The sequence below is a fragment of the Caulobacter sp. P4_E5 genome, from assembly GCF_056401555.1.
In genome coordinates this window covers 57,672-112,475 of record NZ_JBFUJD010000002.1, presented here as the reverse complement: position 1 = coordinate 112,475, position 54,804 = coordinate 57,672, and the positions used below count along the sequence as shown (strand labels likewise).

At 67.8% G+C, this 54,804-nt stretch carries 50 protein-coding genes, 3 tRNA genes, 3 rRNA genes and 2 pseudogenes (2 of these 58 running past the window's edge); 31 read left to right on the top strand and 27 right to left on the bottom strand.

Going from position 1 to position 54,804, the window contains the following annotated elements:
• On the bottom strand, positions 1–415 hold the 5' portion of the coding sequence (locus tag AC1DSO_RS01105) for an RrF2 family transcriptional regulator (protein WP_477067065.1). Its footprint begins 17 nt before the window's first position; 415 of the gene's 432 nt are visible here — the first part of the coding sequence; it begins with the start codon at positions 413–415; its stop codon lies beyond the left edge, outside the window.
• Positions 416–1,331: 916 nt separating this feature from the next.
• Here AC1DSO_RS01105 and AC1DSO_RS01100 point away from each other — a divergent pair.
• From AC1DSO_RS01100 to AC1DSO_RS01075, 6 genes are all read left to right on the top strand, one after another.
• Positions 1,332–2,817, top strand: a 16S ribosomal RNA gene (locus AC1DSO_RS01100).
• A gap of 196 nt (positions 2,818–3,013) precedes the next feature.
• Positions 3,014–3,090 (top strand) — tRNA-Ile (locus AC1DSO_RS01095).
• Between the two features lie 66 nt (positions 3,091–3,156).
• Positions 3,157–3,232 (top strand) — tRNA-Ala (locus AC1DSO_RS01090).
• A 293-nt stretch (positions 3,233–3,525) separates the two neighbouring features.
• Positions 3,526–6,315: ribosomal RNA gene (locus tag AC1DSO_RS01085) — 23S ribosomal RNA — on the top strand.
• Positions 6,316–6,418: 103 nt separating this feature from the next.
• A 5S ribosomal RNA gene (gene rrf / locus AC1DSO_RS01080) occupies positions 6,419–6,533 on the top strand.
• The 16S, 23S and 5S rRNA genes sit together here with 3 tRNA genes alongside, the layout of an rRNA operon.
• A 66-nt stretch (positions 6,534–6,599) precedes the next feature.
• Positions 6,600–6,676 (top strand) — tRNA-Met (locus AC1DSO_RS01075).
• 50 nt (positions 6,677–6,726) lie between these two features.
• On the opposite strand, the gene AC1DSO_RS01070 is transcribed toward AC1DSO_RS01075, so the two are convergent.
• Positions 6,727–8,208 (bottom strand): CYTH and CHAD domain-containing protein, encoded by a 1,482-nt coding sequence (locus AC1DSO_RS01070; RefSeq protein WP_477067064.1) that lies wholly within the window; start codon positions 8,206–8,208, stop codon positions 6,727–6,729.
• A gap of 109 nt (positions 8,209–8,317) precedes the next feature.
• On the opposite strand from AC1DSO_RS01070, the gene bioB reads away from it, so the two are divergent.
• Positions 8,318–9,361 (top strand): biotin synthase BioB, encoded by a 1,044-nt coding sequence (bioB, locus tag AC1DSO_RS01065; RefSeq protein WP_477067063.1) that lies wholly within the window; start codon positions 8,318–8,320, stop codon positions 9,359–9,361.
• A 25-nt stretch (positions 9,362–9,386) separates the two neighbouring features.
• On the opposite strand, the gene AC1DSO_RS01060 is transcribed toward bioB, so the two are convergent.
• Positions 9,387–9,653, bottom strand: a complete 267-nt coding sequence (locus AC1DSO_RS01060; protein ID WP_477067062.1) for a hypothetical protein — start codon at positions 9,651–9,653, stop codon at positions 9,387–9,389.
• 806 nt (positions 9,654–10,459) lie between these two features.
• Here AC1DSO_RS01060 and AC1DSO_RS01055 point away from each other — a divergent pair.
• The gene (locus tag AC1DSO_RS01055) at positions 10,460–11,344 is read left to right on the top strand and encodes a bifunctional helix-turn-helix transcriptional regulator/GNAT family N-acetyltransferase (protein ID WP_477067061.1); all 885 of its coding nucleotides are present in this window, start codon (positions 10,460–10,462) and stop codon (positions 11,342–11,344) included.
• A 206-nt stretch (positions 11,345–11,550) separates the two neighbouring features.
• Here AC1DSO_RS01055 and AC1DSO_RS01050 read toward each other — a convergent pair whose 3' ends face one another.
• From AC1DSO_RS01050 to AC1DSO_RS01040, 3 genes are all read right to left on the bottom strand, one after another.
• Entirely contained in the window at positions 11,551–13,980 is a 2,430-nt protein-coding gene (locus tag AC1DSO_RS01050; protein ID WP_477067060.1) for a glycoside hydrolase family 2 TIM barrel-domain containing protein, read from the bottom strand.
• Positions 13,981–14,103: 123 nt separating this feature from the next.
• On the bottom strand, positions 14,104–14,667 hold the full coding sequence (rsmD, locus tag AC1DSO_RS01045; protein ID WP_477067059.1) for a 16S rRNA (guanine(966)-N(2))-methyltransferase RsmD: 564 nt from the start codon (positions 14,665–14,667) through the stop codon (positions 14,104–14,106).
• Positions 14,667–15,314: a TMEM175 family protein gene (locus AC1DSO_RS01040; RefSeq protein WP_477067058.1), complete on the bottom strand. Its 648-nt coding sequence runs from the start codon at positions 15,312–15,314 to the stop codon at positions 14,667–14,669. Before AC1DSO_RS01040 ends, rsmD begins: the two co-directional genes overlap by 1 nt.
• A 124-nt stretch (positions 15,315–15,438) precedes the next feature.
• Between AC1DSO_RS01040 and AC1DSO_RS01035 the strand changes: the two genes are divergently transcribed.
• Positions 15,439–16,410: a lysostaphin resistance A-like protein gene (locus tag AC1DSO_RS01035; protein ID WP_477067057.1), complete on the top strand. Its 972-nt coding sequence runs from the start codon at positions 15,439–15,441 to the stop codon at positions 16,408–16,410.
• 183 nt (positions 16,411–16,593) lie between these two features.
• Here AC1DSO_RS01035 and AC1DSO_RS01030 read toward each other — a convergent pair whose 3' ends face one another.
• On the bottom strand, positions 16,594–17,844 hold the full coding sequence (locus AC1DSO_RS01030; RefSeq protein ID WP_477067056.1) for a pseudouridine synthase: 1,251 nt from the start codon (positions 17,842–17,844) through the stop codon (positions 16,594–16,596).
• Positions 17,845–17,949: 105 nt separating this feature from the next.
• On the opposite strand from AC1DSO_RS01030, the gene tadA reads away from it, so the two are divergent.
• Positions 17,950–18,441: a tRNA adenosine(34) deaminase TadA gene (gene tadA / locus AC1DSO_RS01025; RefSeq protein ID WP_477067055.1), complete on the top strand. Its 492-nt coding sequence runs from the start codon at positions 17,950–17,952 to the stop codon at positions 18,439–18,441.
• Here the strand turns inward: tadA and AC1DSO_RS01020 are convergent.
• A complete protein-coding gene (locus AC1DSO_RS01020; RefSeq protein WP_477067054.1) occupies positions 18,434–18,838 on the bottom strand; it encodes a hypothetical protein in 405 nt (134 codons plus the stop codon). The genes tadA and AC1DSO_RS01020 overlap by 8 nt on opposite strands.
• Before the next feature lie 118 nt (positions 18,839–18,956).
• On the opposite strand from AC1DSO_RS01020, the gene pseB reads away from it, so the two are divergent.
• The gene (gene pseB / locus AC1DSO_RS01015; protein ID WP_477067053.1) at positions 18,957–19,997 is read left to right on the top strand and encodes a UDP-N-acetylglucosamine 4,6-dehydratase (inverting); all 1,041 of its coding nucleotides are present in this window, start codon (positions 18,957–18,959) and stop codon (positions 19,995–19,997) included.
• Positions 19,994–21,154, top strand: coding sequence for a UDP-4-amino-4,6-dideoxy-N-acetyl-beta-L-altrosamine transaminase (pseC, locus tag AC1DSO_RS01010; RefSeq protein ID WP_477067052.1), 1,161 nt, complete (start codon positions 19,994–19,996; stop codon positions 21,152–21,154). Before pseB ends, pseC begins: the two co-directional genes overlap by 4 nt.
• Positions 21,155–21,373: 219 nt before the next feature.
• Here the strand turns inward: pseC and AC1DSO_RS01005 are convergent, their stop codons facing one another.
• Positions 21,374–21,898, bottom strand: coding sequence for a glycine cleavage system transcriptional repressor (locus AC1DSO_RS01005; RefSeq protein WP_477067051.1), 525 nt, complete (start codon positions 21,896–21,898; stop codon positions 21,374–21,376).
• Positions 21,899–22,360: 462 nt separating this feature from the next.
• A complete protein-coding gene (locus tag AC1DSO_RS01000) occupies positions 22,361–24,058 on the bottom strand; it encodes a hypothetical protein (RefSeq protein WP_477067050.1) in 1,698 nt (565 codons plus the stop codon).
• A gap of 237 nt (positions 24,059–24,295) precedes the next feature.
• Here AC1DSO_RS01000 and AC1DSO_RS00995 point away from each other — a divergent pair, with 237 nt between their 5' ends.
• The 5 genes from AC1DSO_RS00995 to AC1DSO_RS00975 all read left to right on the top strand — a co-directional run bounded on the left by AC1DSO_RS00995 (position 24,296) and on the right by AC1DSO_RS00975 (position 27,786).
• Complete coding sequence (locus AC1DSO_RS00995) at positions 24,296–25,015, top strand: response regulator transcription factor (protein ID WP_047412158.1); 720 nt, start codon at positions 24,296–24,298, stop codon at positions 25,013–25,015.
• Positions 24,990–26,585, top strand: a complete 1,596-nt coding sequence (locus tag AC1DSO_RS00990; RefSeq protein ID WP_477067049.1) for an ATP-binding protein — start codon at positions 24,990–24,992, stop codon at positions 26,583–26,585. The genes AC1DSO_RS00995 and AC1DSO_RS00990 overlap by 26 nt, the downstream gene beginning before the upstream one ends.
• On the top strand, positions 26,582–27,028 hold the full coding sequence (locus AC1DSO_RS00985; protein WP_477067048.1) for an HPr kinase/phosphorylase: 447 nt from the start codon (positions 26,582–26,584) through the stop codon (positions 27,026–27,028). The genes AC1DSO_RS00990 and AC1DSO_RS00985 overlap by 4 nt, the downstream gene beginning before the upstream one ends.
• Before the next feature lie 75 nt (positions 27,029–27,103).
• Positions 27,104–27,511 (top strand): PTS sugar transporter subunit IIA, encoded by a 408-nt coding sequence (locus AC1DSO_RS00980; RefSeq protein ID WP_047412150.1) that lies wholly within the window; start codon positions 27,104–27,106, stop codon positions 27,509–27,511.
• A 5-nt stretch (positions 27,512–27,516) separates the two neighbouring features.
• The gene (locus AC1DSO_RS00975) at positions 27,517–27,786 is read left to right on the top strand and encodes an HPr family phosphocarrier protein (RefSeq protein WP_477067047.1); all 270 of its coding nucleotides are present in this window, start codon (positions 27,517–27,519) and stop codon (positions 27,784–27,786) included.
• A 21-nt stretch (positions 27,787–27,807) separates the two neighbouring features.
• On the opposite strand, the gene AC1DSO_RS00970 is transcribed toward AC1DSO_RS00975, so the two are convergent.
• Positions 27,808–28,083 carry a YjhX family toxin gene (locus AC1DSO_RS00970; protein ID WP_477067046.1) on the bottom strand — a complete coding sequence of 92 codons (276 nt, stop codon included), beginning with the start codon at positions 28,081–28,083 and terminating at the stop codon, positions 27,808–27,810.
• Between the two features lie 248 nt (positions 28,084–28,331).
• Between AC1DSO_RS00970 and AC1DSO_RS00965 the strand changes: the two are divergent.
• Both AC1DSO_RS00965 and AC1DSO_RS00960 read left to right on the top strand, forming a co-directional pair.
• Positions 28,332–28,465: pseudogene (locus AC1DSO_RS00965) on the top strand (hypothetical protein); the annotation flags it as partial.
• Positions 28,466–28,600: 135 nt separating this feature from the next.
• Positions 28,601–28,912: a hypothetical protein gene (locus AC1DSO_RS00960; protein ID WP_047412265.1), complete on the top strand. Its 312-nt coding sequence runs from the start codon at positions 28,601–28,603 to the stop codon at positions 28,910–28,912.
• 64 nt (positions 28,913–28,976) lie between these two features.
• Here AC1DSO_RS00960 and AC1DSO_RS00955 read toward each other — a convergent pair whose 3' ends face one another.
• The 4 genes from AC1DSO_RS00955 to AC1DSO_RS00940 all read right to left on the bottom strand — a co-directional run bounded on the left by AC1DSO_RS00955 (position 28,977) and on the right by AC1DSO_RS00940 (position 32,638).
• Positions 28,977–29,735, bottom strand: a complete 759-nt coding sequence (locus tag AC1DSO_RS00955) for an exonuclease domain-containing protein (RefSeq protein WP_477067045.1) — start codon at positions 29,733–29,735, stop codon at positions 28,977–28,979.
• A 43-nt stretch (positions 29,736–29,778) separates the two neighbouring features.
• Positions 29,779–31,755, bottom strand: coding sequence for an AsmA family protein (locus tag AC1DSO_RS00950; protein ID WP_477067091.1), 1,977 nt, complete (start codon positions 31,753–31,755; stop codon positions 29,779–29,781).
• A 169-nt stretch (positions 31,756–31,924) separates the two neighbouring features.
• A complete protein-coding gene (locus AC1DSO_RS00945) occupies positions 31,925–32,029 on the bottom strand; it encodes a hypothetical protein (RefSeq protein ID WP_082539908.1) in 105 nt (34 codons plus the stop codon).
• A 72-nt stretch (positions 32,030–32,101) separates the two neighbouring features.
• Positions 32,102–32,638, bottom strand: a complete 537-nt coding sequence (locus tag AC1DSO_RS00940; protein WP_477067044.1) for a hypothetical protein — start codon at positions 32,636–32,638, stop codon at positions 32,102–32,104.
• 149 nt (positions 32,639–32,787) lie between these two features.
• Between AC1DSO_RS00940 and AC1DSO_RS00935 the strand changes: the two genes are divergently transcribed.
• The 3 genes from AC1DSO_RS00935 (at position 32,788) to AC1DSO_RS00925 (ending at position 34,748) form a co-directional block, all read left to right on the top strand.
• Positions 32,788–33,429, top strand: coding sequence for an HAD-IA family hydrolase (locus AC1DSO_RS00935; RefSeq protein WP_477067043.1), 642 nt, complete (start codon positions 32,788–32,790; stop codon positions 33,427–33,429).
• A gap of 28 nt (positions 33,430–33,457) precedes the next feature.
• Positions 33,458–33,745, top strand: a complete 288-nt coding sequence (locus tag AC1DSO_RS00930) for a 4a-hydroxytetrahydrobiopterin dehydratase (RefSeq protein WP_477067042.1) — start codon at positions 33,458–33,460, stop codon at positions 33,743–33,745.
• A gap of 217 nt (positions 33,746–33,962) precedes the next feature.
• On the top strand, positions 33,963–34,748 hold the full coding sequence (locus AC1DSO_RS00925) for an SDR family oxidoreductase (protein WP_477067041.1): 786 nt from the start codon (positions 33,963–33,965) through the stop codon (positions 34,746–34,748).
• Positions 34,749–34,869: 121 nt separating this feature from the next.
• Here the strand turns inward: AC1DSO_RS00925 and spdR are convergent, their stop codons facing one another.
• Together spdR and AC1DSO_RS00915 are read right to left on the bottom strand one after the other, a co-directional pair.
• Entirely contained in the window at positions 34,870–35,427 is a 558-nt protein-coding gene (spdR, locus tag AC1DSO_RS00920; protein WP_047412123.1) for a stationary phase response regulator transcription factor SpdR, read from the bottom strand.
• A 102-nt stretch (positions 35,428–35,529) separates the two neighbouring features.
• A complete protein-coding gene (locus AC1DSO_RS00915) occupies positions 35,530–36,930 on the bottom strand; it encodes an ActS/PrrB/RegB family redox-sensitive histidine kinase (RefSeq protein WP_477067040.1) in 1,401 nt (466 codons plus the stop codon).
• Between the two features lie 74 nt (positions 36,931–37,004).
• Here AC1DSO_RS00915 and AC1DSO_RS00910 point away from each other — a divergent pair, with 74 nt between their 5' ends.
• Positions 37,005–37,595: an SCO family protein gene (locus tag AC1DSO_RS00910; protein WP_477067090.1), complete on the top strand. Its 591-nt coding sequence runs from the start codon at positions 37,005–37,007 to the stop codon at positions 37,593–37,595.
• Positions 37,596–37,835: 240 nt separating this feature from the next.
• On the opposite strand, the gene AC1DSO_RS00905 is transcribed toward AC1DSO_RS00910, so the two are convergent.
• Complete coding sequence (locus tag AC1DSO_RS00905; protein WP_477067039.1) at positions 37,836–38,183, bottom strand: DUF2200 domain-containing protein; 348 nt, start codon at positions 38,181–38,183, stop codon at positions 37,836–37,838.
• Between the two features lie 179 nt (positions 38,184–38,362).
• Here AC1DSO_RS00905 and AC1DSO_RS00900 point away from each other — a divergent pair, with 179 nt between their 5' ends.
• The 3 genes and pseudogenes from AC1DSO_RS00900 to AC1DSO_RS00890 all read left to right on the top strand — a co-directional run.
• Positions 38,363–39,625, top strand: a complete 1,263-nt coding sequence (locus AC1DSO_RS00900; RefSeq protein ID WP_477067038.1) for a polyhydroxyalkanoate depolymerase — start codon at positions 38,363–38,365, stop codon at positions 39,623–39,625.
• Between the two features lie 108 nt (positions 39,626–39,733).
• Positions 39,734–40,453, top strand: coding sequence for a M48 family metallopeptidase (locus AC1DSO_RS00895; protein ID WP_477067037.1), 720 nt, complete (start codon positions 39,734–39,736; stop codon positions 40,451–40,453).
• A 13-nt stretch (positions 40,454–40,466) separates the two neighbouring features.
• Positions 40,467–40,574: pseudogene (locus tag AC1DSO_RS00890) on the top strand (hypothetical protein); the annotation flags it as partial.
• A gap of 13 nt (positions 40,575–40,587) precedes the next feature.
• Here AC1DSO_RS00890 and AC1DSO_RS00885 read toward each other — a convergent pair.
• On the bottom strand, positions 40,588–42,549 hold the full coding sequence (locus AC1DSO_RS00885) for a transglycosylase domain-containing protein (protein ID WP_477067036.1): 1,962 nt from the start codon (positions 42,547–42,549) through the stop codon (positions 40,588–40,590).
• 256 nt (positions 42,550–42,805) lie between these two features.
• On the opposite strand from AC1DSO_RS00885, the gene recQ reads away from it, so the two are divergent.
• Both recQ and AC1DSO_RS00875 read left to right on the top strand, forming a co-directional pair.
• A complete protein-coding gene (recQ, locus tag AC1DSO_RS00880) occupies positions 42,806–44,653 on the top strand; it encodes a DNA helicase RecQ (protein WP_477067035.1) in 1,848 nt (615 codons plus the stop codon).
• A gap of 46 nt (positions 44,654–44,699) precedes the next feature.
• Positions 44,700–45,026: a hypothetical protein gene (locus AC1DSO_RS00875; protein WP_477067034.1), complete on the top strand. Its 327-nt coding sequence runs from the start codon at positions 44,700–44,702 to the stop codon at positions 45,024–45,026.
• Positions 45,027–45,031: 5 nt separating this feature from the next.
• On the opposite strand, the gene mmcB is transcribed toward AC1DSO_RS00875, so the two are convergent.
• Positions 45,032–45,487, bottom strand: coding sequence for a DNA repair putative endonuclease MmcB (mmcB, locus tag AC1DSO_RS00870; RefSeq protein ID WP_477067089.1), 456 nt, complete (start codon positions 45,485–45,487; stop codon positions 45,032–45,034).
• 82 nt (positions 45,488–45,569) lie between these two features.
• Between mmcB and AC1DSO_RS00865 the strand changes: the two genes are divergently transcribed.
• Positions 45,570–46,643: an alpha/beta fold hydrolase gene (locus tag AC1DSO_RS00865; RefSeq protein WP_477067033.1), complete on the top strand. Its 1,074-nt coding sequence runs from the start codon at positions 45,570–45,572 to the stop codon at positions 46,641–46,643.
• 117 nt (positions 46,644–46,760) lie between these two features.
• Here AC1DSO_RS00865 and AC1DSO_RS00860 read toward each other — a convergent pair whose 3' ends face one another.
• Positions 46,761–47,285 (bottom strand): lipocalin family protein, encoded by a 525-nt coding sequence (locus AC1DSO_RS00860; RefSeq protein ID WP_477067032.1) that lies wholly within the window; start codon positions 47,283–47,285, stop codon positions 46,761–46,763.
• 125 nt (positions 47,286–47,410) lie between these two features.
• On the bottom strand, positions 47,411–48,553 hold the full coding sequence (locus tag AC1DSO_RS00855) for a ferritin-like domain-containing protein (RefSeq protein ID WP_477067031.1): 1,143 nt from the start codon (positions 48,551–48,553) through the stop codon (positions 47,411–47,413).
• Between the two features lie 158 nt (positions 48,554–48,711).
• Here AC1DSO_RS00855 and AC1DSO_RS00850 point away from each other — a divergent pair, with 158 nt between their 5' ends.
• Complete coding sequence (locus AC1DSO_RS00850; protein ID WP_477067088.1) at positions 48,712–49,416, top strand: NAD-dependent deacylase; 705 nt, start codon at positions 48,712–48,714, stop codon at positions 49,414–49,416.
• A 44-nt stretch (positions 49,417–49,460) separates the two neighbouring features.
• Positions 49,461–49,943, top strand: a complete 483-nt coding sequence (locus tag AC1DSO_RS00845; RefSeq protein ID WP_477067030.1) for a GFA family protein — start codon at positions 49,461–49,463, stop codon at positions 49,941–49,943.
• On the opposite strand, the gene AC1DSO_RS00840 is transcribed toward AC1DSO_RS00845, so the two are convergent.
• From AC1DSO_RS00840 to AC1DSO_RS00820, 5 genes are all read right to left on the bottom strand, one after another.
• Entirely contained in the window at positions 49,940–50,344 is a 405-nt protein-coding gene (locus tag AC1DSO_RS00840; protein WP_477067029.1) for an SWIM zinc finger family protein, read from the bottom strand. The genes AC1DSO_RS00845 and AC1DSO_RS00840 overlap by 4 nt on opposite strands.
• Before the next feature lie 132 nt (positions 50,345–50,476).
• Positions 50,477–51,208, bottom strand: coding sequence for a hypothetical protein (locus AC1DSO_RS00835; protein WP_477067028.1), 732 nt, complete (start codon positions 51,206–51,208; stop codon positions 50,477–50,479).
• Entirely contained in the window at positions 51,205–53,454 is a 2,250-nt protein-coding gene (locus tag AC1DSO_RS00830) for a protein kinase domain-containing protein (protein WP_477067027.1), read from the bottom strand. Before AC1DSO_RS00830 ends, AC1DSO_RS00835 begins: the two co-directional genes overlap by 4 nt.
• Positions 53,451–53,837: a hypothetical protein gene (locus AC1DSO_RS00825; protein ID WP_477067026.1), complete on the bottom strand. Its 387-nt coding sequence runs from the start codon at positions 53,835–53,837 to the stop codon at positions 53,451–53,453. The genes AC1DSO_RS00830 and AC1DSO_RS00825 overlap by 4 nt, the downstream gene beginning before the upstream one ends.
• On the bottom strand, positions 53,834–54,804 hold the 3' end of the coding sequence (locus AC1DSO_RS00820) for a hypothetical protein (RefSeq protein WP_477067025.1). The gene runs 1,615 nt beyond the window's last position; only the last 971 of its 2,586 coding nucleotides appear in the window; the start codon falls outside the window, past its right edge — the gene reads right to left on this strand; it ends in the stop codon at positions 53,834–53,836. Before AC1DSO_RS00820 ends, AC1DSO_RS00825 begins: the two co-directional genes overlap by 4 nt.

The window sequence follows — 54,804 nt, the reverse complement described above, 5'->3', positions numbered from 1 at the left end:
CCGCGCCGGCGCCCTGGGCGGCGTCGGCGAGGCTGTAGCCTTCCAGCACCGCGGCCGTGGCGTCGCGCGCGCGCAGCAGCGCCTCTCGCAGGGCGCAGGTCGCCAGGTCTCGACAATCCTCGCAGCGGCGAAAGGCGGTGCGGCTGACGCAGGGTGTCAGGGCCAGCGGGCCGTCGACCAGGCGGATGATCTCGGCGAAGCTAATCGCCTCTGCGGGGCGGCCCAGGACGTAGCCGCCGAACTTGCCGCGCCGGCTGGCCACGAGACCCTCGCGCGACAGGGACAGCAGAATCGCTTCCAGGAACTTGCGCGGCGCGTCCGCGCGCTCGGCCAGTTCGCCGGCGGTCACCTGGCCGTTGTGTCGGGCCAGTTCGATCATCGCGCGCAGGGCGTAACGCGCCTTCTGGGACAACATGGACGCCGGTCACCTTATATAGGCGCGCGGCTCAAGGGCGCGCGCTCTGGAACGTCCAGCCTTCTGAGCGAGGCTTGACCAATGTGCAAGGTCCGCGTGGCGGCGTTCATGCACAGGGGAATGGCCGATCTGGGGATGGAATGACGATTTCCGGCTTGCGAGGCCGGGGAGGGGGCTCTAGAAGCCGCCCCTCGCTTCGGGGCTGCGGCCCGCCGGACGAAACCTTGGCCTCCGGGCTTGCGTTTCTGAAAGCGGATCGCTAAGTTCCGCAGCCTCAATCGAATCCCTTCAGACTTACGGCGCACCTAGCGGCGCGCCTCGGTCGGCTTTTGCACTCTGAGGCGGCTCTGGTCGCCAAGAAAACAAAAGTGAAAAGGGCGGTTGACCAGGAGGATCTGCTTCGTTAGAAGCCGCCCTCCTAGAAATACAAAGGAGTTCGCAAGAGCTTCCAAGTATTTCGCTCCAGGAAAGCTTCTCTTTTTCTTCGAAAAAGACGCTTGACTGGCTCCGGTGACTTCTTTAGAAGCTGCCGGCTCCGCCGAAAGCCTTCTGGGCTGGCAGGCGGGGAAAGTCGGAAAGTTTCTTCGAGAAACGATTTGACATGGAATTCGAGGTTCGCTAGATAGCCGCCTCCGCCGACATCGGGCGTTAAAGGGGTGGGCCGCTGAGGCGGTTGGGTCTTTGACATTGTTGATTTGGAAAGAGAAACGCAGGCGGCGGCGCTCTGGCGATGGACTGAAAGGTTCATCTCGAACGCTGACAATTGCGGTCTCTTGAAGACACCATGAATATCATGGACTGGAAACTTCGGTTTTCAATTCATCGATGTGATTGGGAACTCGTCAAGATACTATGCAAACCAGAACCGGAGATTGGGTTTTCCCCTAGTCTCTGAAGTCTGTGTTAGCGGTCAACTCAACCTGAGAGTTTGATCCTGGCTCAGAGCGAACGCTGGCGGCAGGCCTAACACATGCAAGTCGAACGGATCCTTCGGGATTAGTGGCGGACGGGTGAGTAACACGTGGGAACGTGCCTTTTGGTTCGGAACAACTCAGGGAAACTTGAGCTAATACCGGATAAGCCCTTCGGGGGAAAGATTTATCGCCATTAGAGCGGCCCGCGTCTGATTAGCTAGTTGGTGGGGTAAAGGCCCACCAAGGCGACGATCAGTAGCTGGTCTGAGAGGATGATCAGCCACATTGGGACTGAGACACGGCCCAAACTCCTACGGGAGGCAGCAGTGGGGAATCTTGCGCAATGGGCGAAAGCCTGACGCAGCCATGCCGCGTGAATGATGAAGGTCTTAGGATTGTAAAATTCTTTCACCGGGGACGATAATGACGGTACCCGGAGAAGAAGCCCCGGCTAACTTCGTGCCAGCAGCCGCGGTAATACGAAGGGGGCTAGCGTTGCTCGGAATTACTGGGCGTAAAGGGAGCGTAGGCGGACTGTTAAGTTAGAGGTGAAAGCCCAGGGCTCAACCTTGGAATTGCCTTTGATACTGGCAGTCTTGAGTACGGAAGAGGTATGTGGAACTCCGAGTGTAGAGGTGAAATTCGTAGATATTCGGAAGAACACCAGTGGCGAAGGCGACATACTGGTCCGTTACTGACGCTGAGGCTCGAAAGCGTGGGGAGCAAACAGGATTAGATACCCTGGTAGTCCACGCCGTAAACGATGAGTGCTAGTTGTCGGCATGCATGCATGTCGGTGACGCAGCTAACGCATTAAGCACTCCGCCTGGGGAGTACGGTCGCAAGATTAAAACTCAAAGGAATTGACGGGGGCCCGCACAAGCGGTGGAGCATGTGGTTTAATTCGAAGCAACGCGCAGAACCTTACCACCTTTTGACATGCCCGGACCACCAGAGAGATCTGGCTTTCCCTTCGGGGACTGGGACACAGGTGCTGCATGGCTGTCGTCAGCTCGTGTCGTGAGATGTTGGGTTAAGTCCCGCAACGAGCGCAACCCTCGCGATTAGTTGCCATCAGGTTTGGCTGGGCACTCTAATCGTACTGCCGGAGTTAATCCGGAGGAAGGCGGGGATGACGTCAAGTCCTCATGGCCCTTACAAGGTGGGCTACACACGTGCTACAATGGCGACTACAGAGGGTTGCAATCCCGCGAGGGGGAGCCAATCCCTAAAAGTCGTCTCAGTTCGGATTGTTCTCTGCAACTCGAGAGCATGAAGTTGGAATCGCTAGTAATCGCGGATCAGCATGCCGCGGTGAATACGTTCCCGGGCCTTGTACACACCGCCCGTCACACCATGGGAGTTGGCTYTACCCGAAGGCGCTGCRCTAACYCGCAAGRGAGGYAGGCGACCACGGTAGGGTCAGCGACTGGGGTGAAGTCGTAACAAGGTAGCCGTAGGGGAACCTGCGGCTGGATCACCTCCTTTCTAAGGATGCTTCTCCAGTCTCTCACGAGACTATTGAGGCTCCAATTAGTGCGCTAGACGCACACAAATGAGCGGATCGCCGCCGTCTTCGTTTCTCTTTCCACTCCTTGATCGCCGACTAGGCGATCGAGGCGATCGCGAGCCCAGGAGCGGGTCAGGACATTCGTGTTCTGGATCTGGTCTCTATGCGGCCTATGGGCCCGTAGCTCAGTTGGTTAGAGCGCACGCTTGATAAGCGTGAGGTCATAAGTTCAAGTCTTATCGGGCCTACCACTCTCTCCTACATGGACGCGCAACCGACCAGCTCCCCGCTGGGCAAGCAACTCACACCGAGTGTGAGGGGCCATAGCTCAGTTGGTAGAGCGCCTGCTTTGCAAGCAGGATGTCGTCGGTTCGAATCCGTCTGGCTCCACCATCTTTGTTGGAAATCTTCACTTCGTCTTCGCTCAAGCAGCGAAGCGGTAGCGAAGACGACGAAACAAAGTCGCGATCGAGGAATGATCAAGTTTGCAGCGTCACTTAGTGACGATGCGAAATGACATTGTGAAGGCAGGGTTCTCCCGCCGACCGTAGCTCACCCCTGGGATACGGTATCGGTTTAAGGGCGGACTTAAGAAGACATCATTGTCTGACTAAGGGTAGAGCTCATGCTCGAAGCTTCCTCACGTGAGTGACGAGGCTTTAAAACGCATGGGTTTTGCTGAGAACGATCAAGCGCATAAGGGCTTCTGACGGATGCCTTGGCATTGAGAGGCGATGAAGGACGTGGCACGCTGCGATAAGAGCCGGGGAGGCGCGAGCACCCTTTGATCCGGCTATCTCCGAATGGGGAAACCCACCTTTATGGTCACTCCACTTGTTCCTGACTTCGGTCAGGGCCGTAGTGGATGGATCAGAAGAGGTATAATGACCTGAATACATAGGGTTCATTAAGCAAACCCGGGGAACTGAAACATCTCAGTACCCGGAGGAAAGGACATCAACCGAGACTCCCGTAGTAGTGGCGAGCGAACCGGGACCAGGCCAGTGCTGTCGTGACATAAAGCTGAATGTGTTGGGAAACACAGCCATAGTGGGTGATAGCCCCGTAAGCGTCAAATAGCGACAGACTCGAGTAGGGCGGGACACGTGAAATCCTGTCTGAACATGGGGGGACCACCCTCCAAGCCTAAGTACTCCTCAATGACCGATAGCGAACAAGTACCGTGAGGGAAAGGTGAAAAGCACCCCGACAAGGGGAGTGAAACAGATCCTGAAATCGGAAGCCTACAAGCAGTCGGAGCCACCGCGCGTGGTGACGGCGTACCTTTTGTATAATGGGTCAGCGACTTCATGTGCCGTGCAAGCTTAAGCCGTTAGGTGTAGGCGCAGCGAAAGCGAGTCTGAATAGGGCGAATAAGTACGTCGCATGACGACCCGAAACCAGGTGATCTATCCATGAGCAGGTTGAAGGTAAGGTAACACTTACTGGAGGACCGAACCGGTGAATGTTGAAAAATTCTCGGATGACTTGTGGATAGGGGTGAAAGGCCAATCAAACCTGGACATAGCTGGTTCTCYSCGAAAACTATTTAGGTAGTGCCTCGGACGTATTCCTTGGGGGGTAGAGCACTGAATGGATGCGGGCGGCGCGAGCTGTACCAATTCTAATCAAACTCCGAATACCCAAGAGAACTATCCGGGAGACACACGGCGGGTGCTAACGTCCGTCGTGAAAAGGGAAACAACCCTAACCATCATCTAAGGCCCCCAAGTACTGGCTAAGTGGGAAACGATGTGGGTTTGCTTTGACAACCAGGATGTTGGCTTAGAAGCAGCCATCATTTAAAGAAAGCGTAACAGCTCACTGGTCAAGCGAACCTGCGCGGAAAATGTAACGGGGCTCAAGCCAGTCGCCGAAGGTATGGGTTTGCAGTTTACTGCAAGCGGTAGCGGAGCGTTCCGTAAGCCGATGAAGGTGAGGCGTGAGCCTTGCTGGAGGTATCGGAAGTGAGAATGCTGACATGAGTAGCGATAAAGAGGGTGAGAGACCCTCTCGCCGAAAGCCCAAGGGTTCCTGCGTAAAGCTAATCTGCGCAGGGTTAGTCGGCCCCTAAGGCGAGGCCGAAAGGCGTAGTCGATGGGAATCAGGTGAATATTCCTGAACCAGTTGGAAGTGACGGATCTGGTAAATTGTCAGGGCTTATTGGATTGCTCCTGGCAGTGAACAGGTCCCTGGAAATAACTCCAACGGAGACCGTACCCGAAACCGACACAGGTGGGCAGGTAGAGTATACCAAGGCGCTTGAGAGAACTGTGCTGAAGGAACTCGGCAAATTGCACGCGTAACTTCGGGATAAGCGTGACTCTTCTTTGGGCAACCAGAGAAGAGTGGCACAAGCCAGGGGGTAGCGACTGTTTATCAAAAACACAGGGCTCTGCGAAGCCGCAAGGCGACGTATAGGGTCTGACGCCTGCCCGGTGCCTGAAGGTTAAAAGGAGGGGTGCAAGCTCTGAATTGAAGCCCAGGTAAACGGCGGCCGTAACTATAACGGTCCTAAGGTAGCGAAATTCCTTGTCGGGTAAGTTCCGACCTGCACGAATGGCGTAACGACTTCCCCACTGTCTCCAGCACAGGCTCAGCGAAATTGAATTCCCCGTGAAGATGCGGGGTTCCCGCGGTCAGACGGAAAGACCCTATGAACCTTTACTGCAGCTTCGCCTTGGCGTTAGCAACAACATGTGTAGGATAGGTGGGAGGCTATGAAACCGGGGCGCCAGTCTCGGTGGAGCCATCCTTGAAATACCACCCTTATTGTTGCTGACGTCTAACCGCGGCCCGTTATCCGGGTCCGGGACATGGCGTGGCGGGCAGTTTGACTGGGGCGGTCGCCTCCCAAAGTGTAACGGAGGCGCGCGATGGTGGGCTCAGACCGGTCGGAAATCGGTCGTCGAGTGCAATGGCATAAGCCCGCCTGACTGCGAGACTGACAAGTCGAGCAGAGACGAAAGTMGGCCATAGTGATCCGGTGGTCCTGCGTGGAAGGGCCATCGCTCAACGAATAAAAGGTACTCTAGGGATAACAGGCTGATTTTGCCCAAGAGTCCATATCGACGGCAAAGTTTGGCACCTCGATGTCGGCTCATCACATCCTGGGGCTGGAGCAGGTCCCAAGGGTTCGGCTGTTCGCCGATTAAAGTGGTACGTGAGCTGGGTTCAGAACGTCGTGAGACAGTTTGGTCCCTATCTGCCGTGGGTGTACGAGACTTGAGAGGATCTGTCCCTAGTACGAGAGGACCGGGATGGACACACCTCTGGTGGACCTGTCATGGCGCCAGCTGTGCAGCAGGGTAGCTAAGTGTGGAATAGATAACCGCTGAAAGCATCTAAGCGGGAAACTAACCTCAAAACAAGGTCTCGCTGAGAGCCGTGGAAGACCACCACGTTGATAGGCCGGGTGTGGAAGTGCGGCGACGCATGGAGCTTACCGGTACTAATAGCTCGATAGGCTTGATCGTTCTTCAGTCAAACCCATGCAWMAGCATGGCTCTACCTCAGACACTGATGTCTTCTTCTTAAATCAMCAGCCTGGAAACAGGCTGCTGATATCCTTTTCGCTGACCTGGTGGCTATGCCGGGGGTTCCCCACCCGATCCCATTCCGAACTCGGTCGTTAAGTCCCCCTGGGCCAATGGTACTTCGTCTCAAGGCGCGGGAGAGTAGGTCGCCGCCAGGTCCGCCAAAAGGATATCTCGATTAMAAGTCCAAGAACCCTCCCTCACAATCTCAAACAACACCCTGACGCGGGGTGGAGCAGCCCGGTAGCTCGTCAGGCTCATAACCTGAAGGTCACAGGTTCAAATCCTGTCCCCGCACCCAAGGGTCTAACGAAACAGCCGCCTTCGGGCGGCTTTTTCGCGTTCTGGGCCTCACCAGAACGGCTTGGCGTCGATCAGATCCACAAGCCTCCGGCGGGCGTCCGCTAGCAGGTCGCTTTCGTCGCCGGCCAGCGCGACGCGGGTGGCGGCCTGGGCCAGGGCCTCGTGTCCGTGGGCGACGGCCGTGATCAGGCCTTCGCGGACATAGCGATCGTTCAACGCGCCCAGCGTGTCTTGGACAGCTTTCGCGGCGTCGAGGAAGCGCTCGGCGCGTTTGGGATGGTCCGGGAACAGCGAACCGAGGTCCTCGGCGGCGTAGCGCAGGATCTTGCCCTTCAGGCGCAGCCTGTGCCGCTGGCGGGCGTCGAGGTCGTCGAAGCGTTTGGCGCCCTTTCTCAGCTGCTTGCGGCGATGGTCGAGGACCTGGACGGCGTGGTCGGCGGCGAGGCCATCGCGGCGCTCGGCCAGGGCCGGGTCGGTCGTCCAGGGCCCCGCTTCGAGCCAGGCGGCCGCTTCCAGCAGCACGTCGCGGGCCTCGGGACTTTCCAGCGCCGCCTCCATGCGCAGATAGGCGTTGGCGCGCGCCGCATCCAGGGCGCGCTCGAAGTCGTCGCGGCCGGCGAACGCCGCGCCGGGGGCCGCCTTGGACCAGACGTCGCCGACGAACACGTCGAGGTCGCGGGCGGCGTCGAACTCGCCGGCCAGCGCATCGAGCGCCTCGTCCAGCCGACGCGCGGCCGCGTCCTGAGCCAGGGGCTTGAAGATCTTGAGCAGGGCCCGCAGCCGGCGCGCAGCGACCCGCGCCTGATGGACGCTGTCGGGTTCGGGGCGTTCGCGCAGCGCCTCCAGGCTGGCGCAGAGGTGGGCCAGGTTGGTCCGGCCCAGGGCCTGCAGCGCCTCGCCGACGGTCACGCCGGGATCCAGCGCCGGGGCCTGCCGCTTCGGCGGCGCGCTGCCGGAGTCGGTGGCCAAGCCGTAGCCCCGCTCGGCCTTGCTGACCAGCGACAGGCGCAACGGCACGCGCCGGGCCAGCTGCCGGGCGAGGTCGAACAGGGCCCGAGGCTCGCCCGACTTCAGCTCCAGCTCCAGTTCACAGACCGGCGCGCGCCGATCGGCGGCGCTGAGTTCGCCACGGTCGAGCGCCGCCTCGATCACCGTCTCGCCGACGTGGACGAGGCGCACCACGCGCTCGACCCGGGTCGTGAAGACTGGCGCCAAGGTTTCGCCGACCAGCATGGCGGCGGCCGGCGTGCGAGCCAGGGCGTCGCGGTCGGGGCCGGGACCGGCGATCGGCTCCTCCCATTCGCCGCGCGAGAAGACCCCGCCGGCCGAGGCCGATTTCAGGGTCTGCTTGCGGCCGCCCTCGCCGTCGCGCACCCGCAGACCGAAGCCCGCCTTGCGTAGAGCGTGGCCCGGGGTGTCGAAATAGGTGGCGTCCAGCTGGCGCACCGCGCCCTCGCCCTTCAGCAGGGTCAGGGCCAGCGCCGCCGCTTCGGGCGGGATCAGGAATTTCAGCTCGATCTCGCGATCCATGGCCTGACCAACTCCCGCGGGGCCCTTCGGCTCCCAGCCCTATGCCGCTTGGGCGATGTCTTGCCAAGCGTCTTGCCAACTGTTTGGCGCGGGTTCAAACGTGCGCGCCATGAGCAAGATCAACGCTTCGTCCCTCCCTGCCCATGTGGCCCGCCACGACTGGACCCTCGCCGAGGTGGAGGCCCTGTTCGACCGTCCGTTCATGGAGCTGGTGTTCGACGCCGCCAACGTTCACCGGACCTGGTTCGATCCCTCCGAGATGCAGCTGTCGCAGCTGTTGTCGGTCAAGACCGGCGGCTGCGCCGAAAACTGCGGCTATTGCAGCCAGTCGGCCCACTTCAAGACCGGCCTCAAGGCTGAGAAGCTGATGGCCACAGAGGACGTGGTGGCCAAGGCCCGCGCGGCCCGCGACGGCGGGGCCCAGCGCTTCTGCATGGGCGCGGCCTGGCGCGAGCTGAAGGACCGCGACCTGCCCAAGCTGGCTTCGATGATCGGCGAGGTGAAGGCCCTGGGCCTGGAGACCTGCGCGACGCTGGGCATGCTGACCGCCGAACAGGCCAAGGCCCTGAAGGACGCCGGTCTCGACTACTACAACCACAACCTCGACACCGGCCCCGACTACTACGCTGACGTCGTCACCACGCGCACCTACCAGGAGCGCCTCGACACCCTGGCCCACGTCCGCGACGCCGGCATGAGCACCTGCTGCGGCGGCATCGTCGGCATGGGCGAGCAGCGCCGCGACCGCGCCGGCCTGCTGCACCAGCTGGCCACCCTGCCGTCCCATCCCGACAGCCTGCCGATCAACGGCCTGGTGCCCGTCAGTGGCACGCCGCTCGGCGACAAGGTCCTGGCGGAGGGCAAGGCGATCGACTCGATCGAATTCGTCCGCACCATCGCCGTCGCCCGCATCGTTTGCCCGAAGTCGATGGTCCGCCTCTCGGCCGGCCGCGAGGGGATGAGCCGCGAGCTGCAGGCCCTGTGCTTCCTGGCCGGCGCCAATTCGATCTTCGTCGGCGGCAAGCTGCTGACCACCCCGCTGCCGGGCCAGGACGAGGATTCCAAGCTGTTCCAGGACCTGGATCTGAAGCCGATGGGCCAGGTCCGGGCCGAGGCCCACCACCGAGAGCCCGAGATCGTCGCGGCCGAATAGGGCGGCGCGTCCCCCTTCCAGGATTCTAGGGCCTCGGATTCAGCAGGATATCGCGGCGTTGGGCCTCGAGCTCACGTCGGGTTTCGGCGGCGCCGGCTAAGTATTCGGCCAATACCTGGGGCGGATAGTTGTGCGTCATCGCGCGCATGTCGTGTTCGGCCTCGTCCAGGATCGTCATGATCTTGTCGATCAGGGCCAGCCATATGTCGTCGCCTTTTTGCAGCCGACGCTTGCGGCGTCGTCCCTTGCCAAACATGCGCTCGTGGCGGGCGCGGATCAGGGATTGGGTCATTCGGCTTCTCCTGTGGTTCGGGAGCGCCCCCGACGGGCGACGGATCAGGATCTGTAAGTCCTCCCCCGCTAGGGGGAGGATTTGGGTCGTGCGTCCGCCGCTTCACGCGGCTCACCGCTGAAGTTCGTGGGGAGGCGACGGAGCGGCCGGGCGAACCCGGAGACCGTAAGGGTTTGTATGTTTCGGCTCGCTGACCGCTCCGCCAGGCTGTTCTCTGCCGTGAGGACGGCGGGCGTGAGCGTTATCTGCTCGGGCCTCCGTTACCCCCGGACGGGCGTGGACCAACTGGATCGGCTGCTCCGTCTCCAGCTCGGCGATCCACGATAGGCGGCTTTGGATCGATCACCGCCCTGTCGCTCCGCTGTCGGCTTTGATCCCGGACGATCCCGTCACTCGCGCGCGCTCCTAAAGAGTAAGCCGCGCGACCTGACGACACCGCCGGGAACCGCCAGCGGCCCCGCTCAACCTATCCCCATCGCCGCTTCGGGCCGGATCCAAGCGCCCTCCCCTTGCGACGGGGACAGCTGTGAGTATGGGGCGGGGCTGAACGCGGATCATCCAGAGGCACGTAAAAGTGAGAAGTAGTTGATTTCGCTGGGTTCTATCCCGCGAACGCCGGGGATACAGGTACTTCAATCCCCGTACTTGCCCCCTCCGCGCCTGCGGCGCTCCTCCCCCGAAGGGGGAAGAAGGGCGCGCACCTTCCGCCCCCTCCGGGGGCGGACGACCACGCGACGCGTGGTCAGGTGGGGGCCCGCGGCGGTGGCCGTATTGCTCTCCTAAAGATACCTGACTAAAGTCAGCTAATGTCTCGCCCCGACCTCCAGCAGATCCGCGCCTTCAATCGCCTGGTCACCCAGCGGATCGGGGTGCTGCAGGCCAGCTATCTGGGCCAGGGACGGCCGTTCGGCGAGGCGCGGGTGCTGTTCGAGATCGGCCGGGAGGGCGCTGACGTGCGCGACCTGCGCCAGCGGTTGGACCTGGATTCCGGCTATCTGAGCCGACTGCTGCGAGCCCTCGAACGCCAGGGGCTGGTCGTGGTCGAGAGGTCGACCGCCGACGGCCGGGCGCGGCTGGCGCGGCTGACGGATCAGGGGCGGACCGAGATCGACGCCTATGACGTCCAGTCGGACCGGCTGGCTCAGTCTTTGATCGCGCCGCTGGACGACCGCCAGCGCCGCCGGCTGCTCGAGGCCATGGGCGAGGTCGAACGCCTGCTGCGGGCCTCGGCCGTGACGGTCGAGGTCGTCTCGCCGGGCTCGGCCGACGCCCGCTGGTGCCTGGACCGTTACTTCGCCGAATTGGCCGAGCGTTTCGACAGCGGCTATGACCCCGCCCAGGCCGCGCCGGCCCCCGAGGATCAGTTCGCGCCGCCGAAGGGCTGGTTCGTGGTCGCCCGGCTGGAGGGGCGGCCGGTGGCTTGCGGGGCGCTCAAGCGAGTCGACGCCGACACCGGCGAGATCAAGCGGCTGTGGACCGACCCGACCTCGCGCGGCCTGGGCCTGGGCCGCAAGATGCTGACGACCCTGGAGGCCCTGGGGCGCGAAGCCGGGCTGCGGCGCGTCCGCCTCGACAGCAACGGCGCCCTGACCGAGGCGATCGGCCTCTACGCCAAGGCCGGCTATGAAGAGGTCGAGCGCTTCAACGACGACCCCTACGCCCAGATGTGGTTCGCCAAGACGCTGGGGTGAGTTCGGCGCCCTCGCCGTTGCGAACTTGTTTCCCTCTCCCCTTGCGGGAGAGGGTGGCCCGAAGGGCCGGGTGAGGGGTCGAAGACTGGATCCGCCGCGACAGCGGATCGGCTGGACGCCAAGCCGACAGGACTATCGACCCCTCATCCGTCAGCTTCGCTGACACCTTCTCCCGCAAGGGGAGAAGGAGCCGGAAGGGCCGCCGGCTACCGTCGTGGCGCGCCGACCGGCAGCGTCAAGGTCGCCGGCTTCAGCCCCGGCGCGCTGGCTTGCACCGTCATCGCGCGCCCAGAGCCTTCTCCCCGCACGAACGCCGTCGCTTGGCCACGCCAGGCCTGGCGGGTGGGCGAGGCGAATGGGGTGTGGTCGGTCGGGGCGGCGTTGTCGGCGGCGACCAGACGGCCGGAGCCGCTGACCGAGAAGGTGATCGCCGCGTCCGACGTGGGCGTGACCACGCCCTTGGCGTCGACCACCCGGGCGCGGACGATGGCCAGGTCGTCGAACGTCGAACCCACCGCCTTGTCGTCGGTGACCAGAACTAGGCGGGCGGGCGCGCCGGCCGTCCGCAGCGTATCGCGCGGCCCCGCGCCGCCACGGGTCGCCACCACCTCGCCGGGCGCGAAGGTCACGGCCCATTGGCGCGGCGCGCCGTCGGCGGGCAGGGGCTTGGCGCCCAGGCTCTTGCCGTTCAGCGACACCTCGACCGACGGGCAGTTGCTATAGACCTCGATGGTTTCCGGGTGCGGCGACAGGTCGGCGGGCGTCCAGTCGTCGAGGATCTGAGCCTTGGGGGCAGGGGTGGCGACGGCGATCATGGTCGGCAGGGCCGGGGCGGGACCGGCGCCGTCATTGGGCGGCGGCGGGGCGGCCGGGACGGCGTTGCGCACCACGTGGATGACCGGTTGCTCGGCCCACCAGCCGGCGCGCTGCAGGCCCGAGACCTTCACGTTCCCCGTGCGGTCCAGCAGGCCGGCGGGGTTGTCGATATTGGGCCAGCCGCTGCGATCGGCCTCGCCCAGATAGTCGACGCCGGTCCACAGGAACATGCCGGCATAGGGGGCGTAGTCGCGGACCGCGATCCACGAACCGCGCGCATGGCTGTTCTCGGTCCCGACGATCTTGCGCATCGGCTTGGCGTCGTGGGCGGCCTTCAGCTCGTTCTCGCGATAGTTCTGCCCGACCACGTCCAGCATGTCGGCCAGGCCGTTGGCGTAGTCGCCGGTCACATTGGGGCGGAACAGGCCCATGGTCACCGGCCGCGTGGGATCGGCGGCATGCATCACGGTCAGCAGGCTCTTCAGCGCCGCCTTGGCCTGGACCGGATAGGCGGTGTCGTGGATCTCGTTGCCGGCGCTCCAGATAACCACGCTGGGGTGGTTGCGGTCGCGGCGCAGCATGTCGCGGGCGTCGCGCTTGTGCCAGTCGCCGAAGAACAGGTGATAGTCGCCGGGGGTCTTGGCGACGTTCCACTGGTCGAACAGCTCGTCCATGACCACGAAGCCCATCTGGTCGGCCAGGTCCAGGAACTCGGGCGAGGGCGGGTTGTGGGCGGTGCGGATGGCGTTGACGCCCAGGGCCTTCAGCGCCGTGAAGCGCTGGCGCCAGACGGCCAGGGGTACGGCCGCCCCGACCGCCCCGCCATCGGCGTGCAGGGCCACGCCCTTCAGCTTGAGGTTCTGGCCATTCAGCCAGAAGCCGGTGTCGGCCTCGAACCTGGCCTCGCGGATCCCGAACGGGACGGCTTCGCTGTCGGAAGGCTGGCCGTCGGCGCCGACCACCCGGACGGAGGCTTTGTAGAGGTTTGGACTGTCCAGGTTCCAGAGGCGCGGCGAGGGGATGGAGAGCTCGGCGCTCAGGGTTTCGGTGCGGGCCGGATCGATGGGGGCGGGCGCGACCGACTGGCGGGCGACGACCTTGCCGTCCGGATCGGTGACGACGATCTCGAGCCCGGCCGAGGACGACGTCCGGCCGTCGTTGGTGAGTTCGACGGCGACCTTGGCCGTGGCGCGGTCGGCGCCGATCGACGGCGTGCTGACGAAGACGCCGCCTTGCTCGACATGAACGTCGCCGGTCTCGATCAGGCGGACGCCGCGATAGATCCCCGAGCCGGCGTACCAGCGCGACGAGGGCGCGAACGACGTGTCGGCGCGGATGGCCAGCACATTGGGGCCGTCGGTCTTCAGGAAATCGGTGACGTCGTAGCGCAGGCCGACATAGCCGTTGGGCCGGTAGCCCAGGTGGTGGCCGTTGATCCAGGCGCCGCTGCGCTCCATCACCCCGTCGAGCTCGACGAAGACCCGCCGGCCTGGCGCCGGCCGGACGTCCAGGGTCCTGCGGTACCAGGCGACGCCGGTCGGGAAGAAGCCGCCCGCGCCGCCGGCCCGGACCTTGATGTCGATGGGGCCGGCGATGGCCCAGTCGTGCGGGACCGAGACGGTGGCCCAGCGGGAATCGTCGAGGCCGGCGGTCTCCGCGCCCTCGGGATCGCCCTGGACGAAGCGCCAGCCGTCGGTCAGCGGGGTGACGTGGCGCTCGGCGGCCTGGGCCGCGGGGGCCAGCAGGGCCAGGGCCAGCAGTCCGGCCCTGAGCGCGCGGGCGCGGCGCGGCGCGGCGGCGCCGGTGTAGCCGATGACCATGGACGTCCTCCCAGACCTGCTCACCCGGGATTGGCTGCGCGCCAAGACTCCCACAAAATGAGACATTATTCCATTTGATGGAAATCTAACGTCAGAAGGCCATGGGAGGCAACGGGGAGCGCTCTAGGTCAGTTTCAGGAACAACACCCGCGCGGCGCCATAGTCGCGGGTGTCCAGCAGCTCGAAGCCGTCCAGCGCCGGGTCGGGCTCGCCCCGGCCGCGCTCGAACATCAGGATCGCGCCGGGGGCCAGCCAGCCGCCGGCCTTCAGTTCGGCGACCGCCTTCTCGCCAAGGCCCTTGGCGTAGGGCGGGTCGAGGAAGGCAAGATTGAACGGCGCGCCGGCGCTGGCGGGGCGCAGGCCCAGGTCGGTGGCGTCGCGGCGGTGGACGCGGGTGACGCCGAACAGCTGCATGGCGTCGATGTTCTCGCGGATCGCCCCGCGCGCGGCGTCGTCGGTCTCGACGAACAGGCAGAAGCTGGCGCCCCGCGACAGGGCCTCCAGCCCCAGCGCGCCCGAGCCGGCGAACACGTCGATGACCCGCGCGCCGTGCAGTTCGGGCGCCCAGGCGGCGTGCTCCAGGATGTTGAACACCGCCTGGCGGGCCCGGTCGGAGGTCGGCCGGGTGGCCTCGCCCGACGGGGCGACGATGGCCTTGCCGCGATACTGGCCCGAGACGATGCGCATCAGGCGGCGGCCTGCTCGGCGGCTTCGGCGGCCAGGTGGTATTTGCGCTCGATCCAGGCGCCGGCTCGGGCCAGCACCACCGTCAGGGCCGCCATGACCGCCCAGCCCCAGGCATTGGCGATGCTGAAGAATGCCAGGGCGCACATCATGCCTGGCAGCAGGGCGACCCGGACCAGGACGAACAGCGCCTCGGGCAGGGCGATCGGCTTGGCCAGCTTGCCGACGAACACCGCATAGGCCCACAACACGGCCAGGGCGAAGCCGATCAGCGCCACGTGGGTCAGATAGACCGGAAAGGCTTGGCCGCCCTCCTGCCGCCACAGCAGCTCTGTGCCCAGCGGCAGCAGGCCGATCAAGCCCAGGACGACGAAGTTCAGCGCGTCCAGCACGCCGTTGGCCGAGGCCAGGCGCGAGAAGATCCGACGATGGCTGACCCAATAGATCCCGATCACGCCGAAGCTGACCGCATAGGTGATCAGGTGCGGGGCCATCTGGCGGAAAAGGTCCGGGACGCCGCGCCAGTGATGGGGCGGATGGATCTCGATGGCCAGCAGGGTGATGGCGATGGCGAAGACCGCGTCCGAAAACAGGATCAGCCTGTGCAGGTGCCCCGCGCCGGTGTCGCCGCTCGAATCCTTGTCGCTCATACCTGTCCCCTTACAAGCCGTAACCGGATGTGTGCCGTCCTCCGCGCGCGGCGGCAAGCGCGCGCTTTACAAGATCGCGGTCGCGCCTTCTTAGTCGCGTCGAAGGGGAAGAGGCGATCGGACGATGCGTATGGGCGAAATCCTGGAGGCGGCGAAGCGCTCGCGCTTTCTGGCCGACCTGACGCCCTATGACCGCGACCCGTGGCGGACCGCGTTCGCCGTGCCGGTCGGCGTGCTGGCCGGCGCCGTCGCCGCCTTGGCGGGCGGYGCCTTGGCCATCCTGATCGCCATGCTGATCGTCAGCGGCCTGGACGGCGCGCCCGCCGCCGGCGAGCTGTTCGCGGTGTTCTCCGATCCGAACCTGGCCGAGCCCAGCGGCCGCCAGTCGCTGTTCATCCTGGCGGTGCTGGCCGGGATCAATCTGGGCGCGGCGGTCGGTTTCGTGTTCGCCGCCGGCGCCATCCACCACCGCCGAATCACCGACTACGTCAACCGGAGCGAGCCGGTGCGCTGGCGCCTGCTGCTGGGCGGACTGGTGCTGGTCGGCGTCGTGATGGTCGCGGTCACCGCCGTCGCCGCCCTGGCCGGCGAGGCGATCGACCCGCCGCTGTGGAAGGTCTCGCCCAACCTGGTGGGCCGCAGCCTCTACGCGATCCTGTCGGTCGGCCTGCTGGTCCTGGCCGCCGCCGCCGAGGAGCTGGTGTTCCGGGGCTGGCTGCTCAAGCAGAGCGCGGCCTATGTCCGCGACCCGGTGGTGCTGATGGCCCTGAACGGCCTGCTGTTCGCCGCCATCCACCTGGATCCCAACATCGACGCCTTCCTGGTCCGCGCGGCCATGGGCGCGGGCCTGACCTGGATGGCCCTGCGGCTGGGCGGCATCGAGCTGGGCATCGGCGCCCACGCGGCCAACAACGCCGTGATCCTGCTGCTGCTGCGCCCCATGACCACCCGCCCCGACGCGCCGCACGAGTTCAAGGCCGGGCTGATCGCGAGCGCCCTGGTGGTGCTGGCCGGCTTCATCGGCGTGGCCGAGCTGGCGGTGCGCTGGCCGGCCCTGCGCCGCTGGACTGGGGTCCAGACGCCGGCGACGGCTTAAGCGAAGATCCCTTCTCCCCTTGCGGGAGAAGGTGTCAGCGAAGCTGACGGATGAGGGGTCGATAGTCCTGTCGGCCCGCACCCGGCTTACCCGCCGCAGCGGCGGTCCTGCTCTTCGACCCCTCACCCGACCCGCTTCGCGGGCCACCCTCTCCCGCAAGGGGAGAGGGATGATGATCGTGACCTACCGCTTGGGACCGCCGCGCGGGGCGTTCCCGCGGGGAGCCGGACCCTTGGGACCCGGTCGCGGCGCCGCCTTGCCCGGCTTTTCCGAGACTCGACGCGCCGCGCCCTCCGCCGGGCGGGCTGGCGGCTTGCCGCGCGCGACGGGCTTACGATCGTCGATGAACTTGGTCTCCATCGACTTCGGGGCGCGCTTGGCCTTGGGCTGGGCGATGCCCTTGCTGGCCCCCTTGGCCGAAGCGTGCGGCGAGACCTTCTTTTTCGGCTTGGCCCAGCCGGCTTTGTAGACCGGCTTTTCGGCTTTTTCCGGCGCGTCGGGCTTGATGATGTCGCGATCGGCGCGCGGAACGCCCCGACGCTGGAGGTCGCCGCCGCCCGCCGTGCCCGGCGCCTTCACGGCGTTGGCGATCCCCCCGAACTTCGGGCGGTCGCCGGTCGGCATGTTCTCGGGCGAGACGATGCCTTCCATCAGCTCACGGATCACCCGGGGGCCGATCTCCTCGATCTGGCCGGCCTCCAGGGCCCCGAGGGCGAACGGCCCGTAGGACAGGCGGATCAGGCGATTGACCTTCAGGCCCAGCGCCTCCAGCACCCGCCGGACCTCGCGGTTCTTGCCCTCGGACAACGAGACGGTGATCCAGATGTTCTTGCCGCCGCCAGCCTTGTCGTGGGCCTTGTCGATCTTGGCTTCGATGGCGCCGTACTTGACGCCCTCGACGGTGATCCCGTCCCTCAGGGTGTCGAGCTTGGCCTGGGTGGTGTCGCCGAAGGCCCGGGCGCGATAGCGGCGGACCCAGGCGTTGCTGGGCGTCTCCAGGGCGCGCGACACCTCGCCGTCGTTGGTCAGCAGCAGCAGGCCCTCGGAGTTCAAGTCCAGGCGTCCGATCGAGATCAGGCGCGGCAGCTCCTTCGGCAGCGACTGGAACACCGTCGGCCGGCCCTTGGGGTCGTTGTGGGTGGTCATCAGCCCGGTCGGCTTGTGGTAGCGGAACATCCGCGTCGGCTCGCGCTCGGCCACCAGCTGGCCGTCGACGGTGAGGAAATCACCCGCCTGGACCTTCACCGCCGGAGTGGTCAGCACCTTGCCGTTGATCGCCACGCGACCGGCCTCGATCAGCCGCTCGACCTCGCGCCGCGAGGCCACGCCGGCCCGCGCCAAGGCCTTGGCGACCCGCTCGCCAGGACCGCCGTCGAGCTCGCCGTCTTGAYCGTCGAGTTCAGGCTCGTACAGGGGATCGTGGGGTTTGGTCATTTCAAGCGTCCTTCTCGGGCTGGGCGCATCTCACGATGGGCTCTGGAGCATTTCTCGAAATGCTCCCTCTTTCAACTTGGAGCCCCTCCGGGGCCATAGGGGCTAATGCGCACCGATCTCTCGACGGATCAAGATGAGGCGATGATGCGCCTGGCGCTCGATGCGGCCCGGGCGGCGGCCGAGGCCGGCGAGACGCCCGTGGGCGCGGTGATCCTCGATCCCAAGACCGGCGAGGTGCTGGCCGTCGCCGGCAACGGTCCGATCGGCGCGCACGACCCGACCGCCCACGCCGAGATCGCGGTGATGCGCGCGGCGGCGGCCAAGCTTGCGAACTATCGCCTCACCGACCTGACCCTGGTCGTGACCCTGGAGCCCTGCGCCATGTGCGCCGGCGCGATCAGCCACGCGCGGATCGGACGGGTGGTGTTCGGGGCGCAGGACCCCAAGGGCGGCGCGGTGGTCCATGGCCCAAAGTTCTTCGCCCAACCCACCTGCCACTGGCGGCCGGAGGTGACGGGTGGCGTGCTGGCCGACGAAAGCGCCGAGCTGCTGCGTGGGTTCTTCCGCGCCCGGCGGAAGAGCAAGCCCTCTAGCTGAGCATCGCCGAGCCCAGCAGGACCTTGGAGCCGGACTTGCCCAGCACCTGGTCGGCGGCCTTCTGCAGTTCGCGCGCGACATAGTCGATGTCCGGCGCCGCCCCGCCGCGCAGGCCGGCGGCATAGATCATCAGCACCTGGGCGAAGGCGGCGCGCAGGCGCGGGGTCGAGGCCTGGGCTCGCTTCATCAACGCGGGATCGCGGACCTCCAGGCCCGCCTCCACAGTCATCACGCCCCGGCGGCCGTCGCGGCGCAGCACGATGGCGTTGATCGGGTCCATCGCGAAATAGGTGACGGCCTTTTCTTCCTTCTTGCCTTCGTTAGCGAAGGCGAGGCCGGGGCTCGCGCCCAGAACGGCGGCGAGAAGGAGCGAGGTGATGAGCTGGCGGCGGCGCATGACGCCTTGCTACCGCAACGTGGTTGACGTCCTCTTTACGCCTGCGGGCGCAGTAAGAAGCGTTAACCACGATTCGTCTTCGGCCCCCTGGGCTCGCGGACGTCGCAGGAGGCTGAACTTGGGTCGTTTTTCCCCCAAATCCCTCGATCTGGACGGCAAGGTGATCCTGATCACCGGCGGCACCGGCTCGTTCGGTCGGCGTTTCATCGAAACCGTGCTGCGCCGCTACGCCCCGCGGAAGGTGATCGTCTATTCCCGCGACGAATTGAAGCAGAGCGACATGCAGATGGAGCTGCGCGAGCAGTTCGACGAAGCGACCTACGCCAAACTTCGTTTTTTCCTAGGTGACGTCCGCGACCGCGAGCGCCTGACCCTGGCCTTGCGTGGGGTCGACATCGTGGTCCACGCCGCGGCCCTGAAGCAGGTGCCGGCGGCCGAGTACAATCCGTCCGAGTGCATCCACACCAACGTGCTGGGCGCCGAGAACGTGGTCTGGGCCAGCCTGACCAACCATGTGAAGCAGGTGATCGCCCTGTCGACCGACAAGGCCTGCAACCCGACCAACCTCTACGGCGCGACCAAGCTGGCCTCGGACAAGACCTTCGTGGCCGCCAACAACCTGTCGGGCGATATCGGCACGCGCTTCTGCGTCGTGCGCTACGGCAATGTGGTGGGCTCGCGCGGCAGCGTGGTGCCGCTGTATCGCCGCCTGCTGAGCCAGGGCGCGACCGAGCTGCCGGTCACCGACCCGCGCATGACCCGCTTCTGGATCACCCTGAACGAAGGCGTCGACTTCGTGCTGTCGTCGCTGACCATGATGCGCGGCGGCGAGATCTTCGTGCCGAAGATCCCGTCCATGGCCATGCCCGACCTGGTCAAGGCCATGTCGCCGGACGCCGGCATGAAGGTGGTCGGCATCCGTCCCGGCGAGAAGCTGCACGAGATCATGATCAGCGCCGACGACGCCCGCTCGACCGTCGAGTTCGAGGACCGCTACGCCATCGAGCCCAACTTCGCCGAGTTCGGCCGCACGCCCTACGGCGCGGCGGACGGGGCCAAGCCGGTGGCCGAGGAATTCTCGTACAGCAGCGACAACAACCACGACTGGCTCAGCCCCGAAGGCCTGCTGACCATGCTGGAGGAAAAGGCCGCGCGATGAGCGGCGCCTTCCTCCCCTACGGTCGCCAGACGATCGAGGACGACGACATCGCCGCGGTGGCGCAGGCCCTGCGCGGCGACTACTTGACCACCGGCCCGGCCGTCGAGGCGTTCGAGAGCGCCTTCGCGGAGAAGGTCGGGGCCCGCCATGCCGTCGCCGTCTCGAACGGCACGGCCACCTTGCACCTGGCGATGATGGCCCTGGGGGTTGGCGAGGGCGACGTCTGCGTCGCCCCGTCGGTCACCTTCCTGGCCACCGCCAACTGCGCTCGCTACGTCGGGGCCGAGGTGGTGTTCGCCGACGTCGATCCCGACAGCGGCCTGATGACGCCCGACACGCTGGCCAAGGCCCTGAACGGGGCTCGCGACAAACGCGTCAAGGCCGTGCTGCCCGTGCACCTGCGCGGCGATGTCTGCGATCTGCCGGCCCTGAAGGCCATGGCCAGCGCTTCGGGCGCGGTGCTGGTCGAGGACGCCCCGCACGCCCTGGGCTCGACCGGGACCTTCGGCGGCGTCGCCCATCCGGTCGGCGACGGGGCCTATTCCAGTTTCGCCAGCTTCTCGTTCCACCCGGTCAAGACCCTGGCCACCGGCGAAGGCGGCATGCTGACCACCAACGACGCCGAGCTCGCGGCCAGGGCCCGGCTGCTGCGCTCGCACGGCATGGTGCGCCCGGCCGGCGGCGATCCCTGGTGGTACGAAATGCCGGAACTGGGCTTCAACTACCGCATCCCGGACGTGCTGTGCGCCCTGGGCCTGTCGCAGCTGGCCAAGCTGGACCGCTTCGTGGCCCGCCGCCGCCAGCTGACCGCGCTGTACGCCAAGCTGCTGGCCGAGCGCGCGCCCCGGGCCCGGCTGGCCGCCAGCCCCGCCCATTCCGACCCCGCGCTGCATCTGCTGACCGTGCTGATCGACTTCGAGGCCGAGGGCCTGTCACGCCGCACCGTCGTTGAGAGCCTGAAGGCCCAGGGGATCGGGACCCAGGTCCACTACATCCCGGTTCACCGCCAGCCCTACTACGTCAACCGCCAGGGGCTGGCCGACCTGCCCGGCGCCGACGCCTGGTACGCCCGCTGCCTGACCCTGCCGCTGTATCCGACCATGACCGACGGCGACGTCGAGCGGGTGGTCGACGGGCTGGCGGGGATCCTGGGGTAGTCGCCCCAGATCATTTTCAAATCAAACCACGAACTCGCGTCATCCCGGAAGCGCGTAGCGCTATCCGGGACCCAGGGGCCAAGCGCAGTGCTGCGGCCCCTGGGTCCCGGCTCTACGCTGCGCTTCGGCCGGGATGACGCGAAATTTTACTTCGGAAGAGTGCTCCACCAGCCCGCCGTTGATCGGCGCGATCAGCTGGAAACCGGCGAAACCACCCCCTCAATCGCTCTCGGCCGGAGCCAGGGCGACGTCGACCATGATCTCGGCCGAGATCGCTTCCAGCGCCGCCTGGACGGTGTCGGCCCGCAGCGTCGGCGGCAGGCGCAGGCGCGCGTCCATGTGGAACAGCGGCGCGCCGGAATGCGGCTCGATGCCGAGCCGGGTGTCGAATGCCTCGATATTGGCGCCGAGGCTGCTCAGGACGCCCGTCACCTGGTGCACGATGCCTGGCTGATCCTGGCCGACCAGGCTGAAGCGGACCACCTCGCCCGAAGCGCTGGCGCTCTCGACCGCCGGCGCGATGCGCACCTCCAGCCCCTGGGCGTCCACCTCGCCGACGGCCGCGCGCAGGTGCTCGACGTCGCCGGCGCCCAGCTCGACCAGCACCGAACCCACATACAGCCCGCCCAGCCGGCTGAGATGGCTCTCCAGCCAGTTGCCGCCGGCCGAGAACACCGCCCGCGCCAGCGCCTGGGTCAGGCCGGGCCGGTCGCTGCCGACGACGCTCAAGATCAGGGTGGCCATGGGACGCTCTCGCACGTGGATTTTGGTGGGAGCGAACGAGCCACGGGCGGTTGGCGGCGTCAATGCGGGAGGGGGCGAGATCCCTCTCTCTTAGAGAGAGGGAGGGGCCCGCCGCCGTAGGCGGTGGGAGGGTGAGTGGTTACGGTCTCACCGAACGAGGCGCTCTTTTCCCGACCTCCCTGGCGAAGGTCGGGGCCCAGATTCATCCTGAGTATTTGGGGTGTTTGCGATCCACCGATCGGGCGAGATCACAGGCGTTGGTGGGTTCGATCTGAACCCCGACCTTCGCCGGGGAAGTCGGAGTTTGGAGAGCCAACTCAGTAGACTTGGGTTTCCCGGCCAGCGGTGAAACCACTCACCCTCCCACCGCTTCGCGGCGGGCCCCTCCCTCTCTCTTAGAGAGAGGGAAATTGGGCGCGGCGTTCTCAACGCCGGCTCGTCATCCTCAGCGGACAACCGCCCCTAGGCCGCCTTGCCGACCAGCGTCTTGATCAGGTCCATGGTCTGCGGCGATCCGGCCAGCTGTTCGCGCGAACTGGGGTCGCGGGCCAGTTTCAGCGCTTCGGCTCGGGCCTTGTCGGCCACCGGACCGGTCGGGCCGGACTCGCCCATGGCCAGCTTGGCCAGCAGTTGCAGGCGGTGCGGCAGCGGGGCCGGCGCGCGGACCAGCATGGCCAGCAGGCGCGAGTCGGCCTCGATCAGGGCGCCGATGTCGCCGAGCTTGACGCACAGGGGCTCGTAGTCCTCGCGCACCAGGCCCGAGCGGGTCACCGACCGTTGCAGGCCGGCCAGCTGGCTGAGCTTGGCGACCGGCGAGTCCGGGCCTTGGCGCAATTCCTTTTCGAAGCGCATGGCGCTGATATTGGCGTTCAGCCAGCGGGCGGCGTTGCGCTTGTTGACCGCGCCCATGACGTTCTCGGCCAGGCGGATCAGCATCTTGATCTCTTCGTGGGACGACCGGTCGCGGCCCAGCAGCGCTTCGATGAAGTCGCCGTTCAGCAGGGTCTTGGAGCGGGTCGTGAAGGCGACCTGGATATCCTCGGCCTGCAGGATGCGGCCGGCGGCGGCCGTCAGGCTCATGGCCAGGGCGCGCAGGAACTCGATCTCGGCCTCGGCGTCGGCTGGCTTCAGGCGGCGCACGCCGTTCAGCTCGGTCAGCACGCGCTCGGCGATGGCCTTGCGGACGGTCGGGAAATCGTCGCCGGACAGCCAGACGCTGAGGCGACGGGCGGTGCCCGACAGCTCCGGCATGCAGTTGCGGACGCCGCTTTCGATCCGGATCAGGGCCTCGACCGCGTTGCCGCCGGTCATGCGGGTCATGGCCGCCAGGGTCGAGCCCAGGTCGTCCTTGGTTTCGAGCAGGTCGGCCATGCCGGCCCGCGAGCCGATGATCTCGGCCAGGGGCTGCTCGATTGCGCCCAGGGCGGCGGCGCGGGCGCGCGGTTCCTCCGGCGCGGCGTCGGCCAGGTCCAGCAGGCGGGCGATCTTGTCCGACCAGCTGGTGGCGGGGGCGATCGAGGCGGCGACGCCGGCGCCCAGCAGGAAGTGGCGGTCGGGGTCGGCGACCAGGCGCTCAGCCGCCTTGGCGAAGCCTTCCTTGTCGAGATCCGGCAGGGCCCCCTTCTTGAAGGCCTTCATCAGGTTGGCGACGGTGCGTTCGACCAGGCCCTGGAAGTGGCGGATGATCTCGTGGACGGACTGGCCGCGCGCTTCGGCTTCCGGAATGGCGATCTTCTGCAGGGCGTGCTGCAGGTCGGTGCCGGACGCTTCCAGCTGCTCGACCAGGTCCGGGCGGTGCAGCAGTTCGAACGGGGTGGCCTTGTGCCGCGCCAGCCAGCCTTCCAGCAGGCGGCCGATGCGGTCGCGGGCGTGGGCGGTATAGAGGTCGGCCGGCTGGATGCAGAGCGGATCACGCTCCTCGACATCCTTCTTCGGCTTGCCGCCGTCGACCATGCCCTTGGTGAAGATGGCGATCGACTTGTATTCGCCGGTGTCGGTGTCGAGCGTTTCCTTGCTGACGCGCACGGCGACGGCGCGGCCCTGCTCCAGGACGTCCTCGGCCGTCTGCAACGCGTGGGCGCGGTTTTCCGAGGCGATCTCGAGCGTCCACTGCGCGCCGACTTTCCGCCGGACAAAAAGCTCGTAATGGACTTGGCTCATGCCCGACCCGCTCCAGGAGCATCGACTATGGGATATAAGACCTTAAGGTGAGGTTGAGGCGGCGCGCGCCGGCGGTGTGCTGATACGTTCCTGGGACCAAGACGCCCCAAAGGCGCCTTTCTGGGGCCGTAAAGCGCACTGAGAACCAGGGAAAGCTTTACCGCGCCGCGCGTTGAAGCTGCGTCGGCGGATCGATAAGGTCCGCTGATCTCGAAGGCGAAGGACAAGATCGAATAGATGGCCGCCATCACGCTCATTGACGATGACGAGAACATCGTCGCCTCGGTCTCGCTGGCGCTGGAAAGCCACGGCCATGCGGTGAAGGCCTATTACGACGGAGCCTCGGGTCTCGAGGCCGTCGAGGCCAGCCCGCCGGACCTGGTTATCCTCGACGTGAAGATGCCGCGCATGGACGGCATGGAAGTGCTGCGCCGCCTGCGCCAGACGTCCGAGATCCCGGTGATCATGCTGACGTCCAAGGACGACGAGATCGACGAGATCCTCGGCTTCAACCTCGGCGCCGACGACTACATGCACAAGCCGTTCAGCCAGCGCCTGCTGCTGGAGCGGGTCAAGGCCGTGCTGCGCCGCGCCCGGCCGGACGACGAGGACCTGGCCCCGATGGCCGGCTCGGCCGCCGCCGCGGCGGGCTCCAAGGTCATGAAGCGCGGCAAGCTGACCCTCGACCCGGCCCGCCACGACAGCCTGTGGGACGGCCGGCCGGTGCGCCTGACCGTCACCGAGTTCCTGCTGCTGCAGGCCCTGGCCCAGCGCCCCGGCTTCGTGAAGAGCCGCGACAACCTGATGGACGCCGCCTACGACGATCAGGTCTATGTCGACGACCGCACGATCGACAGCCACATCAAGCGCATGCGCAAGAAGTTCCGTCAGGTCGATCCGGAATTCGACTCCATCGAGACCCTGTACGGCGTTGGCTATCGTTACCGCGAATCCTGATCGCCCTCCGCTCTGGCGACGCCTGCGCTGGCCGCGCGGGTCTCGGCTGGGGCGGCTGATCGTCATCCTGAACGTGCTGGCCCTGACGATCGTGGTCGTCGGGGCCCTCGTACTGAACGAGCTGCGCAGCGGCTTGATCAACGCCCGCATCGACAGCCTGACCACCCAGGGCGAGCTGATCGCCAATGTCATCGACCAGTCGGCGACGGTGGGCGAGCCCGAACCGGCCCTGGATCCCTACACCGCCAGCCAGATCCTGCAGGTGCTGTTCATTCCGCGCTCGCAGCGGGCGCGGCTGTTCGACGCCCAGGGCAAGGCGCTGGCCGATTCGTTCGTGGTCGCCGACCGCGTCGACTGGAAGGTGCTGCCCCCGGCGCGCAAGCCGGGCCAGACCGACGGGCCGCGCAAGACCCCACGCGAGCAGGCCCGCGCCGAACGCGCCCGTCAGGCCTTGGCCGACGAAATCGCCCGCGCCATGAAGGGGCGCCCCGTGGCCGGCACCCGCGTCTCCGAGGACGGCGAGCGGGTGGTGTCGGTGTCGATCCCGATCCAGCACGTCCGGGCCGTCCTGGGCGTCCTGACCCTGGAGGCCGGCGACGTCGACGAGATCATCTCGGCCGAGCGCAAGGCCCTGCTGCCGTTCATCGTGGTGGCCATGACCGCGATCCTGATCTCCAGCGTGCTGCTGCACCGGCTGATCGCCGTGCCCGTCCAGCGCCTGGCCCGGGCCGCCGACCATGTGCGGTTGCAAGGCGCGCGCGCCATCTCCCTGCCCGACCTGGCCCGCCGCCGCGACGAACTGGGCGACCTGTCGCGCTCGCTGGAGGACATGACTCATTCGCTGTCCGAGCGCATGGACGCCATCGAGCGCTTCGCCGCCGACGTGGCCCACGAGATCAAGAACCCGCTGACCTCGATCCGCTCGGCGATCGAGACCCTGGACATCGTCACCGAACCCGCCGCCCGGGCCCGGCTGCTGGCCATCCTGCAACAGGACGTCAACCGGCTGGACCGCCTGGTCACCGACATCTCCAACGCCTCGCGCCTGGACGCGGAGCTGTCGCGCGAGCACCCCAAGGCCCTGGATCTCAACCGCCTGCTGGCCGAGGTGGTCAGCCTCTACGAAGCCCAGCTGCGCCCCGGCGATGCGCCGGGCAGCGTGCGGGTCAGCCTGCACGTCGCCGACCCGGCCCATCCGGCGGTGGTCCTGGCCCGCGAGACGCCGATCGGCCAGGTGTTCCGCAACCTGGTCGACAATGCCCGCTCGTTCAGCCCGGCCAACGGCGAGGTGAGGATCAGCCTGGTGCGCGCCCGCAGCCGCCTGATCGCCACTGTCGAGGACGACGGCCCTGGCATCCCGCCTGACAATCTCGAGACCATCTTCGAACGCTTCTATACCTCGCGCCCCAAGGGCCGGGCGTTCGGGAGCAATTCGGGCCTGGGCCTGTCGATCGCCCGCCAGATCGTCGAGGCGCACGGCGGCGTGATTCGGGCCGAGAATCGCAAGGATATGAGCGGCGCGGTGATCGGCGCCCGCTTTGTCGTCGACCTGCCGGACGCCCACGCATGAGCGAGTCGAACATCCGTCATGCCGGCCTGATCGCCCTGCGCCACGCCGGCTTCTGGCGCGGCGTCCTGATCGAGGGGCCGTCGGGCGCGGGCAAGAGCGACCTGGCCTTGCGCGCCCTCGACGCCGGCTTCCGGCTGGTGGCCGACGACCATACGGTGGTGTTCGTCTCCAGCGGGCGGCTGTGGGGCAAGGCGCCCGAGCCGCTGGCCGGCCTGATCGAAGTCCGCGGCCTGGGCGTGGTCGCCGCCGACGCCCTGCCCTTCGCCGAGATCGTCATGCTCGTCCGCTGCGTCGAGAGCCCGGACGCGGTCGAACGCCTGCCCGATCCGCGCGCCGAGACGATCGCCGGCGTTTCTCTCCCCGTCTTCGACCTGTGGCCGCGAGAACCCGCCGCGCCGGCGAAAATCCGACGCATGATGCAGTCTCTTGGAGTCGCATCCTAACGGGCGTATCAAGGCCGCCCGCGCGACGCTCTCCCGGTCGCGATGGGTATGGGGATCCCGTTTGAGACAACAGGCATGATCGGGCTCGTGATTGTGACGCACGGGCGTCTGGCGGAAGAATTCGTTTCCGCCATGGAGCATGTCGTGGGCCCGCAGGCCGCCGTGAAGGCGATCTGCATCGGCCCGGAAGACGACATGGAACGTCGCCGTTCGGACATTCTGAAGGCTTGCGCCGCCGTCGACGAGAGCGGCGACGGCGTCATCCTGCTGACCGACATGTTCGGCGGCACGCCCAGCAACCTGGCCATCTCGGTGATGGAGCAGACCAAGGCCGAGGTCATCGCCGGCCTCAACCTGCCGATGCTGATCAAGCTGGCCAGCGTGCGCCAGCGCGAGACCCTGCAGGCCTGCGTCGCCCACGCCCAGGAGGCTGGACGCAAGTACATCTCCGTGGCCTCCTACGTGCTCGCCGGAGAAAAGTAACGGGCATGGCCTCACGAACGGTCGAGATCGTCAACGAGCGGGGATTGCACGCCCGGGCCTCGGCCAAGTTCGTGAAAATGGCGTCCGGTTTCGACGCCGAGGTGACGGTCAGCCGCGATGGTTCGTCCGTCGACGCCCGCTCGATCATGGGCCTGATGATGCTGGCGGCCGGCATCGGCTCGACCATCGACATCTCCGCCGAGGGCCCCGAAGCCGGCTCCGCCGTCGAGGCGTTGTGCGAGCTGGTGGCCAACCGGTTCGACGAAGAGCGCTAGGGCGCATCGGAAAGTCTCTGATCACCACGCCTTCGCCCCCACCCGGTTGTCGAGCTGGGCGCGCAGGTTGCTCAGACCCAGCCGGGTGATCCGGTAGGGCCCGCCGTCCTGGCTGGCGATCAGCCGCTTGCGCTTTAGCGACTGGAAGACGCCAACCGTGCAGTCGGTGAGCCGCCAACCGTCGCGGGTGACACATTCGGCCGAGGTGATCCGGCCTTTTTCGTCGTGTTCGAGTTCGATATGGCCGCCCTGAGCCAGGGCGTGCAGCGTCCGTTGCTGCGGTTTGGGAATGTTCAAGGGATTGTCCGAGAGATCGAGGCGCGTGAACGCGCGTCTCCGGGTCTCCTGGAGACCCTCAAGTCTGGACGTGACTCGTCACACCCAGAGCGGAGCGCGCGGGCGGAACGGGCCTAGCGACTTTCGAACCGAGGTTCGGAGCCTGTTAGGCCCGGACCTCACGCACAATCTCGGACATGAACCACACAAGAGAGGTTGGTGCGGGAAGGATGGGGGAAGTTGGCGCGGAGCTCAAGCGGTTCGGCCTTAGCGCCCCCTCCGTCTCGTCGCGTATTCGCGCCGATCCACCTCCCCCGCTGCGCAGGGGAGGAGGGTTTCCTCCTCACCCGTGAAACGGGGGAGGTGGCGCGCTGCGGATACGCAGCGTGACGGAGGGGGCGCTGTGATCCGGCAAATCACACTCATCACGGTTAAGCATTTTCGGAAATCATTAACCGCGAACCTTGGCAGTTCCTTAGTTCGCAGCTGCGAGAACGTGCCCATCAGATTGGTTCGCCAAAACAAGGAACGGGTGGGCATGAAATTCTCGATCGCGATCGCCGCGGGTATCGCCGGCAGCTTCTTCGTCGCTCAGGCCGCGTCGGCCGCCGGCGGTTTCGAAGACCAAATGGGCCGCTGCCTGCAGCAGTTCGCCAACACCCGCGACGCCGCTCAGGTGATGCTGGAATGCACCGCCGACGCCGGCAAGCTGTCGGACTGCAAGGTCGTCGACAACAGCGCGGCTGGTAAGGGCTTCGACAAGGCCGCCATGTGCATCGCCGAAAAGCTGCCGATGGGCGCCAAGACCGGCGCCGTGAAGGTCCCCTTCCGCTTCCCGGGCGGCGCGTAAGTCTTACGCGTCTGCTTCTCGAAGCAAGCCCCCGCCGGTTCCGCCGGCGGGGGCTTTCGCGTTTCTAGAGCAAGTTTCGCTGGGCCGGCTCGACGGTCTCGGGTTCGCCGACCAGCCCTCGCCGGCGCAGTTCGGTCTCGGCGCTGAAGCGGATATTGACGTCGCGCTCCTGGGCCAGTGTCCGCAGCGTCTCCGGAGCGAGCCGATCCCAGGCCTTGCCGCGCTCGGGCCCGGCCGGCACGCGCGGCAGCAGGCCCGGCTCGCGGCTCCAGGCCAGCAGTTGCTCCAAGGACACCGCGTTCAGCATGTCGCGCAGGTGGTGGGCGGTGACATAGGCGTCGGGCAGGGCCCGATGCGCCGGCAGGCCCAGTTCGCGCACCAGGCCCTCGGGATTTCGCTGATAGCGCAGCATCTGGTTGGAAAAGCTCGCCAGATTCGGCCACAGCCGCAGGGCGCATTTCCACGTGCAGATCCAGGGCGCGCCGCCCGTGAAGCGGGGCGTGCAGTAGCGCTGCTCGAACGCCGCGCGATGGGCGGCCAGGGCCTGGACGCCGCCGTCAGGGCGCAGCACGCCGGGCGCGGCGTCCTTCCAGAACGGCGCGCCGGCCACGTCGGCGTCGATGATGTGATGGATCGCCATGGTCTCGGGCGGGATCGGCCGACCGGGATTGACCAGCAGCGCGCCGCGCGCCTCGGCGACGCTCCAGCGGCCGTCGGGGTCCTGGATCACGTCCTGCCAGCCGATCTCGCAGACCTCATGCGGGCCATTGCCGGCGGTCTCGAGGTCGATGACGCGGATGCGGGGCGACGACATCAAGGACATATGGTCGTCGGCGGCCTCGGGTCCAAACGGCCTGGAGGCGCTGCTACTTCTTCGGCTTGGCCGGGGTGGTCTGGGCTACCTTCACCGGCGCGCCTTGCTGGCGGGCGTCGCTGACCAGGCCCGMGCAGTCGGCGTCCTTGGCCTCGCCGGCGGTGATGAAGGGCAGCAGGGCCGCCAACGGGTTGATGATCGAGCCCAGGGCTGCGGCGATGCCGCCCTGGCCGACGGCCTTGCTGGGGTCCAGGCCGATCTTCGGGGCCATGAACGGGCCCTTGATGGTGATCGGGATGAACAGCCGCACCAAACGCGGCTTCTTGCTGTCGCCCTCGATGCGGAAGTCCATCCGCTCGGTTTCGAGATTGATCGTCCCGCGACCGCGCGCCAACACCACGCCGGTGTCGGCCACCAGGTGGTGCGTGGTCATCACGCCGTTCTTGACGTCGAAATCGGCCACGGCGCAGCGCACCGGCGTTTCCTTCTCGCTCTTGGACAGCAGCAGGATCAGGCCCTTGGAGGCGTTGACGCCCAAGAGCTCGGCGAAGGCCTGGCGGATCTGACCGCGCGGCGCGACCAGGGTCATCGAGCCGTCGGCGCTGGCGGCGGCGCGATGGACGCTGTTGCCGAAGCCCGACAGCTTGGCGCGCGCCATGACCGCGCCCTCGATGGCCGGCTTGCCGCCGCTCTGGATCGGGATGAAATCCTCCAGACGAGCATTGGTCAGGCGCAGGTCGACATCGGTGCGCGGAACCTTGGGCCGGGCGTCCAGGCGCACCTTTCCCTTCAGATCGCCGCGCGAGAAGGTGAAGGCCAGCGGGTCCATGGTCAGCACGCCCTTGTCCAGGGCCAGCTCCAGGCTGACCTTGCGTAGCGGCAGGTTGGGGGCGTTCACCGTGTCGGCCCGGTAGCTGACCTTGGCGTCCATGGCCCGCACGCGCTCGACCTGCAGGGTGGCGTCGGGCAGCAGGCGCTGGGTGGCGTCGCGCTGGGCGGCCTCGACCTTCTGGCCGGCCGAGGCGGTCTCGCCGCGCCCGGTGGCCGGGGCGGCGCCGACCAGGCTGCCCAGGTCGTCGAAGTCCAGGCGTCGCGAGCGCAGGTCGGCCTCCAGATACGGCCGCTCGCGCCCGGTCAGCACGAACAGGTCGCCGGCGATGTCGCTGTCGCCGACCCGGCCGGTCATCTTCTCGAAGTCGTAGCGCAGGCCCTTGCGGACCAGATGGCCCGAGACGCGATAGGGCGGGGTGTTGGGCAGGGTCAGGCCGGTCAGGTCGTGCAGGCGGTTCAGGTCGGCGCCCGACACCGTCAGCTGGGTCTCCAGCCGGCCCAGGTCGAACGGCTTGTTGACCTGGCCCTCGGCGGTGATGCGGGTCGAGCCGGCGCGGATCTCGGCGTCGAACGGATAGGGGCGGTCGGGCGAGATGTTCAGCAGCGGTCCGCCGGTGACCTGGGCGACGAAGGCCGACCGGTTCAGGCTGCCCTTGCCCTCCAGCACGAAACGGCCGCCGCGCTCGCCGGCCCGCTCCTGGGCGTTGACCGTCCCGACGAACAAGGCGCCGCGCTGGCGGTCGTCCACCCGCAGGGCCCCGTCATTGATCACGAAGCGCTGGATGGCCGGCAGCTTCAGCGGCTGGTCGGTCTTGCGGGCTCCGAACGTCCAGTTGGCCTTGCCGTCCTGGGCGCGCAGCAGGCGCACGTCGGCCTTGTCGATGGCCAGGAACGGCAGGATCATCTGGCCGCGCAGCAGCGGCAGGATCTTGACCTGGAAGGCGATCCGCTGGACGCGGGCCATCGGCGACGGATCGGGATCGACCGTCCTGGCCCAGGCCGGCTGGCCGATCCGGACGCCATAGGCCTCGACCTTGGGCGAGAACGACCAGGGATGGACCCGCAGGTCGCCGGTGATCGCCACCTCGCGCTGCATCTGGGCCGAGGCGTAGCGGCCGACCGGGCCGCGCAGCCAGTTCCAGTCGAAGATCACCAGGAAGGCCACGACCGCCGCGACCAGCGCCAGGGCCGCGCCGATGCCGATCAGGGCGCGGCGCGACGGCCTACGGAAGGGCTTCCGAGGCGGCCTGGGCTCGAGGATGGCGTCGGCGGTCGACAGGATCGTGGCTCCGGTTGATCCCTGCGTAACGCATGGGGCCGGCAGTCCCGTTCCAATTTGGCGCTAGGTGGCCGCTAGGCGGACCGCGTCAGTACACCAGCCCGATGCTGCTGACGGCGGCCGCGGCCACCACGAAGATGGCGATGGCCACCAGTTCATAGATCTTGAAGAGCGGTCGGCTCGGTGTGCGCATGGTTAGTTTCCCCCGTCCCATTTTGGTGCGTGTCTCCACGTCCGGCGCAAGGGCGGCGCCACCCGGATCGGGCTAAGGCCTCTTTCCGGGCCAGATCAGGTAACCGGCTTCGTCGCGGCCCGCGGCGACGTAACCGTACGCATAGGACGACGCATAGCTGTCGACCGGGCCCCCACGACCCTGGTCATAGCCGTCGCCATATGCGCGGACTCTCTCGTGTTCGTATTCCTCGACCCGTTGTTCGTAGCGGGCGTCGTGCTGTCGCCGTTCGCCATAGCGGTCGCCGGCGTCAAAATTGTAACGGGGCGGGCCGCCGAGCAGCCCCTCGTCGCGGCGCGTCTCGACCTCGAGCCGGCCGCGGCCGTAGCCCCACTGGTCGTAATGGGCCCAGTCGCGATCGGGGTCGCATTCGACGCGGTCCCAGCGATAGGCGCCGCCCGGGCCGGTCACGCGTCGCGTGACGCAGTCGCCGGGTCCCGAATTGGCCGGCAGCAGCTCCGGATCCATCGGCAGGCCGACGCCGCCCTGGCGCGATCCGGCCGTGACGGGCGCGGCCGCCAGGCTGGCGGCGGCAAGGGCGAGGACGGTAAGCGGGCGAAGAAACGACATGGGCGGCTCCGGAGAGCGTTAACAAAACACTAACGGCGCGGAGGTGAGCATGGTTTCGCCCGTCGCGCGAGCGTCACCATGGACTTTCGCTTTCCCTCGCCGTTCCGCGCGGCTAGCGTCTAGTCAAACAACTGTTCGAGGGGGCGGCGATGGCGATCGAGGCGGTGATCTGGGACTTCGGCGGCGTGTTCACCACCTCGCCATTCGAGGCCTTCCGCCGCTACGAGATCGCGCGGGGCCTGCCCGAGAACTTCATCCGCGCGGTCAACGCCGCCGATCCGGACGCCAACGCCTGGGCCCGGTTCGAGCGGGCCGAGATCGACGCCGCCGCCTTCGATACCCTGTTCCTCGCGGAGGCCACGCGGCGGGGCCATGCCGTGCGCGGCGCCGAGGTCCTGCCGCTGCTGTACGGCGATCTGCGGCCCAGGGTCGTGGATGCGCTGAGGGCCTGCAAGGCGCGGTTCAAGGTCGGCTGCATCACCAACAACGTCCCGACCGGCCACGGGCCCGGCATGGCCCAGAACGCCGACAAGGCCCTGGCGGTCGGCGAGATCATGGCCCTGTTCGACGCGGTGATCGAAAGCTCCAAGACCGGCGTCCGCAAGCCCGACCCGCGCATCTACCAGATGATGTGCGCGCTGCTGGGCGTCGCGCCGGAAGCCTGCGTCTATCTCGACGACCTGGGGATCAACTGCAAGCCGGCGGCGGCGCTGGGCATGACCGCCATCAAGGTCTCCAGCGAAGCCCAACTGCTCGCCGACCTTGCCGAAGCGACAAGATTGGCGTTCTGAGGGAGAAACGGATTCCCTCGGAGGAAACATGTCCCGCCCCAGGATCGGCGCCGCCGCCGCGATCGCCCAGCTCTCCGGCTGGAGCGCCGCGCCGGACCACAAGGACGCCATCGCCAAGACTTATCGGTTCGCCGACTTCAACGCGGCGTTCGGCTTCATGACCCGCGTGGCCCTGATGGCCGACAAGCTCGACCACCATCCGGAGTGGTTCAACGTCTACAACCGCGTCGAGGTGCTGCTGACGACGCACGACGCGGACGGGGTGACGGACCTGGACGTGACGTTGGCGAGGTTCATGGACGGGGTGGCGGGGTAAGCGCCGGACGCCCCCTCCGTCTCGCCGCGTATTCGCGGCGATCCACCTCCCCCGTTTCACGGGTGAGGAGGGGCGGCTTCCTCCTCCCTTGCGAAGCGGGGGAGGTGGCGCGATGCGGATACGCATCGTGACGGAGGGGGCGTTCCACATAGTTCTTCCCTCCCGCCCCATCCCGGTTCAAACTACCGTTTGAAAAATAATCGGGAGGACGCCGCAAATGGCGCAGAGCACGGGCCGGGTCGCCGGCAAGAAGGCCTTCATCACTGGCGGGGCTCAAGGGCTGGGCGCGGCGGCGGGCCGGATGCTGGCCAAGGAAGGCGCCAAGGTCGCGCTGGCCGACCTGAACCTGGCCGGGGCCCAGGCCGTGGCCGACGAGATCAACGCCGCGCACGGGGCGGGCACGGCCTTCGCCTATCAGCTGGACGTCACCCAGGAAGACCAGTGGATCGAGATCCTGGAAAAGGCCTCGGAGGCCATGGGCGGCCTGTCGGTGCTGGTCAACAATGCCGGCATCGGCGGTGACGGGCCCATCGAGAGCCTGGATTTCGACCTCTGGAAGAAGGTGATGTCGGTCAATGTCGACTCGGTCTTCCTGGGCGCCAAGCACGCCCTGACCCACATGCGGGCCCACCAGCCCGGCTCGATCATCAACCTCTCCTCGATCGCCGGCTTGATCGCCAATGGCAACTCACCGGCCTACAACGCCTCCAAGGCGGCGGTCTGGCTGCTCAGCAAGAACATCGCGCTGTACTGCGCCAAGATGAAGCTCGACATCCGCTCGAACTCCATCCACCCGACCTTCATTGACACGCCGATCCTGGACGGGTTTTCGGCGCGGTTCGGCAAGGAAGAGGCCTTCGCCAAACTGGCGCGGCAGGTGCCGCTGGGCCGCATCGGCGAGCCGAACGACATCGCCAACGCGGTTCTCTACCTGGCCAGCGACGAGAGCAAGTTCATGACCGGCGCCGAGATCAAGGTCGACGGCGGCATTTCGGCGATGTGACGGTAGAGGCTGTCATCCCGGCCAAGCGCGTCAGCGCGCCGAGCCGGGACCGCGGCATGCGCCGGCGTTTCCGGCGGTCCCGGATCGGCCTTTCAGGCCGTCCGGGATGACACTGAAAAAGTCAGCGCGGCGCTCTTTTCGCCAAAATCCGCTGCAGCGTGCGCCGGTGCATGTTCAGCCGGCGCGCCGTTTCCGAGACGTTGTGGCCGCACATCTCGTAAACGCGCTGGATGTGCTCCCACCGCACGCGGTCGGCGCTCATCGGGTTTTCCGGCGGCACCGGGGCGGCGTCCTTGGCGGCCAGCAGGGCGCGGGCCACGTCGTCGGCGTCGGCGGGCTTGGACAGATAGTCGACCACCCCCGCCTTCACGGCCGCCACGGCGGTGGCGATGTTGCCATAGCCGGTCAGCATGATGACCTTGGCGTCGGGCCGGGCGTCACGCACCGCCTCGACCACCTTCAGGCCGGAACCGTCCTCCAGCCGCATGTCCAGCACGGCGTGAGCCGGTGCGGCCCCGCGCAGGATGGTCAGGGCCTCGGCGACGGAAGCGGCCAGCGTCACCTCGAACCCACGCTGCTCCAGCGCGCGTCCGAGCCGGGTCCGCAGGGGTCCGTCATCGTCCAACAGCAGCAGTGTCTTGTCCGGCAGCGCCGAAACCAGCTCGCCAATATCCGCCATGAAGTCAGCCCCTCCCCGGGCCAATACTCAGCAGGCCAATAAACAACCTATACTTTCGTGCTTGCGGACAAGACTCAAGCCCCCTCTTGCGCGCGAACAAAATCAGGCCCCCGTATAGCCGGGCGCTTCGAGCGCCGGCCGAGGCCAGCGCGCCGAAACAACCGCGCCGCCACGGCGTCCATTACGGAAATCCACGGTCGCCCCGGTTCGTTCCAGAAGAGTCTTGGCGATGAAGAAGCCAAGGCCCATGCCGATATGGCCGGTGCGGGACCCTTCCGCCCCCGGACGGGTGGTCACATAGGGTTCGCCCAGCTTGGCCAGCACCTCGGGCGAGAAGCCGGGGCCGTCGTCGCGAGCCTCGATGACGATGTAGCGGGCGTCGAAGCGGGCGATGACGATCACCTCGCCGCGGGCGAAATCGACGGCGTTCTCGACGATCGAGGTCATGGCGTGAATGATTTCTGGGCGCCGCCAGATGTCGGGGGCGGTCTCGCCGGACGGACCGTTGACCACGGCCTCGACCCGGATGCCGTGCACCATGTGCGGCTCGATCACGTCCTGGACCAGCTGGACCAGGCTCATGCGCTCGTGCACCGCGTCGGTGGCCTCGGGCATTTCGGTCAGGCGCTGCAGGATCTCGCGGCAGCGGGCGGCCTGGCCGATCAGCAGTTCGGCGTCCTCGCGGACCTCCTCGCTGGTGGCGTTGCGGGCCATCTCGCGGGAAACGACCGAGATGGTGGCCAGCGGCGTGCCCAGCTCGTGGGCGGCGGCCGCGGCCAGGGCGCCCAGGGCCGACAGCCGCTGTTCGCGGGCCAGCACGGTCTCGGTGACGTTCAGGGCCAGCTCCATCCGCGCGGACTCGCTGGCGGCCTGCCAAGCGTAGGCGGCGGTGATGACGATGCCGAAGATCCGTGCGGCGACGATGCTCCATAGCATCAGCGGGCTGGGCCCGACGGGCGGGGCGGCGCCGGCCAGGGTCGGCAGCGGCATGTGGAACAGGGCCAGCATCACCGACGACAGGATGGCCAGCAGCCCCAGGCCCATCGCATAGCGCGCCGGCAGGGTGGCCGCCGCCAGAGTCACCGGGGCGATCAACAGCAGCGAGAACGGGTTCAGCGCTCCGCCGGTCAGGTACAGCAGGCCCGACAGCTGTAGGATGTCGAAGGCGATCTGGGCGGTGGCCTCGCCGTCACGGGCCAGGCGCTGGCCGCTGGAGGCCAGGCCCAGCAGCACGTTCAGCCAGGCCGCCAAGGCGATCAGGGTGAAGCACAGCGCCCACGGGACTTGCAGTTTCAGCGCTAGGCCGGCGACCAGTAGGACGGCGGTCTGGCCCACCACCGACAGCCACCGTTGGGCCAGCAGGGTGCGAACCCTTAAGCGTCCACGGCGAAGCCCAGGCGCGGTCCAGGACCAGGCGTCGTCTTGCGCCGGTTCTTCGCCCGGCTTATCGAGCCCCTTGTGACGTTGATCATCGGGCGCTCTAGCGAACGAAACGTCAGCCATATCCGCAAGATTGTCCATATTCTCGCGCGTGGCGAGAGTAAAAGATCGGGCAAGAGTAAAAGGATGAAATGCACATGCCGCGTCACCGCCTTGTCCTGATCCTGGCCTGCCTGGTCGGCCTCGCGGTTACGGCGGGGCTGGCCTGGAACGCGGGCGTCTTCAAGTCGCAACCGACCGCCGCCGTCGGCGGGCCGTTCCAGCTGGTCGACCAGAACGGGGCCCCGGCCACGGAGAAGGGGCTGAAGGGGAAATGGAGCGCGGTGTTCTTTGGTTTCACCTACTGCCCCGACGTCTGCCCCGGCACGCTGCAGGGCCTGGCGGCGGCCACCGACCAATTGGGCCCCAAGGCCAAGGACTTCCAGATCGTCTTCATCTCGATAGATCCGGGCCGCGACACCGCCGCCCAGATGAAGACCTATCTGTCGGCCGACTATGTCCCGAAATCGACGATCGGCCTGACCGGCTCGCAGGAGCAGGTCGCGGCGGCGGCCAAGGCCTACAAGGTCTATTACGCCAAGGTCGGCGACGGTCCGGGCTACACCATGGACCACTCGACCGCGATCTACCTGATGGACCCCAAGGGCCGCTTCAAGACGGTGATCCCCTACAACCTGCCGCCCGACGAGATCGCCCGCCGCGTCAAGGACGCGATGCGCGAGGGGTGAGAGCCGGTCGCGGCTGACTTGGAAGTGGTCATGAAAAGGCCTCGACCTCACACCGCCTTCCTGGGCCCTGTGCCCAGGACCCAGGGTTCAGATTCAACGGAATTGAGGCTGAGTTCACGGTCTTTCGGCCGCACAGATCCAAAGAGGCCGCACCTGCCTCGAACATGGATCCTGGGCACAAGGCCCAGGAAGGCAGCGGGATCTGTATCTGCCCAGATGAATTCCGACAGGCCCGATCGCTCACCCCCGCAGGATCTTCGCCATCGCCTTGCCCTTGGCCAGCTCGTCGATGAGCTTGTCGAGATAGCGGATCTCGCGCATCAGCGGATCGGCGATGTCTTCGACGCGGACGCCGCAGACCACGCCCTTGATCTCGGCGCGCGCGGGGTTCAGGGCGGGGGCCTGGGCGAAGAAGGTCTCGAAGTCGGTCTTGTCGGCGAGGTGCGCCTGGAAGGCTTCCGAGGTGAAGCCGGTCAGCCAGAGGATGATCTCGTCGACCTCGGCCCGGGTGCGGCCCTTCCGCTCCGCCTTGGCGACGTAAAGCGGATAAACGCTGGCGAAGCTGGTGGTGTAGATCCGGTGGGTCATCGCGATCGATCCGCTGGGGCCTGCGTTCACCGTTAGCACCGCCCACCCAAGCCGCGAAGGACGGGAGCGCTACCACCCCCACGTGAAGCGACGCTGTGCCGCGCCGCAAAAAGTCGTGAAAGAGTGGACTTCCTTAGGCTTCGACGTGCTATGTTGCGATGCAACATCGCGAGTGCGCCATGCTCTACGCCCTACATGAGGCGGCCTATTACGCCTCGACTCCCATGCGCCTGGCGGCGCTGGCGGCCCGGAACTTCTGGGGATCGCCGCTGAATCCGGCCGGGGACTCGGCCCTCGGGCGGCGGATGCACGCCGGCGCGGATCTGTTCGCCAACATCACCCGCCGCTACGGCAAGCCGCGCTGGAACATCGACTCGATCAAGGTCGGCCAGGTCGACGTCCGGGTGCGTCCGACCGTGGTCTGGGAAAGCCCCTGGGCGCGGGTCATCCAGTTCGACCGCGACATGGCCGACATGCGCCGGGCCGGCAAGTTCTCGCTGGATCCGGCCGTGCTGATCGTCGCCCCACTGTCGGGCCACTACGCCACCCTGTTGCGCGGCACGGTCGAGGCGTTCCTGCCCGACCACGCCGTCTTCATCGTCGACTGGGTCAACGCCCGTGACGTCTCGGTGCTGGAAGGCCGCTTCGACTTCCACGACTATATCGACCACATCATCCAGATGCTGTCGGTGCTGGGGCCGCGCCCGAACGTGGTGGCCGTCTGCCAGCCTGGGCCGCCGGTCCTGGCCGCCGCCGCCCTGATGGCCGAGCAGAACCACCCTTCGCGTCCGGCCAGCATGACCTTCATGGGCTCGCCGATCGACGCGCGCCTGTCGCCGACCGTCACCAACCAGCTGGCCGAGGAAAAGCCGTTCACCTGGTTCCAGTCGAACATGATCTACACCGTGCCGCCGCCCTATCCGGGCGCGGGCCGGCGCGTCTATCCGGGCTTCGTCCAGCTGGCCAGCTTCATGAGCATGAACGCCGAGCGCCACCAGGAAGCCCACCGCCGCTACTTCAACGACCTGGTGAAGGGCGACGGCGACAGCGCCGACAAGCACCTGGAGTTCTACGACGAGTATCTGTCGGTCCTGGACCTGACGGAAGAGTTCTACCTCCAGACCATCGACATCGTCTTCCAGCAGTACCTGCTGCCCAAGGGCGAGCTGATGCATCGCGGCGAGCGGGTGAAACCCGAGGCGATCACCGACATCGGCCTGATGACGGTCGAGGGCGAGAACGACGACATCTCCGGCATCGGCCAGACCCAGGCCGCCCACGGCCTGTGCGCGAACATCCCCGAGGATCTGAAGCTGGACTATGTGCAGCCCGACGTCGGCCACTACGGCGTGTTCAACGGCCGCCGGTTCCGCGAGGAGATCTATCCGCGCGTGCGGGCCTTCATCCGCAAATGCGATCCGAACTTCGCCGAAGAGGCTTGAGGCCAGGCGTCACAGACGCTTGCAGCCAGCCCCGGCYGTTGGCCGGGGCCCTTCAAGTAAGAATAGGCCGCTTGCGGCCAGGCTCGGCGCACACGATCTTAGGGCCCGATGTTCGCGCTCAAGGCCCAACGCTTTTCCGACGGTGATCGACTGGAGATCGGCGGCTGGCCGGTTCGCCTGCGGGTGGACGGCCGGGCGCGGCGGATCTCGCTGCGCGTCGACCGGGCCAAGTCCGAGATCGTCGCCCTGGCCCCCACGCCCCGCCGCCTGAACGAGGCCGTGGCCTTCGCTCAGGAAAAATCCGGCTGGATCGCCAAGCAGCTGGCCGCTCTGCCCGAGCGGATGAGCGTCGCGCCCGGTGGGATCCTGCGCCTCTACGGCCAGCCCTATCGGCTGGAGGTCGGTTCCGGCCGGGCCCGTATCGACGGCGACCGCATCATCGCGCCCGACGACGCCAACTGGGGTCTGAAAGTGGTCCGCCTGGCCAAGCGCCAGGCTCTGACGGTACTGACCGAGCGCACCGCCGTCCACGCGGCCGCCCTGAACCGGCCGATGCCCTCGGTGGCGATCGCCGATCCGAAGGCGCGCTGGGGCTCGTGCCGGCCGGCCACGCCGCGCGCGCCGGCGGCGATCCGCTACAGCTGGCGGCTGATCCTGGCCCCGGCGGCGGTGGCCGACTATGTCGTCGCCCACGAATGCGCCCACCTGATCGAGGCCAATCACGGGCCGCACTTCTGGGCGCTGTGCCACCAGCTGGTCGGCGACCCCGCGCCGCATCGCGCGTGGCTGAGAGCGCACGCGGCGGAGCTGCACGCGATCGGGGCTTAGGGTCCAAAAATCCTCCCCCCAGCGGGGGAGGCGGCCGAAGGCCGGAGGGGGAAGTTCGGGCTATCCGGGTTCTTCCCCCTCCGTCGGCTTCGCCGACACCTCCCCCGCGAGGGGGAGGATTGAGTTCTCAGATCTTAATAAGGCAGCTGGTCGGCCGGCGGCGGCGCGCCCTGCGGGGTTTCGGCGGCCGGGCCTTCGGGCGTCGGGGCCGGATCGATCAGGTCGCCGATCGGGTCGGTCGGCGCGATCGGCGGAGGCTCGACCACGCCGCCGGGGATCGGGGTGGCCTTCAGGCGCGGCAGGGCGGCGGCCATGAAGGTGCGCCAGACCTCGGCGGGGGCGCCGCCGCCGGTGACCCGCTTCATCGGGGTGTTGTCGTCCTTGCCGGTCCAGACGGCGGTGACAAARCCGCCGGTGTAGCCGACGAACCAGGCGTCCTTGTAGTCGCTGGTCGTGCCGGTCTTGCCGGCGATGTCGTAGCCGGCGACCTTGGCGCGCGTGCCGGTGCCCGCGGCCACGACCTGGCGCATCATCTGGTTCATGTATTGCAGGGCCGGCGAGCCGATCACCGCCGAGCGGGCCTGCTTCTCGACGCTGTGGTCGTACAGCACCTTGCCGCTGGCGGTGCGGATGCGCTCGATGCCGTAGCCCTTGGCCAGGAAGCCGCCGTTCGAGAACGGGGCGTAGGCCTGGGCCATCTCCATCGGCGAGACCTCGACCGCGCCCAGGGCCATCGACGGGTCCAGCTGGATCTTGCTGGTGATGCCCAGGCGCCGGGCGGTGGCGGCGACGTTGCTGGTGCCGACCTCGTTGGCCAGGCGCGCGGCGACTGTGTTGATCGACTGGGACAGGGCCGTCTGCAGGGTCATCGGACCCAGGTACTTGTTGGTGTAGTTCTTCGGCTCCCAATTGCCGATCTTGACCGGCTCGTCGACGACCATCACCGACGGGTTGCGGCCCTGTTCCATGGCGGTCAGGTAGACGAACGGCTTGAAGGCCGAGCCGGCCTGGCGGCGGGCGGTGGTGGCGCGGTCGAACTGGCTGTCGGCGTAGTCGGCCCCGCCGACATAGGCGCGGATGCGGCCTTCGCCGTCGATGGCCACCAGGGCCGCCTGCTGCACGCCTTGAGCTCCGTGGCCCTCGACGCCCAGCTTCACGGCGCGTTCGGCCGAGACCTGGATCGGCAGGTCCAGCGTGGTCTCGACCACCAGGTCCTCGGTCGGTTCGCCGACCAGCGAGCGGACCTGGGCGTCGATGAAGTCGGTGAAATACTGGGCGCGCTGGTTGGCCAGGGTGGCCGAGACCTGCACGGGGGTGCGGAAGGCTTCGTCGCGCTCGTCGGCGGTGATGGCCTTGATGCGCACCATCTCGTCCAGGACGATCGTGGCGCGGCGGGCGGCGCGGTCCTTGGCAGAGACCGGCGAATAGCGGGCCGGGCCCTTCATCATGCCGGCCAGCAGAGCGGCCTCGCCGATGGTCAGCTGGTCGGCGGGCTTGTTGAAATAGCGCTGCGAGGCGGCCTCGATGCCGTAGGCGCCAGCCCCGAAATAGACCCGGTTCATGTACAGGGCCAGGATCTGCTTCTTGGAGAACTTCATCTCCAGCCAGACGGCCAGGATCAGCTCCTGGGCCTTGCGCCGGTAGTTCTGAGCCGGGCTCAGGAACAGGTTGCGGGCCAGCTGCTGGGTGATGGTCGAGCCGCCGCGCTGGGGGCCGTCATGGGTGGCGTTCCACGCCAGCGACCGCATGATGCCCCAGGGGTTGAAGCCGAAGTGGTGATAGAACTGGCGGTCCTCGATCGCCACGAAGGCGGCCGGCACGTATTTCGGCAGGGCGTCGATATCGACCGGCGGCGCGTACTGGCTGCCGCGCACGGCCAGCAGGGCGCCCGAGCGATCCAGATAGTTGATCGAGGGCTGACGCTTGACGTCGTAGAGCTTGGACGTGTCCGGCAAGTCGCTGGCGAACACCGCGAAGAAGGCGACCACGAAGATCAGACCCCAGACGCCCAGCACCGTGCCCCAATAGACCAGGGCCTGGAGCGGGGTGCGCTGCGGCTTGGCCGCCTTGTTCCCGCCGAAAGGTCCGTTCGCCATGGTCGTCCTGTATCCTGCGCGCCTTGTGAAGCGCGTTCGGTTTAGCCCAAGCCCACACAACGCGCGACAAGATTGACGAGAAGTGAACGAAGCTTAAGGCGCGCTTGTGGCGGCGGTCTCTTGGCGCCATGTTGCCACCTATAATTGAGGAAACAAACAGCGAACGATCATGACGTCCTTGGCCTCGTCACAAGCGGTCCCCGAAGTCGTCCCGTCCGGCTTGGCCTGGCCGTCCGAGGCTGCCAAAAGAACCCCCGTGTACGTTCCTCCCGATTCTCCCCAGCTCGACCATGCCCGCGACGTTCTGCGGCGCACGTTCGGCCACGCCGACTTCCGAGGCATGCAGGCCGGGGTGATCAACGAGCTGCTGGACGGTCGCAGCGCCATGGCCGTGCTGCCGACCGGCGGCGGCAAGAGCCTGTGCTACCAGATCCCGTCCCTGATCCGGCCCGGCCTGGGCCTGGTGATCTCGCCGCTGATCGCCCTGATGGCCGACCAGGTCCAGGGCCTGCGCCAGGCGGGTGTGGCCGCCGAGCGGCTGGACAGCAACGTCTCGATGGACGAGCGCGCCGACATCTGGCGGCGCATCGACGCCGGCGAAGTGGACATGCTCTATCTGTCGCCGGAAGGCCTGATGCAGCCGTGGATGCTGGACCGCCTGTCCCGCACGCCGCTGGCCCTGGTCGCGGTCGACGAGGCCCACTGCGTCAGCCAGTGGGGCCACGACTTCCGGCCCGAATACCGGATGATGGGGCGGCTGGCCGAGCTGTTCCCGAACGTCCCGCGCCTGGCGGTCACCGCCACGGCCGACGCCCGCACCCGCGACGACATCCGCGCCGAACTGCGCCTGCAGGGCGCGGCCGAGTTCGTCGACAGCTTCGCCCGCCCCGAGCTGGCGCTGTTCGCCGAGCGCAAGCGCGGCAAGGGCCATGACCGGGTGGTCGAACTGGTTCTGGAACGTCCCGGCCGGGCGGGCGTAATCTATGCCGGCAGCCGCGACTCCACCGAGAAACTGGCCGAGAAGCTGAACGCCGAGGGCGTGCCGGCCGTGGCCTACCATGCCGGCCTGGACAAGGCCGTCCGCRCCCGCCGGCTGGAGGACTTCCTGGAGGCCGACGCGGCGGTGATGGTGGCGACCATCGCGTTCGGCATGGGCGTCGACAAGCCCGACGTCCGCTTCGTGATCCACGCCGACCCGCCGGCCGCCATCGAGGCCTATTGGCAGGAGGTCGGCCGCGCCGGCCGCGACGGCCAGCCGGCCGAGGGCATCACTCTGTACGGCTCGGCCGACATGGCCTGGGCCGGCCGCCGGATCGAGACCAAGGACGCGCCCGACGAGGTCAAGCAGGCCCAGTCACGTAAGCTGCGCCAGTTCTACGCCATGCTGGAGGGCGTCACCTGCCGCGCCGCCGCCGTCCGCCGCTATTTTGGCGAGGAGGGCGTGGACCGCTGCGGCGTCTGCGACATCTGCGTCGCGCCGCCGACCGGGATCGACGCCACCCAGGCGGCGCAAAAGGCCCTGTCGGCCGTCCACCGCATGGGTGGCCGGTTCGGGCGCGGGCGGCTGATCGAGCACCTGCTGGGCAAGACCAAGGACGTCACGCCGCAGGAGGCCCAGCTGCCGACCTTCGGCATCGGCCGCGAGCTCAGCCAGCCGGTCTGGCGCGACCTGTTCGACACCTTGATCTTCGAGGGCCTGCTGCGCGAGGACCCCAACGACGGCCGGCCGCTGATCGGGCTGGGCGACGTCGAGGGCGTGCGCCAGGTCTATCGCAGCGAGCGGCGGGTGGCCCTGCGGCAGATGGTCGAGGCCCCCGAGAGCGGCGGCCGGGCCGGCGGGGCCCAGCGCAAGCGCCGCGAGGGCAAGGCCCTGACCATTCCGGCCGAGAACCAGGTGCTGTTCGAGGCGCTGCGGTCGTGGCGCAAGGAGCAGGCCCAGGCCCAGCACGTGCCGCCCTATGTCATCTTCCACGACGCCACCCTGGCCGAGATCGCCGCCGCGCGTCCGGTCACCCTGGCGGCCCTGGGCAAGGCCGGCGGCGTGGGCCAAGGCAAGCTGGATCGCTACGGCGAAGCGGTTTTGAAGGTCGTGCGGGAGAACTAAACCGGCCGCCGGGTGTTGGTAGCGGGTCAAGCCGAGGAGCTTCCCCATGACTGACCTGACCAGCCCCTACCCGACGGACACCTCGTCGGTCGCCGCCGCCGCCGATGGCGTCAAGACCGCGGCCGCCGAAAAGACCAAGCGCGCCAAGGAAGCGGTCAGCAAGGCCGTGAAGTCCGCGCGCGAGACCGCCACCGAAGTGGCCCAGCAAACCCGCACCTTCGCGGCCGAGAAGGCCAAGGTCGGCGCGGCCTGGACCAGCGAGAAGGCCAAGGTGGCCCACACCGCCGCCGAGGAGCACCCGATCGGCGTGGCCGTCGGCGCCTTCGCGATCGGGCTGGGCATCGGTTTCCTGATCGCCCGCAATCTCGACTAATTGACCTACAAGCTTAGACGCTCGGCCTGCACGCCCGCCGCCCGCAAGGCGGCGAGGCGCGCGAACGCCAGCGTCAGGGCCTTACGGCGCGCCGGCGCCAGGGGCGTGAGCGGCGCCTCGCGCAGGACCGCGCCGCCGAAACCGTCGGCGACCACCAGGCCGGGCTCTTCGGGCAGGACGCCGTCGGGAAAGTGCGGCGCGACGGCGAAATAGAAGGCGTCGCAATAGGGCGCGTACTCGCCCCACTTCCGGTCGACCCGGAAGTCCTCCAGTCCCGACTTCACCTCGACGATCAGCACGTCCCCTTTGGGGCCTAGCGCCATCAGATCGGCGCGGCGTCCGTTCGGCAAGGTCACCTCGGCCAGCGGCGCATAGCCAAGGTCGACAAGCAGCCGCGCGGCCCCCCGCGTTACAGTCAGGGTGGTCTCGGGGCGGCTCTGGAGTTCGATGATCACGTCCATCGCCCCAATATTGTTCCAGCTTTGTTCGCGGATCAAGATGGCCGATCTTGACCATTATCTTTCGACGCCTAGGGTCGCCCGCATGATCCGCTCGACCCTCGCGCTGCTCGCGCTCGCCCTCACCCTTCCCCTGACGGCGTTTGAGGCCCAGGCCGCCGACTGGCCGACGAAGGAGGGCGACTTCATCGTCCGCGACGCCGCCTTCAAGTCCGGTGAAAAGCTGGCCGAGGCCAGGCTGCACTACACGACGCTGGGAACGCCGCATCGCAACGCCAAGGGCGAGATCGACAATGCGGTGATGGTGCTGCACGGCACCGGTGGGTCGGGCAAGAACTTCCTGGTCCCGGTGTTCGCCGACGAGCTGTACGGCCCCGGCCAGCCGCTCGACATCACCAAGACCTATGTGATCCTGCCCGACAACATCGGCCATGGCGCCTCGTCCAAGCCGAGCGACGGGCTGCGCATGGCCTTCCCGCACTACGACTACGACGACATGGTCGCTCTGCAGCACAAGCTGCTGGTCGATGGCCTGGGTGTGACGCGGCTCAGGCTGATCCTCGGCACGTCGATGGGCTGCATGCACGCCTTCGTCTGGGGCGAGACCTATCCGGGCTTCGCCGAGCGCCTGGCGCCGTTCGCCTGCAACACCGTGGCCCTGGCCGGCCGCAACTGGATGTGGCGCAAGATGGCGATGGACGCGATCAAGGCCGACCCGGCCTGGATGGGCGGCGACTACGCGACCCAGCCGATGGCCGGCATCCGCACGGCGGCGGATCTGCAGATCATCGCCGGCGCCAATCCGATGGCGCTGCAGGCGCAGCACCCCACCCGCGAGGCGACCGAGAAGGCGCTGGACCAGTCCTTCGCGCGCATGACCGGCGGCTACGAGGCCAACAACGCGCTCTACTACATCGACGCCTCACGTGACTATGATCCCTCGCCGGGGCTGGAGAAGATCACCGTGCCGGTGCTGTGGGTGAATTCGGCGGACGACTTCATCAATCCACCCGAGCTCGGCCTCGCCGAACAGATGGTCAAGCGCATGCCCAGGGCGCGCTTCGTGCTGATCCCCGCCTCGACCGAGACGCGCGGTCACGGGACCCATACGTCGGCCAAGTTCTGGAAGACGGATTTGGCGAAGCTGCTGGCGCGTTAGGGCGCGAACTTCAAAGTCCGCAGGCCCATCCCCGCCCTTCGACAAGCTCAGGGTGAGGACTACTTTCGAGGCGGTTCAATAGAGAGGCTCAGCGCGCCGAGCGCGGCGATGACGGCTTCATACGGGCGGGTGCTCCGGATATTCCAGCTTGGCGTAGCCGAGTTCCTTCACCCGCTCGATCGCCACGGCCTTGGTGGCGGCGGGCATGTCGGGCTTGCGGGAGATCAGCCAGACATAGTTGCCGCCCGGCGTGGCCATGATCGCCCAGCTGTGGTCGTTGGCGCAGTCGAGGACCCAGTATTCCTGTTTCCTCAAGCCGCCCAGGAAGCTCATCGTGAAGCGGGTGTTCTGGCTGCCGTCGATGATCCGGCCGGTGGTGGTGAAGACCTTCTCCGCGCCATGGGGGCCGCCGCGACGGCAGATCTGGCGAACCTTGAAGTCGGCTCCTTCCGCCGTGAAGTCGGTGGTCGGGGCCTCGCAGTCGCGCTGGCCGAAATTGGGCGTGCGGGCGATCTCGTACCAGCGTCCGGAATAGAAGTCGGCGGTGACCGGCTTGGCGGGCGGCGGGGCGCCGGCCAGCGCCGCGCTCGCGGCGAGGGCCAGGGCCATGACGGCGAGGACGGTGGTCTTGATCCGGCGCATGAGCCCACCTTGCTACAGGTTGGCCCAAACGCGAACCGCCCCGCAGACGTTCCCGGCGGGGCGGTCGATAATGCGAGCGGCAAGGCCTATTCGGCCGCGATGCTGACCCCGCCGAACCTTCTCTCTTACTCGGCCGCGATCTCGATCGCGGCCGCGGGGCGGTTCTTGAAGTTGATGGCCTGCAGGTGGCGGATGCCTTCCTCGGCGATGTCGTCGCCGACCATCCGGTCGCCCTCGGCCTTCAGCTCGTCGATGTCGACATACATGGCGTAGAAGGCGCGGGTGCGGTCGGTGATGATGCCGGCGTTGAGCAGGGTCTTGACCAGCACCCGGAAGATGTTGGTCTGTTCCTTCATGTTCTCCCGACGCAGGTCGTCGGTCATGATCTTCCCATACTCCTCGACTACCTTGTCGGGGTCCAGGCCGAACTCGGCGTAGAGGTCCAGCTGCTGGTGCGGCGAGACCAGGTTGAACAGCAGGGTCTGGAAGCAGTGGGCCGCCCAGTCCTCGATGATGGCGTGCTCTTCAGGCGTCAGCTTGGGCACCGTGCGGTCGGCCCAGATCTTCCCGAACTTGTGGTGGAAGGCCTCGTCGGTCATCACCAGTTGCAGCAAGCGTTTACCGACCGGATCGTGGATCTGGTTGTAGAAGGTGGCGAAGGCGCCCATGGCCAGGCCCTCGACCAGCATCTGCATGCCGATGATCTTCTTGTAGACCTCGGGCGCGCCGATGATCTCGACCAGCAGGGTCTGCAAGGCCGGGCCGCACGCGACCGGCTTGCCCCAGCGGGCCTTGATGTACTTGGCGAAGGCCGTGACGTGGCGGGCTTCCTCGCGCGTCTGGTTGGCGGCGTATTCCTGCGCGCCCTGGTCCTTCAGCACGTGGCACAGGCTGGCCGACAGGTTCAGCGCGCCCTGCTCGCCGTGTAGGATCGACGAGAAGCTGCGCAGCACCGACTGGTTGATGAAGCGGATGCGCTGCTTGGGGTCGGACAGGTGGTCGGAAACGTAGTCGGTCGACAGGGCGATCACGAGATCCTCGGGCACCAGGGCCTGGTTCTCCATGTCGAACGGCTCGTCGAAGTCGATATAGGCCTTGTCCAGCGGATCCCAGAAGTGGTCGTGGGTCGCGGCGATGATCTTGTCGAAGGCGCTGGAGCGATTGCCGTAGCGGTCGAGTTCGAGCATCGCCTCGAAGTCGTCCGGCGCCACCGCGTCGTACATGGCGTCCTTGGTGATGTTCCGGTCTTGGGTATTTTGGTCGGTCATTGCGGCGCTCCCTATCGGCCGGGTCGACGTCCATTGGTCGGGTCCGTCTTGCGCGGATCCTCGACCTATCTGAACACTGTCAACTCAAGTCAGCGGGCGGGTCAAATGAAAAATGACGGCGGCGTCAAGTTCGCTCGAGGCGTGAGTTGGTGAAGGGAATGAAGATCTTCGTGCTGACCGGGGCCGGCGTCTCGGCCGAGAGCGGCCTGGGCACGTTCCGCGACAAGGACGGGGTGTGGACGAAGTACGACCTGAACGAGGTCGCCACGCCCGAGGGCTTCGCCCGCGATCCGGCCAAGGTTCGCGCCTTCTACAACGCCCGCCGCGCCAACCTGGCCGGCGCCACGCCGAACGCCGCCCACCTCGCCCTGGCCCGGTTGGAGGCCGAGCTGACCGCGCGCGGCGGCGAGCTCTATCTGTGCACCCAGAACGTCGACGACCTGCACGAAAAGGCCGGCTCGCGGCGGGTGGTCCACATGCACGGCGAGCTGGCGGTCACCCGCTGCCATCCCTGCGGGGCCACCCGGCCCGACCTGGCGCCGCTGACCGCCGAGTCCGTGTGTGAGGCGTGCGGTCGCGCCGGCGGCGCCCGGCCGCACGTCGTCTGGTTCGGCGAAATGCCGTTGTTCATGGACGAGATCGAGGACGCCCTGGCCGTAGCCGACCTGTTCGTCTCGATCGGCACCTCGGGCTCGGTCTATCCGGCCGCCGGGTTTGTCACGGAAGCGCGGGCGATGGGGATCGCCACCTGCGAGATCAATCTGGAGCCCTCGGCCAACGCCTATGTGTTTGACCAGAAGCTCTACGGCCCGGCCAGTGAGGTCGTGCCGGCCTGGGTCGACAGCCTGCTGACATCACGCTGACAGCGACGGCTGTATTCCTGCCAGCTCGCGTTCCGGAGACCGCCATGCCCAAGCCGCTGAAGCCGCCCGCCGAGGAAGCCGAGGGCCAATGCGCGTGCGGGTCGGTTCGCCTGGCGATCGGCGTCCCGGCGCGCTGGGCCTATCACGACCATTCGGAAGCCAGCCGCCGCGCCCAGGGCTGCGCCTACGCCACCTATGTCGGCAGCTATCGCAGCCGCTTTCGCTGGCTGGACGGCGAGGACGTCGTGACCCGCTATGAGCACGAAGGAACCACGCGCGGCTTCTGCGCCCGGTGCGGCACGCCGCTGTTCATGGAGCGAAAGCGGGCCCCGACCATGATCAACCTGCCGCGCGCCCTGTTCACGACCCGCACCGGCCGCGAGGCGCGCTATCACACCTCGCTCGACCAGACGCCCGACTGGGCCTATGCCGGCGGCAAGCTGGTCCCGCTGAAGGGCTATCCGGGCGTGATGTGGGAGCGGCCGAAGCCGAAGAAGAAGCGCGCGGCGATCGACGACTTTCTCTAGCGGTCTTCCAGCGCGGCCAACACGGTCGGCTGCACCCGCGCCAGCTCGACCAGCCGCTCGACCAGGGCCTCGCGGCTATCCAGCGCCAAGCCGTCGCGCAGGCGGGACATGCGCTCGCGGACCTTGGACAGGTCGGCGGCGTTGGCGGCGGTGACGACGGCCGCCTGGTGCTTGCACGCTCCGAACTTCTCGAAGCCCGGGCAGGTGCATGAACCCTCGCCGGCCGGGGCGCGCAGTTCGACGACATAGAGGGCGCCGGCGCTGCCGGTGACGTGGGCGGTGACCTTCTCGTCCTCGATCGCCACCAAGTCGACGTCGCCTTTCTCGGCCATGGCCGCGCCGCTCTCGAACCAGCGCTCGTCCATGCGCTCGCGCCAGGCGTCCAGATCGAAAAGGCTCATTCCTCGTCCTCTGCGGTGGTGTCGTCGTTCCACACGCCGGAACGGTGGCCGACCTCGTGTGGGGGCGCATCCAATACCGTCGTTCGTGTCGCCGACCCAGGCTTTTCGAACCGTCGCTGGCCGGCGCGGGCCTTACTCGCGAGGCTCGCCGTTTTCCCAGAAGTAGGCCTCGCGCAACGGGTCGTAATAGTAGAAGCGGCCCAGGCGCCGGTCGAAGAACTGGCGGCGTGTGGGCGCGTAGGGATTGGCGGCGGCGGGCGGCGGCGCCTCGGTGCGGTCGGTGACGACGTCGCTATTCTCGTCGGCGGGGCCGGCGGCGCGATCGACCGCATGGGCCGGGGCTTCGTAGAAGACCGTCGCGCCGGTCTCGCCCGGCGCGGTGGCGGCGAAGCGCGAGGTGTCGGCGCCGACCAGAGTGATAAGCTTGGAGAACCGGTTCGGGCCGTATTTCTCGTCCTCGGCCACGTCGAAGTCGAGGTGAAGCTGCACCTCGCAGAGCAGGCCGTTGGGTCGCACCTCCTGGGTGATGCGGGCGACGCCGGCCAGACGGTCGTGGACCTCCTCGCGGCAGGCGGCGTTATCGGGCCAGAGATAATAATAGCGCCCGATCAGGTCGTAGTTGGCGTTGGATTCGTTGCGCCGTTTCAGGTCGTAGATCGCGACCACATCCCGTCCACAGGGGTCGGCGGCCTGGGGCGTCATGCGCTGCACGCCGCGGTAGGACGCCTTGAAGGCGATGGAGTCGGCGAACCGCCGCGCCTGTTCGCAATCGCCCCGAAAGGCGCTTTGGGCGTGGGCTTGAGTCGCGCCCGACAACAGCGCGACGGCGGCCGCCGCCACGAGGGATCGCGTCGCTCGGATCATGGTCTGGCTCCTTGGCAGGTGGCGACGGCGCGCACCTGGCAGTAGTTGACGCCGTTGGGGCAGAGGGTGTCGCCGGCGCGGACCGACAGGGTCTCGCCGCCTTCGCTGTCGCAAGCGGCCCGGCCGGCCAGCTCCACCGCGGAAGAGAAGTTCGCCGTCGGATCGACCTTGACGAAGGTCGAGGCGGTCCAGGTGCGCAGGACCGGCGCTGGCGTCGGCGCGCGCACGGGCGCGACCGGGCGTCGAGGCGGCGGGGGCGCGGGCTTCGGCGGCGCGGGGACGACTGGCGCAGCGCGCTTGGGCGGCTCGACCTTCGGGGCGGGCGGCTTCGCGACGGCCTTGACGGCAGGTTTGGGGGGCGACGGCTTGGCCTTGGGCGGGATGACCTTCCGCACCGGGGCGGGCTTCGGCGCCGGCTTTTCTTCGACCGGCGCCTCGGCGGGTTTGTTGGCCGGCGGCTTGGGGCGCGCCTCGATCTCGACCGGCGGCGGCTTGGCGACGGCGTCGATGCGGGCGAGGCCGCGCTCGCCTTCGCGCTGCAGGATCGAACCGTCGCCGAGCTGGGCCACCCGGGCGTAGAGGCCGCGGGCTGCGGCCAGTCGATCGGCGTCGCCGCCGGCCTGCGACTCCAGAAGCTGGCCCAGCGCGAGCACGGCGTCGGCCCGGCTGCCGGCGGCGGCCTGGCGAAGGCGCGCTTCGGCGGCGGCGGGGTCCGGCGCGCGGCCGCCTTCGCCGTGGGCCAGCATCTGGCCCAGCGCCAGGGCCGCGTCGTCTCGCGCCCGCGCCGTGTCGGGCCGGCCGTCCTCCGCGGCCGAGGCGGCGCGCTGCAGCCAGCCCAGCGCCTGATAGGCGTAGCCGCCACGGTCGAGATTGGCCGTCTCGCCGGCCCGCAGCCGATAGAAGGCGCCCAGTCGCTCCATGGCCGCCGGCTCGCCCGCCGCGGCCCGCGCCGTCGTCTGGGCGTCGAACCGTTCGGGCAAGCGCAGACCCTGGGCCGGCGCGTCGGCGCAGCGCAGGCGCCAGCCATCGGCGGCCGAGAGCCACTGGCAGCCGGTCGGCGCGGCGGGGGCGACGGCTTCGGGCGCCTCGGCGCGAGACGGGGTTCGCGCGCGCGGATTGAGCTTGGGTCCGACGAGGGCGGCGGCCACGGCCACGCCCACGACTGCGAGGCCGGCGGCGGTCCACAGGCCCCGCCGGCGACGGGCCGGCGTCTCGCGGGCGAGCGTCAGCGGCGCTTCGGCGGCGCCCGGCGCCGGCGCGAACGGATCGGCCTCCGCCGCCGGCAAGGGCGGCACGACGAACGGATCGGTCTCCGGGTCCAGCTCTGGCGATGGGGGGGCCGGCGGCGCCTCCGCCAAGCCGTCGAACCAGGGGCTCTCCTCGGGTTCGGGGCCGAGGTCCAGGCCGGCCAACCACGCCGCCGCGTTGGCGGGGCGATCCGCCGCGGTGGGCGCCAGGCCTGCCTCGATCCCGGCGCGCAGGCCGGCGGACACCACGACACCGTTCGGCCAGGCGTTGTCGCCGGCCACGCGGGCGGCGAGGTTGGCGGCCGGCGGCGCGTGGCCGGTGAGCAAGCGCTGGAGCAGGGCGCTGGCGGCGTAGAGATCCGCGGCCGGCCCGATGGGATGGCGCAGGGCGCCGTCATGGGCCTCCGGCGGCGCATAGCCCGGCTCGACCAGGCCTTGCTGGCCGCGCAACAGGCGGAAGAACGGACGGCGATCGACCATGAAACCAGTCAGGCGAACCTCGCCGCCATCGATCAGTACGGCCCGAGGCGAAAGATCGCCGTGGACGACGCCGGCCGTGTGCAGCGCCTCGAGCGCTTCGGCCAGGCGGTGGGCGAAGGCGGCGACGACCGGCTCGGCCACGGGACCGGGGTGACCGGCCAACCAGGCCTCGAGGGATGGGCCGGGCGGCGGCTGCAGCCAGAAACAGCCGCTCGCCGCGCGGACGACGTCCTCGACGGGCAGGGCGGCGCGTGGCGCGGCGGCCCGCAGCTTCCGGCCAAGCGCCTCGAAAGCGTCCTGCGCCGCCGCGTAGAGGTCGGCCACGTCGGGGAGGGCCGTCAGCCGGCCGCCGGCGTCGCGCACGACGCCAGCCGGGGCGAAGCGCACGGCCTCCAGCCTTTCGCCCTCGACCGCGAACGTCTCCAGGGCGCCTTCGCGGCGCAGCGGCCGCAGGCGCAGGGGCTTGCGGAAACCCTCGACCTTCAGGCGGAGCGGCGTTTCGGTCCGAAGGACCGTCATGGCGTGTCTCCACAGTCGGCGACGGCCCGGGTCGCCGCTTCTATGATCCGGTCGGCCTGGCCCGCCGCCGGAGTCTCGATGGGGACGAGGGCCACGCGGATCGGCGTGTCCGAACCGTCCCTACGCCAAACGCTTTCCGAGCCTCCGCCGTTGAGTCCGAGGGTGGCCCGCATCAGGACCGGGTCGGCGGCGAGGCCGGAACAGGCGAAGAAGTGCGGCCAGTCGCGTGCGGCGGGGCTGTCGGCCGCGACCTCTACGGTGAGCCAGCGCGGCGCGGTGGCGTCGACACGCGGCGCCGGCGAAGGCCGGGCCGTCCAGGCGCCCAGGCCGATGGCGGCGAGCCACAGCGCGGCGACGCCGAGGCGCGGGATCCAGGGCGTCATGTCCCGCCTCCGGCGATCCAGGCATGGGCGGCGGGCGAGCGCAGGATGGCCGCGGCGACCGCCAGGGCGGGCGTCTCGGCCTGGCGCTTGTCCTGCAGATTGACCACGATGGTCAGGCCCCGCACGGGCCGACCGTCGACCTGCCGCACGGCGACCACGGCGATGGCGTGCCCGTCCAGCAGTGGAGGCTCGACCGGACGCAGCGGGAGGGTGACGACGCGGCCGTCGGGTTCGGGCTCGAAGTCCCCCGGCTGGCAGTTGCGGTAGCCGCAGGCGTAGCGCTGCATCTCCGCCGCCGCCTGGTCGGCAAGGTCGCGGCGCCCCGCGACACGCACCCGACAGCGGGTCTCCTTGAGGTTCAGGATCTGTCGCGCCGCCTCGGCCCGGTTCCGCGGCGCGACGAAGCCGAACTTCAGCACGCCGGCCGCCGCGTCCCATCGCAAGCCGCAGTCGCTGCGCGCCAGCTGCCGCAGCAGGATCGCGCCCGGTTCGCTCGGCGCCTCGCCGGCGACCTTCATGGTGCCGGTCTTGCCGAACAGGGCGACGTCCGGTCCGTAGCCCATGCCGGCGAACTCGCGGCCGAGCCAGGCAGCGGTGCCGCTCTTCACCACGCGCGACAGGCCGTCGAGCATGGTGGCGCGGACCTGYGGGCTGCGCATCGGCAGGTCGGCGGCCGGCGGATCGGCGGCGGGGGTGAGGCGGGCGCGCACCTGGCGGCCGGTGACGATCCGCGAATAGACCTCGGCCATCTTGATGGCGCTCCAGGTCGAGCGGCTGCCGCCGAGCACGGCCATCAGATAGTCGTTGCGGAAGGAGGCGACGGCGTCGAACCCGAGATGCTCGCGCTCCGGCGCGGCGCCGGCCAACGGCGAGGCGCAGGGCGGCGTCGTCCCGGTCAGGCCCCGCCAGACGCCGACATCGTAGTGGCAGCCGCCGCCCTGGCCGGCGTCGATGTCGAACAGCCGAG

Bases quoted from the DNA above. Each gene is read 5' to 3' on its own strand.
- AC1DSO_RS01070 (WP_477067064.1), bottom strand. From the start codon at position 8,208: ATGGATCGCGAGATCGAGCTGAAATTCCTGATCCCGCCCGAAGCGGCG.
- bioB (WP_477067063.1), top strand. From the start codon at position 8,318: ATGAGCAAGATCAACGCTTCGTCCCTCCCTGCCCATGTGGCCCGCCAC.
- AC1DSO_RS01060 (WP_477067062.1), bottom strand. From the start codon at position 9,653: ATGACCCAATCCCTGATCCGCGCCCGCCACGAGCGCATGTTTGGCAAG.
- AC1DSO_RS01055 (WP_477067061.1), top strand. From the start codon at position 10,460: ATGTCTCGCCCCGACCTCCAGCAGATCCGCGCCTTCAATCGCCTGGTC.
- AC1DSO_RS01050 (WP_477067060.1), bottom strand. From the start codon at position 13,980: ATGGTCATCGGCTACACCGGCGCCGCCGCGCCGCGCCGCGCCCGCGCG.
- rsmD (WP_477067059.1), bottom strand. From the start codon at position 14,667: ATGCGCATCGTCTCGGGCCAGTATCGCGGCAAGGCCATCGTCGCCCCG.
- AC1DSO_RS01040 (WP_477067058.1), bottom strand. From the start codon at position 15,314: ATGAGCGACAAGGATTCGAGCGGCGACACCGGCGCGGGGCACCTGCAC.
- tadA (WP_477067055.1), top strand. From the start codon at position 17,950: ATGCGCACCGATCTCTCGACGGATCAAGATGAGGCGATGATGCGCCTG.
- AC1DSO_RS01020 (WP_477067054.1), bottom strand. From the start codon at position 18,838: ATGCGCCGCCGCCAGCTCATCACCTCGCTCCTTCTCGCCGCCGTTCTG.
- pseC (WP_477067052.1), top strand. From the start codon at position 19,994: ATGAGCGGCGCCTTCCTCCCCTACGGTCGCCAGACGATCGAGGACGAC.
- AC1DSO_RS01005 (WP_477067051.1), bottom strand. From the start codon at position 21,898: ATGGCCACCCTGATCTTGAGCGTCGTCGGCAGCGACCGGCCCGGCCTG.
- AC1DSO_RS01000 (WP_477067050.1), bottom strand. From the start codon at position 24,058: ATGAGCCAAGTCCATTACGAGCTTTTTGTCCGGCGGAAAGTCGGCGCG.
- AC1DSO_RS00995 (WP_047412158.1), top strand. From the start codon at position 24,296: ATGGCCGCCATCACGCTCATTGACGATGACGAGAACATCGTCGCCTCG.
- AC1DSO_RS00985 (WP_477067048.1), top strand. From the start codon at position 26,582: ATGAGCGAGTCGAACATCCGTCATGCCGGCCTGATCGCCCTGCGCCAC.
- AC1DSO_RS00980 (WP_047412150.1), top strand. From the start codon at position 27,104: ATGATCGGGCTCGTGATTGTGACGCACGGGCGTCTGGCGGAAGAATTC.
- AC1DSO_RS00975 (WP_477067047.1), top strand. From the start codon at position 27,517: ATGGCCTCACGAACGGTCGAGATCGTCAACGAGCGGGGATTGCACGCC.
- AC1DSO_RS00960 (WP_047412265.1), top strand. From the start codon at position 28,601: ATGAAATTCTCGATCGCGATCGCCGCGGGTATCGCCGGCAGCTTCTTC.
- AC1DSO_RS00955 (WP_477067045.1), bottom strand. From the start codon at position 29,735: ATGTCCTTGATGTCGTCGCCCCGCATCCGCGTCATCGACCTCGAGACC.
- AC1DSO_RS00945 (WP_082539908.1), bottom strand. From the start codon at position 32,029: ATGCGCACACCGAGCCGACCGCTCTTCAAGATCTATGAACTGGTGGCC.
- AC1DSO_RS00940 (WP_477067044.1), bottom strand. From the start codon at position 32,638: ATGTCGTTTCTTCGCCCGCTTACCGTCCTCGCCCTTGCCGCCGCCAGC.
- AC1DSO_RS00935 (WP_477067043.1), top strand. From the start codon at position 32,788: ATGGCGATCGAGGCGGTGATCTGGGACTTCGGCGGCGTGTTCACCACC.
- AC1DSO_RS00930 (WP_477067042.1), top strand. From the start codon at position 33,458: ATGTCCCGCCCCAGGATCGGCGCCGCCGCCGCGATCGCCCAGCTCTCC.
- AC1DSO_RS00925 (WP_477067041.1), top strand. From the start codon at position 33,963: ATGGCGCAGAGCACGGGCCGGGTCGCCGGCAAGAAGGCCTTCATCACT.
- spdR (WP_047412123.1), bottom strand. From the start codon at position 35,427: ATGGCGGATATTGGCGAGCTGGTTTCGGCGCTGCCGGACAAGACACTG.
- AC1DSO_RS00915 (WP_477067040.1), bottom strand. From the start codon at position 36,930: ATGGCTGACGTTTCGTTCGCTAGAGCGCCCGATGATCAACGTCACAAG.
- AC1DSO_RS00910 (WP_477067090.1), top strand. From the start codon at position 37,005: ATGCCGCGTCACCGCCTTGTCCTGATCCTGGCCTGCCTGGTCGGCCTC.
- AC1DSO_RS00905 (WP_477067039.1), bottom strand. From the start codon at position 38,183: ATGACCCACCGGATCTACACCACCAGCTTCGCCAGCGTTTATCCGCTT.
- AC1DSO_RS00900 (WP_477067038.1), top strand. From the start codon at position 38,363: ATGCTCTACGCCCTACATGAGGCGGCCTATTACGCCTCGACTCCCATG.
- AC1DSO_RS00895 (WP_477067037.1), top strand. From the start codon at position 39,734: ATGTTCGCGCTCAAGGCCCAACGCTTTTCCGACGGTGATCGACTGGAG.
- AC1DSO_RS00875 (WP_477067034.1), top strand. From the start codon at position 44,700: ATGACTGACCTGACCAGCCCCTACCCGACGGACACCTCGTCGGTCGCC.
- mmcB (WP_477067089.1), bottom strand. From the start codon at position 45,487: ATGGACGTGATCATCGAACTCCAGAGCCGCCCCGAGACCACCCTGACT.
- AC1DSO_RS00865 (WP_477067033.1), top strand. From the start codon at position 45,570: ATGATCCGCTCGACCCTCGCGCTGCTCGCGCTCGCCCTCACCCTTCCC.
- AC1DSO_RS00860 (WP_477067032.1), bottom strand. From the start codon at position 47,285: ATGCGCCGGATCAAGACCACCGTCCTCGCCGTCATGGCCCTGGCCCTC.
- AC1DSO_RS00855 (WP_477067031.1), bottom strand. From the start codon at position 48,553: ATGACCGACCAAAATACCCAAGACCGGAACATCACCAAGGACGCCATG.
- AC1DSO_RS00850 (WP_477067088.1), top strand. From the start codon at position 48,712: ATGAAGATCTTCGTGCTGACCGGGGCCGGCGTCTCGGCCGAGAGCGGC.
- AC1DSO_RS00845 (WP_477067030.1), top strand. From the start codon at position 49,461: ATGCCCAAGCCGCTGAAGCCGCCCGCCGAGGAAGCCGAGGGCCAATGC.
- AC1DSO_RS00840 (WP_477067029.1), bottom strand. From the start codon at position 50,344: ATGAGCCTTTTCGATCTGGACGCCTGGCGCGAGCGCATGGACGAGCGC.
- AC1DSO_RS00835 (WP_477067028.1), bottom strand. From the start codon at position 51,208: ATGATCCGAGCGACGCGATCCCTCGTGGCGGCGGCCGCCGTCGCGCTG.
- AC1DSO_RS00830 (WP_477067027.1), bottom strand. From the start codon at position 53,454: ATGACGGTCCTTCGGACCGAAACGCCGCTCCGCCTGAAGGTCGAGGGT.
- AC1DSO_RS00825 (WP_477067026.1), bottom strand. From the start codon at position 53,837: ATGACGCCCTGGATCCCGCGCCTCGGCGTCGCCGCGCTGTGGCTCGCC.